At 71.6% G+C, this 54859-nt stretch carries 59 protein-coding genes (2 of these 59 running past the window's edge); 27 read left to right on the forward strand and 32 right to left on the reverse strand.

Annotated elements, in window-relative coordinates; genetic code table 11:
* From BR70_RS0115715 to BR70_RS0115740, 6 genes are all read right to left on the reverse strand, one after another.
* Positions 1–996, reverse strand: partial view of a phytoene desaturase family protein gene (locus tag BR70_RS0115715; RefSeq protein WP_027466827.1) — the 5' portion only. 450 nt of this gene lie to the left of the window's left edge; the window shows 996 of its 1446 coding nt (coding positions 1–996); its start codon is at positions 994–996; its stop codon lies beyond the left edge, outside the window.
* A 39-nt stretch (positions 997–1035) separates the two neighbouring features.
* Positions 1036–1728 carry a hypothetical protein gene (locus BR70_RS0115720; protein WP_051597012.1) on the reverse strand — a complete coding sequence of 231 codons (693 nt, stop codon included), beginning with the start codon at positions 1726–1728 and terminating at the stop codon, positions 1036–1038.
* A gap of 118 nt (positions 1729–1846) precedes the next feature.
* The gene (locus tag BR70_RS0115725; protein WP_027466829.1) at positions 1847–2515 is read right to left on the reverse strand and encodes a hypothetical protein; all 669 of its coding nucleotides are present in this window, start codon (positions 2513–2515) and stop codon (positions 1847–1849) included.
* Between the two features lie 245 nt (positions 2516–2760).
* On the reverse strand, positions 2761–3288 hold the full coding sequence (locus tag BR70_RS22570) for a GNAT family N-acetyltransferase (RefSeq protein WP_051597013.1): 528 nt from the start codon (positions 3286–3288) through the stop codon (positions 2761–2763).
* Positions 3289–3315: 27 nt separating this feature from the next.
* On the reverse strand, positions 3316–4593 hold the full coding sequence (locus BR70_RS0115735; RefSeq protein ID WP_027466830.1) for an ABC transporter permease: 1278 nt from the start codon (positions 4591–4593) through the stop codon (positions 3316–3318).
* Positions 4590–5318 (reverse strand): ABC transporter ATP-binding protein, encoded by a 729-nt coding sequence (locus tag BR70_RS0115740; protein WP_051597014.1) that lies wholly within the window; start codon positions 5316–5318, stop codon positions 4590–4592. Before BR70_RS0115740 ends, BR70_RS0115735 begins: the two co-directional genes overlap by 4 nt.
* A gap of 80 nt (positions 5319–5398) precedes the next feature.
* Here BR70_RS0115740 and BR70_RS22575 point away from each other — a divergent pair, with 80 nt between their 5' ends.
* On the forward strand, positions 5399–6028 hold the full coding sequence (locus tag BR70_RS22575) for a TetR/AcrR family transcriptional regulator (RefSeq protein WP_051597015.1): 630 nt from the start codon (positions 5399–5401) through the stop codon (positions 6026–6028).
* 81 nt (positions 6029–6109) lie between these two features.
* Here the strand turns inward: BR70_RS22575 and BR70_RS0115750 are convergent, their stop codons facing one another.
* The 8 genes from BR70_RS0115750 to BR70_RS0115785 all read right to left on the reverse strand — a co-directional run bounded on the left by BR70_RS0115750 (position 6110) and on the right by BR70_RS0115785 (position 13054).
* On the reverse strand, positions 6110–7135 hold the full coding sequence (locus BR70_RS0115750; protein ID WP_027466832.1) for a glycine betaine ABC transporter substrate-binding protein: 1026 nt from the start codon (positions 7133–7135) through the stop codon (positions 6110–6112).
* Positions 7132–7896 carry an ABC transporter permease gene (locus tag BR70_RS0115755; protein ID WP_027466833.1) on the reverse strand — a complete coding sequence of 255 codons (765 nt, stop codon included), beginning with the start codon at positions 7894–7896 and terminating at the stop codon, positions 7132–7134. The genes BR70_RS0115750 and BR70_RS0115755 overlap by 4 nt, the downstream gene beginning before the upstream one ends.
* Positions 7893–9164: an ABC transporter ATP-binding protein gene (locus tag BR70_RS0115760; protein ID WP_027466834.1), complete on the reverse strand. Its 1272-nt coding sequence runs from the start codon at positions 9162–9164 to the stop codon at positions 7893–7895. The genes BR70_RS0115755 and BR70_RS0115760 overlap by 4 nt, the downstream gene beginning before the upstream one ends.
* Positions 9151–9798 carry an ABC transporter permease gene (locus BR70_RS0115765; RefSeq protein WP_027466835.1) on the reverse strand — a complete coding sequence of 216 codons (648 nt, stop codon included), beginning with the start codon at positions 9796–9798 and terminating at the stop codon, positions 9151–9153. The genes BR70_RS0115760 and BR70_RS0115765 overlap by 14 nt, the downstream gene beginning before the upstream one ends.
* A 208-nt stretch (positions 9799–10006) precedes the next feature.
* A complete protein-coding gene (locus BR70_RS21345; protein WP_027466836.1) occupies positions 10007–10744 on the reverse strand; it encodes a DinB family protein in 738 nt (245 codons plus the stop codon).
* A complete protein-coding gene (locus BR70_RS0115775; RefSeq protein ID WP_027466837.1) occupies positions 10741–11352 on the reverse strand; it encodes a DUF6197 family protein in 612 nt (203 codons plus the stop codon). The genes BR70_RS21345 and BR70_RS0115775 overlap by 4 nt, the downstream gene beginning before the upstream one ends.
* Before the next feature lie 58 nt (positions 11353–11410).
* Complete coding sequence (locus BR70_RS0115780) at positions 11411–12286, reverse strand: aminoglycoside phosphotransferase family protein (protein WP_027466838.1); 876 nt, start codon at positions 12284–12286, stop codon at positions 11411–11413.
* A gap of 117 nt (positions 12287–12403) precedes the next feature.
* Entirely contained in the window at positions 12404–13054 is a 651-nt protein-coding gene (locus BR70_RS0115785) for a ScbR family autoregulator-binding transcription factor (RefSeq protein ID WP_027466839.1), read from the reverse strand.
* 90 nt (positions 13055–13144) lie between these two features.
* Here BR70_RS0115785 and BR70_RS0115790 point away from each other — a divergent pair, with 90 nt between their 5' ends.
* Positions 13145–13588, forward strand: a complete 444-nt coding sequence (locus tag BR70_RS0115790) for a disulfide bond formation protein B (protein ID WP_027466840.1) — start codon at positions 13145–13147, stop codon at positions 13586–13588.
* 24 nt (positions 13589–13612) lie between these two features.
* Here BR70_RS0115790 and BR70_RS21350 read toward each other — a convergent pair whose 3' ends face one another.
* Positions 13613–14770 (reverse strand): PP2C family protein-serine/threonine phosphatase, encoded by a 1158-nt coding sequence (locus BR70_RS21350; protein WP_051597016.1) that lies wholly within the window; start codon positions 14768–14770, stop codon positions 13613–13615.
* Positions 14767–15543 (reverse strand): ThuA domain-containing protein, encoded by a 777-nt coding sequence (locus BR70_RS0115800; protein ID WP_027466841.1) that lies wholly within the window; start codon positions 15541–15543, stop codon positions 14767–14769. The genes BR70_RS21350 and BR70_RS0115800 overlap by 4 nt, the downstream gene beginning before the upstream one ends.
* Before the next feature lie 141 nt (positions 15544–15684).
* On the opposite strand from BR70_RS0115800, the gene BR70_RS0115805 reads away from it, so the two are divergent.
* Positions 15685–17127, forward strand: coding sequence for a DUF4832 domain-containing protein (locus tag BR70_RS0115805; RefSeq protein ID WP_027466842.1), 1443 nt, complete (start codon positions 15685–15687; stop codon positions 17125–17127).
* Between the two features lie 114 nt (positions 17128–17241).
* Positions 17242–17697 (forward strand): DUF3817 domain-containing protein, encoded by a 456-nt coding sequence (locus tag BR70_RS0115810; protein WP_035809287.1) that lies wholly within the window; start codon positions 17242–17244, stop codon positions 17695–17697.
* 162 nt (positions 17698–17859) lie between these two features.
* On the opposite strand, the gene BR70_RS0115815 is transcribed toward BR70_RS0115810, so the two are convergent.
* Positions 17860–20070 carry an NADP-dependent isocitrate dehydrogenase gene (locus BR70_RS0115815; RefSeq protein ID WP_027466844.1) on the reverse strand — a complete coding sequence of 737 codons (2211 nt, stop codon included), beginning with the start codon at positions 20068–20070 and terminating at the stop codon, positions 17860–17862.
* Between the two features lie 193 nt (positions 20071–20263).
* Between BR70_RS0115815 and BR70_RS0115820 the strand changes: the two genes are divergently transcribed.
* On the forward strand, positions 20264–20629 hold the full coding sequence (locus BR70_RS0115820; protein ID WP_027466845.1) for a hypothetical protein: 366 nt from the start codon (positions 20264–20266) through the stop codon (positions 20627–20629).
* A gap of 27 nt (positions 20630–20656) precedes the next feature.
* Positions 20657–22348: a cation:proton antiporter gene (locus BR70_RS0115825; protein WP_027466846.1), complete on the forward strand. Its 1692-nt coding sequence runs from the start codon at positions 20657–20659 to the stop codon at positions 22346–22348.
* A gap of 16 nt (positions 22349–22364) precedes the next feature.
* Here the strand turns inward: BR70_RS0115825 and BR70_RS0115830 are convergent, their stop codons facing one another.
* A complete protein-coding gene (locus tag BR70_RS0115830; RefSeq protein ID WP_027466847.1) occupies positions 22365–22859 on the reverse strand; it encodes a hypothetical protein in 495 nt (164 codons plus the stop codon).
* A gap of 162 nt (positions 22860–23021) precedes the next feature.
* On the opposite strand from BR70_RS0115830, the gene BR70_RS22580 reads away from it, so the two are divergent.
* The 3 genes from BR70_RS22580 (at position 23022) to BR70_RS0115845 (ending at position 27135) form a co-directional block, all read left to right on the forward strand.
* Positions 23022–24149, forward strand: a complete 1128-nt coding sequence (locus tag BR70_RS22580; protein WP_027466848.1) for a M23 family metallopeptidase — start codon at positions 23022–23024, stop codon at positions 24147–24149.
* A 145-nt stretch (positions 24150–24294) separates the two neighbouring features.
* Positions 24295–25569 (forward strand): hemolysin family protein, encoded by a 1275-nt coding sequence (locus tag BR70_RS0115840; RefSeq protein ID WP_027466849.1) that lies wholly within the window; start codon positions 24295–24297, stop codon positions 25567–25569.
* 654 nt (positions 25570–26223) lie between these two features.
* Positions 26224–27135: a helix-turn-helix transcriptional regulator gene (locus BR70_RS0115845; RefSeq protein WP_027466850.1), complete on the forward strand. Its 912-nt coding sequence runs from the start codon at positions 26224–26226 to the stop codon at positions 27133–27135.
* Positions 27136–27189: 54 nt separating this feature from the next.
* Here BR70_RS0115845 and BR70_RS0115850 read toward each other — a convergent pair whose 3' ends face one another.
* Positions 27190–27393, reverse strand: a complete 204-nt coding sequence (locus BR70_RS0115850) for a hypothetical protein (RefSeq protein WP_017887883.1) — start codon at positions 27391–27393, stop codon at positions 27190–27192.
* Positions 27394–27431: 38 nt separating this feature from the next.
* Here BR70_RS0115850 and BR70_RS0115855 point away from each other — a divergent pair, with 38 nt between their 5' ends.
* Positions 27432–28178, forward strand: a complete 747-nt coding sequence (locus tag BR70_RS0115855; protein ID WP_027466851.1) for a class I SAM-dependent methyltransferase — start codon at positions 27432–27434, stop codon at positions 28176–28178.
* Positions 28179–28346: 168 nt separating this feature from the next.
* On the forward strand, positions 28347–28829 hold the full coding sequence (locus tag BR70_RS0115860) for an FBP domain-containing protein (protein ID WP_027466852.1): 483 nt from the start codon (positions 28347–28349) through the stop codon (positions 28827–28829).
* Between the two features lie 164 nt (positions 28830–28993).
* On the opposite strand, the gene BR70_RS0115865 is transcribed toward BR70_RS0115860, so the two are convergent.
* The gene (locus tag BR70_RS0115865) at positions 28994–29980 is read right to left on the reverse strand and encodes an aldo/keto reductase (RefSeq protein ID WP_027466853.1); all 987 of its coding nucleotides are present in this window, start codon (positions 29978–29980) and stop codon (positions 28994–28996) included.
* Between the two features lie 111 nt (positions 29981–30091).
* On the opposite strand from BR70_RS0115865, the gene BR70_RS0115870 reads away from it, so the two are divergent.
* The 8 genes from BR70_RS0115870 to BR70_RS0115905 all read left to right on the forward strand — a co-directional run bounded on the left by BR70_RS0115870 (position 30092) and on the right by BR70_RS0115905 (position 38585).
* The gene (locus BR70_RS0115870; RefSeq protein ID WP_027466854.1) at positions 30092–30328 is read left to right on the forward strand and encodes a hypothetical protein; all 237 of its coding nucleotides are present in this window, start codon (positions 30092–30094) and stop codon (positions 30326–30328) included.
* Between the two features lie 127 nt (positions 30329–30455).
* Positions 30456–31001 (forward strand): acyl-CoA thioesterase, encoded by a 546-nt coding sequence (locus BR70_RS0115875; protein ID WP_027466855.1) that lies wholly within the window; start codon positions 30456–30458, stop codon positions 30999–31001.
* Between the two features lie 9 nt (positions 31002–31010).
* On the forward strand, positions 31011–32582 hold the full coding sequence (locus BR70_RS0115880) for an FAD-binding oxidoreductase (RefSeq protein WP_051597017.1): 1572 nt from the start codon (positions 31011–31013) through the stop codon (positions 32580–32582).
* 137 nt (positions 32583–32719) lie between these two features.
* Positions 32720–33307 (forward strand): YdeI/OmpD-associated family protein, encoded by a 588-nt coding sequence (locus BR70_RS0115885; RefSeq protein WP_027466857.1) that lies wholly within the window; start codon positions 32720–32722, stop codon positions 33305–33307.
* A 74-nt stretch (positions 33308–33381) separates the two neighbouring features.
* Complete coding sequence (locus BR70_RS0115890; RefSeq protein ID WP_027466858.1) at positions 33382–34263, forward strand: aldo/keto reductase; 882 nt, start codon at positions 33382–33384, stop codon at positions 34261–34263.
* Positions 34264–34441: 178 nt separating this feature from the next.
* Entirely contained in the window at positions 34442–35041 is a 600-nt protein-coding gene (locus tag BR70_RS21360) for a PadR family transcriptional regulator (RefSeq protein ID WP_051597018.1), read from the forward strand.
* Positions 35038–35766 carry an ABC transporter ATP-binding protein gene (locus tag BR70_RS0115900; RefSeq protein ID WP_027466859.1) on the forward strand — a complete coding sequence of 243 codons (729 nt, stop codon included), beginning with the start codon at positions 35038–35040 and terminating at the stop codon, positions 35764–35766. The genes BR70_RS21360 and BR70_RS0115900 overlap by 4 nt, the downstream gene beginning before the upstream one ends.
* Complete coding sequence (locus BR70_RS0115905) at positions 35763–38585, forward strand: ABC transporter permease (protein WP_027466860.1); 2823 nt, start codon at positions 35763–35765, stop codon at positions 38583–38585. Before BR70_RS0115900 ends, BR70_RS0115905 begins: the two co-directional genes overlap by 4 nt.
* A gap of 122 nt (positions 38586–38707) precedes the next feature.
* On the opposite strand, the gene BR70_RS0115910 is transcribed toward BR70_RS0115905, so the two are convergent.
* A complete protein-coding gene (locus tag BR70_RS0115910; RefSeq protein ID WP_027466861.1) occupies positions 38708–39379 on the reverse strand; it encodes an SDR family NAD(P)-dependent oxidoreductase in 672 nt (223 codons plus the stop codon).
* On the reverse strand, positions 39376–39774 hold the full coding sequence (locus BR70_RS0115915; protein WP_027466862.1) for a (R)-mandelonitrile lyase: 399 nt from the start codon (positions 39772–39774) through the stop codon (positions 39376–39378). Before BR70_RS0115915 ends, BR70_RS0115910 begins: the two co-directional genes overlap by 4 nt.
* 110 nt (positions 39775–39884) lie before the next feature.
* Here BR70_RS0115915 and BR70_RS0115920 point away from each other — a divergent pair, with 110 nt between their 5' ends.
* On the forward strand, positions 39885–41042 hold the full coding sequence (locus tag BR70_RS0115920; RefSeq protein WP_027466863.1) for a PQQ-dependent sugar dehydrogenase: 1158 nt from the start codon (positions 39885–39887) through the stop codon (positions 41040–41042).
* Between the two features lie 55 nt (positions 41043–41097).
* A complete protein-coding gene (locus tag BR70_RS0115925) occupies positions 41098–41976 on the forward strand; it encodes a helix-turn-helix transcriptional regulator (protein ID WP_027466864.1) in 879 nt (292 codons plus the stop codon).
* Positions 41977–42116: 140 nt separating this feature from the next.
* Here the strand turns inward: BR70_RS0115925 and BR70_RS0115930 are convergent, their stop codons facing one another.
* Positions 42117–43001 carry an aldo/keto reductase gene (locus BR70_RS0115930; RefSeq protein WP_027466865.1) on the reverse strand — a complete coding sequence of 295 codons (885 nt, stop codon included), beginning with the start codon at positions 42999–43001 and terminating at the stop codon, positions 42117–42119.
* Between the two features lie 86 nt (positions 43002–43087).
* Here BR70_RS0115930 and BR70_RS21365 point away from each other — a divergent pair, with 86 nt between their 5' ends.
* The 4 genes from BR70_RS21365 to BR70_RS21370 are packed head-to-tail and all read left to right on the forward strand — an operon-like array spanning position 43088 to position 46160.
* Positions 43088–44011 (forward strand): MmyB family transcriptional regulator, encoded by a 924-nt coding sequence (locus BR70_RS21365; protein WP_035809291.1) that lies wholly within the window; start codon positions 43088–43090, stop codon positions 44009–44011.
* Positions 44008–44211 (forward strand): hypothetical protein, encoded by a 204-nt coding sequence (locus BR70_RS0115940; protein ID WP_027466866.1) that lies wholly within the window; start codon positions 44008–44010, stop codon positions 44209–44211. The genes BR70_RS21365 and BR70_RS0115940 overlap by 4 nt, the downstream gene beginning before the upstream one ends.
* 60 nt (positions 44212–44271) lie before the next feature.
* A complete protein-coding gene (locus BR70_RS0115945) occupies positions 44272–44970 on the forward strand; it encodes a carboxymuconolactone decarboxylase family protein (protein WP_035809292.1) in 699 nt (232 codons plus the stop codon).
* Entirely contained in the window at positions 44967–46160 is a 1194-nt protein-coding gene (locus tag BR70_RS21370; protein WP_035809295.1) for an MFS transporter, read from the forward strand. Before BR70_RS0115945 ends, BR70_RS21370 begins: the two co-directional genes overlap by 4 nt.
* A gap of 1 nt (position 46161) precedes the next feature.
* Here the strand turns inward: BR70_RS21370 and BR70_RS0115955 are convergent, their stop codons facing one another.
* From BR70_RS0115955 to BR70_RS0115970, 4 genes are all read right to left on the reverse strand, one after another.
* Positions 46162–46494 (reverse strand): helix-turn-helix domain-containing protein, encoded by a 333-nt coding sequence (locus BR70_RS0115955; RefSeq protein WP_197019658.1) that lies wholly within the window; start codon positions 46492–46494, stop codon positions 46162–46164.
* A complete protein-coding gene (locus BR70_RS0115960; protein ID WP_231495716.1) occupies positions 46494–46778 on the reverse strand; it encodes a hypothetical protein in 285 nt (94 codons plus the stop codon). The genes BR70_RS0115955 and BR70_RS0115960 overlap by 1 nt, the downstream gene beginning before the upstream one ends.
* A 178-nt stretch (positions 46779–46956) precedes the next feature.
* A complete protein-coding gene (locus tag BR70_RS0115965; RefSeq protein WP_027466870.1) occupies positions 46957–47928 on the reverse strand; it encodes an NAD-dependent epimerase/dehydratase family protein in 972 nt (323 codons plus the stop codon).
* Between the two features lie 159 nt (positions 47929–48087).
* Complete coding sequence (locus BR70_RS0115970; RefSeq protein ID WP_051597019.1) at positions 48088–48573, reverse strand: DUF4126 family protein; 486 nt, start codon at positions 48571–48573, stop codon at positions 48088–48090.
* A gap of 129 nt (positions 48574–48702) precedes the next feature.
* Here BR70_RS0115970 and BR70_RS0115975 point away from each other — a divergent pair, with 129 nt between their 5' ends.
* Positions 48703–49353, forward strand: coding sequence for an NAD(P)H-binding protein (locus BR70_RS0115975; protein ID WP_027466872.1), 651 nt, complete (start codon positions 48703–48705; stop codon positions 49351–49353).
* Between the two features lie 84 nt (positions 49354–49437).
* Here BR70_RS0115975 and BR70_RS0115980 read toward each other — a convergent pair whose 3' ends face one another.
* Positions 49438–50139 carry an SDR family oxidoreductase gene (locus BR70_RS0115980; protein ID WP_027466873.1) on the reverse strand — a complete coding sequence of 234 codons (702 nt, stop codon included), beginning with the start codon at positions 50137–50139 and terminating at the stop codon, positions 49438–49440.
* A gap of 95 nt (positions 50140–50234) precedes the next feature.
* On the opposite strand from BR70_RS0115980, the gene BR70_RS0115985 reads away from it, so the two are divergent.
* Positions 50235–50630 (forward strand): MerR family transcriptional regulator, encoded by a 396-nt coding sequence (locus BR70_RS0115985; RefSeq protein ID WP_027466874.1) that lies wholly within the window; start codon positions 50235–50237, stop codon positions 50628–50630.
* A gap of 93 nt (positions 50631–50723) precedes the next feature.
* Here the strand turns inward: BR70_RS0115985 and BR70_RS21375 are convergent, their stop codons facing one another.
* From BR70_RS21375 to BR70_RS21385, 4 genes are all read right to left on the reverse strand, one after another.
* The gene (locus BR70_RS21375; protein WP_081827423.1) at positions 50724–52406 is read right to left on the reverse strand and encodes a CBM35 domain-containing protein; all 1683 of its coding nucleotides are present in this window, start codon (positions 52404–52406) and stop codon (positions 50724–50726) included.
* 86 nt (positions 52407–52492) lie between these two features.
* Entirely contained in the window at positions 52493–53770 is a 1278-nt protein-coding gene (locus BR70_RS21380; RefSeq protein ID WP_051597020.1) for a family 1 glycosylhydrolase, read from the reverse strand.
* Positions 53771–53823: 53 nt separating this feature from the next.
* Entirely contained in the window at positions 53824–54696 is an 873-nt protein-coding gene (locus BR70_RS0116000) for a carbohydrate ABC transporter permease (RefSeq protein ID WP_027466875.1), read from the reverse strand.
* A protein-coding gene (locus BR70_RS21385) for a carbohydrate ABC transporter permease (RefSeq protein ID WP_035809298.1) crosses the window boundary here: on the reverse strand, positions 54693–54859 show its final stretch. The gene runs 787 nt beyond the window's last position; the window shows 167 of its 954 coding nt (coding positions 788–954); its start codon lies beyond the right edge, outside the window — the gene reads right to left on this strand; its stop codon occupies positions 54693–54695. Before BR70_RS21385 ends, BR70_RS0116000 begins: the two co-directional genes overlap by 4 nt.

A 54859-nucleotide genomic window follows, 5' to 3' on the forward strand; every position in this document is an offset into this window, starting at 1 on the left:
ATCGGCGTGCTGCCCGTGCGCCACCGCCCGTTCCGCCGCCGCGATCTCCTGGCGGGTCCCGCCGATGTGGACGGTCCCGGCCTTCCGCAGCGACTCGTTGGTCCACGGCACCGGGTCGGACAGCGCGAAGTCGACCTTCGCCGCCGCGTTGCCGAACCGGAAGCGACGCAGCGCCCCGCGCTTCGGCGTCGGGATCTGCTTGCCCGCGATCCGGAGCATGCCCGGCACGCTCGTGTCGAACAGCACCGCCTTCGCCGGGGTGAGGTCACCGAGCGACCGGACCTCCTGCCCGGTGACGATGCGGCCGCCGTGCGCGACGAGGTCGGCGGCGAGCGCGTCGACGATCGCCTGGCTGCCGCCGATCGGCACCGGCCAGCCGCGGGCGTGCGCGTACGAGCCGAGCGACAGTGCCGCCGCCGCGGTGGACAGGGACGGCAGGTGCTGGATCGAGTGCGCGGCGACGCCGGACACCATCGCCGGGGCGGCCTCACCGCGGAAGCGCAGGTTCCAGGCGGCGGTGCCCTGCTCGAGCGCCCGCAGGCCGAAGCGCAGGACGGTCAGGGGGTGCCGCGGCACGTGCAGCAGCGCGTCGGTCGCGAAGTCGGCGACCTGGTCGGCGTTCTCCGCCAGCGGGGCCATCAGCTGCTTGAAGGCCGGACCGTCGACCCCGAGCTCGGCGGCGGTGCGGTCGAGGTCCTGGTAGGCGATGCCGGCGCGGCCGCCGTCGAGCGGGTGGCCGTACTGCACCTCGGGCAGGCGGAGTTCGATGCGCTCCTCCATCCGGAAGAGCCGGAAGAACTCCGACTGCAGGGCCATCGGGTGCACGGCGGAGCAGACGTCGTGCAGGAAGCCGGGCAGGGTGAGCTCGGCCGTGCGGGCGCCGCCGCCGATCGTGTCGTTCCGTTCGACGACCTCGACCGACAGTCCGGCGCGTGCGAGCGTCACCGCTGCCGCGAGCCCGTTCGGTCCCGCTCCGACGACCACCGCATCAACCATGCACCGAGCCTAGGGACTCGTGACTGCGTGTGGTGTCGGTCAGATCACCGAGGCGCCTGTCGACACCGCCATCCGCTTCCGAGCCAGGACGTCGTCGATACGGTGCGCACCGGTGATGAAGGCCGCTGCGTCGGGATCGATCGCTCCGGCGATCGCGACGATGTCGTCGCGGATGGCCGCCAACGGCGCGTTGTGGATCGGTTCGTGGTGGACGAGCCGGTTCCGGAACCTGCGCACCGCATCGAGTCGCCGGTGCAGCTGCTTGCGCCGGACCGCTCCCAGGCCGGGGAACGCGTGCACGAGCCGCGGCTGCCAGAGCGTCGTCTCGTAGCTCCAGATCGGGTCTCGGGGGATGCCCGCATCGGTGAGGCCGACCCAGAAACCGAAGCTCGTCGCGGCGACCACCTGATCCGGTTCGGGATCGGCGAAGCCCCGTCGACGCAGGGTTCGAGTGGCGTCGTCGACCGCTCGGCGTTCGCGTTCCAGCAGGTGGACTGCGGCGTCGTTCCACCAGTCGTCACGACGCCCCCGGCGAAGTTCGTCGTGGAGCGCGTTCCGGACGAACACTTCGAGGCAACCGACGGGACCCCAGAACGCCGACGCGATCTCTGAGTTCCAGGCGTAGAGCCGGGCAGCGAGGTCGGTACGGCCGTCGTAGCGGGCCGCGTACCGGTCGAAACGCGCTGCGCTGAGCAGCCTCGGGAGTGCCTGCAGCGTGGCTGGATCGATCATCGCGCCCCTCGTCGCACTCCTCTGAGACAGCAATCGCCCCAGGAGTCCGGCGAGCCGAATGGTCCTGGGGCGTTACTCGATGAGCGTATCGAAGTCGAGGCGGTATATCAAGTACCGGTCAGGTGCGCGAGGTGTCGGGATCGGCCGGGTCCGACTCGTCCTGGTCACCGTCGGCGTCGTCGGGCTCGTCGGCGTCGACCGGGGTCGATCCGACGGGGTGCTCGGCGAGCAACTCGGCGAAGTCCTCGTCGAGCATCTGCTGCAGCCGGTCGTCGCGGCCGATCTCGTAGTCGTCCGCGGGGCGCTGGGCCCAGCCGAGGCGCCCGACGACGGTGGTGCCGATGTCGTCCCAGGCGCGGGCCCGCGCGGCGAGCACGATGCCGTCGACGAAGTGCTGGTCGTCGCGCCGCTTGTCGAGCATGGTGGCGAGCTGCTCGTAGGTGGCCTCGCGCATCCGGAGCTTCAGGTCGTCGCCCCGCCGGTAGTCGTGCTGGTGGCGGGAACGGCCCTTCTGCTTGCTCGAGGTGGAGCGGATCTCCCGCATGCGTGCGGCGTCGCCCCGCTGTTCCTCGGCCATGCGGTGGAGTTCTTCGCGCGTGGCCTCGGCGATGAGCGCGTGGTCGAAGTACCCCTGGTCACGGAGGGCGTTCGTGATGATGCGGTTGGCCACCGCGATGGTGACGGCGGCCTTCGCGATGAGGAAGCCCTCGTCGACCGCCCGCTTCAGTTCGACCTGGCTGATGGGTCGATCGCGCACGTCGGGGTTGCGTCGTCCGAACAAGGCCATGCTCCGACGATACCGGCGACCGGTGTCGGTCGGCCTGCACGACGGTCGCGCGGGCACCCGGTGCCGACGCGCCGCGCACAACCGAAGTGCCGTCGAACCGGCGGTCGGCGCGGTTCGGATGGGCTTTGGTTGTGCGGCGCTGCGGCACACCGGGAGCGCGGCCAGCGGCCAGCGGCCGTCGGCCGCGGCCGGCGGCCTGCACGACGGCGACCGGTGTCGGTCGGCCTGCACGACGGCGACGGGCGTCAGAGCAGCAGGCCGTACACCGCGACGTCGACGCGCTCGGGGCCGAGGGGCAGCGCGCCGCGCAGGGTGCCCTCGTGCTCGAAGCCGAGCCGCTCGGCGAGCCCCCGGCTCCGCGCGTTGTCGACCGCCGTCCGGATCTCCATCCGTGCGGACCCGCGCGCCCGGGCGACCCCGATCAGCACGGTGGCGGCTCGCCGGACGACACCACGGCCCTCCTGTCCGGCGTCCACCCAGTAGCCGAGCGATGCCTGGCCCAGGTACGGATCGAACGTCAGCGAGGCCACCCCGACGATGCGGTCGTCCGCCCGGATGACGCAGGGCAGCGCGCGGTCCATCGCGAACTGACCGAGCAGCCGCTCGGTGTGCAGGGCGATGGCCTCGCGGGTCTGGGGGTCCCAGGCCCAGGGCTCGGCGGCCCGCAGACGATCGGTGTTGGCGTGCACGAGTGCGAGCACCGGGTCGACCGTCGTCAGGTCGCGCAGCGTCAGCGTGTAGCCGTCACCGAGGTCGCGTCCGAACGTCGTCACCGTCCAGACACTAGGCACCCCTGCCTGTCACTCGTACCGGAGCGCCTCGATCGGGTTCTGCCGTGCCGCTCGTCGTGCCGGCAGGGTGCCCGCCAGGAACGCGATGAACATCACGACGAGGATGATCGTGGCGACGGAGCCCGGCGCGAACTGCATGATCTGCAGCCCCGGCAGGTCCTTGAGGAGCGTGCCGGCCAGGACGTTCGAGATCCCGGTGCCGAGCAGGATCGCGACCCCGGCGCCGATGGCACTGCCGAGGAACCCGATGAACACCGCCTCGAGCGAGAACAGCGTGTAGACCTTGCCACCACCCATGCCCATCGCCTTCATCAGGCCGATCTCGCGGGTGCGCTCCTGCACGCTCATGAGCAGGGTGTTGATGATGCCGAAGCCGGCGGCGACGAGCGCGATCACGGCGAAGGCGTTCAGGACCCCGACGATGCCGCTGATGACGGTCTGGAACTGACCGAGCTGGTCCTGGATGGTCTGACCGAGGAACCCGTCGTCGGCCAGGGACTTCTTGACCGTGGTGACGGAGGCGTCGGTGTCGAGCGTCGCGGTGGCGCTGGCGTAGGACGTCGCGATCGAGTCGGGCTTGCCGATCTCCTGCGCGGCCTGCATGGCGTCGGTCAGTGCGGCGTTCGCCCCGGCACCGCTGCCGAACAGCGACTCGTTCTGCACCCCGACGACTGTAGCGGTGAGCGTGTGCGGCTTGCCCTGGTAGTCGTCGACGGCGATCGTGAGCTCCTTACCGACGGCGGCCGAGGCGCTGCCGAGGCCCATGTTCTTCAGGTAGTCGGTCGGCAGCATCACCTGGTTGGCGTCGGTCTCGTCGTCGAGCTGCTTGCCGCTCGCCAGGTCGGCGTCGAGCTCGCCGGCGTTGGCCGTGAGCGACACGACGTACTTGCCCTTGTCCCCGTACTCGGCGTACTTCGGTGCGAGGGCGACCGCGGGGCGGAGGCTCTTGATGCCGTCCGTCTTCTTGATCGCATCGACGTCGGCCTGCGACAGGTACGAGAACGACGCCGGGCCGCGGTCGACGCTCTGCCCCGAGGCCTCGGGGTCGTACTTCGCCGGGCCACTGTCGGTCGAGGTGGACTCCACGGCCTTCGTGACGACCAGGGTGCCGTCGTCACCGATCGAGGAGACCTGGCTGTCGATGTAGTTGCTGACGCCCGTCCCGATCGCCGAGGTCAAGGTGATCGTGAAGGCGCCGATGAAGATCGCGATGACGGTCAGGGTCGTGCGCAGCTTCGAGCGGAAGGTGTTCGAGACCGCGGTGCGCAGGAGGTCGAGGAAGTTCATGCGGAGTGCCTTCCGTGCGTGGCAGACGCGTCGACCACGTCATCGGGTCCGCCGACGATCAGGCCGTCGCGGACGTTCACGCTGCGGTCGCAGCGCGCGGCGAGCTCTTCGTCGTGCGTGACCACGACGAGCGTGATCCCCCGCTCGCGCTGCAGCCCGAACAGCATGTCCTCGACCACCTGTCCGGTGTTCGTGTCGAGGTTGCCGGTCGGCTCGTCGGCGAAGATCACGCTCGGCTCGCCGACCAGCGCCCGGGCGATCACCACGCGCTGCTTCTGGCCGCCGGACAGGTCGTTGGCGTCGTTCTTCGCCTTGTCGGCCAGCCCGAGCGCATCGAGCGCCGCCATGCCCCGGCGCTTCCGCTCGGCTCCGGAGACACCGGCGATCTTGAGCGGGAGTACGACGTTGTCGAGCACCGAGGTCTTCGGCGTGAGGAAGAACTGCTGGAACACGAACCCGAAGGTGCTGTTCCGGGTGCGGTTGACCTGCCGCGCACCGAGCGTCGCCGCGTCGGTGCCGTCGAGCAGCACCTGTCCGGCCGACGGCTTGTCGAGCAGTGCGAGCAGGTGCATCAGCGTCGACTTGCCGGAGCCGGACTTGCCGACGATCGCCAGGCTCTCACCCTGGTGCACCGCCAGCGACACCCCCTTGAGCGCGTCGAACCGCGTCGCGCCGCGGCCGTAGGTCCTGGCGAGGTCACGGGCCTCGAGCACGGGAGTGGTCATGGGTTCACCGTAGTGTCCGGTGCACGACTGCAAGTTTGCGTTTGCTGTAGATCATGTGACGTTCCGGTTACAGTCGGGCCATGCCCGACTCCGCGACGCCGTCAGAACTCGGTCTCCGTGACCGCAAGCGCATCGAGACCCGCAACCGCATCGCCGAGGCGGCTCGGTCCCTGGCCCTCGAGCAGGGCGTCGACGGCACCACGATCGAGCAGATCGCCGCGCGGGCCGACGTCTCCCCGCGGACGTTCTTCAACTACTTCGAGAGCAAGGAGGACGCGGTCCTCGGGCACACCGAGCTCGACCTCGAACCCGCCACCCTCGAGGCGCACCTGGCGGCCGTCGCGGGGGAGCCTGCGGCGCAGGCCGTCGTCGACCTGGCGTTCCTGGTGTTCGGGTCGTCGTTCGGCGACGAGCACGAGCGGGTCGAGCGCAAGGCCGTGATCGTGCGGTTCCCGCAGCTGATGCGTCGGCAGGTCGCGCGGATGACCACGGTCGCCGAAGCGATGACCGGCGCCGTGCGCACGATCCTCGAACGCGACCCGGCCTGGGGCCCGGAAGCCGCGACCCCGCAGGCGGCCGAGATGCTCCTCGGCATGTGCATGACGGGCCTCCGCAGTGCCGCTCGGCACGAGGGTTCCGACCCGGAGCAGGTGCGGGCTGCGGTCGTCGCGTCGATCCGCGACACGGCTGCGCGCATCGCCGCGGCCTGAGACGCGACCACGAACGCAGGGGAGGCACGGTGCCAGCTGGCACCGTGCCTCCTGTCCGTGACGTGGATGCGTCGAGAACGGTCAGGGCTTCGTGATGAAGCCCTCCTTGACCATCCAGTCGAAGGCGACGTCGGCCGGCTCACGCCCCTCGACGTCGACCTGACGGTTGAGTTCCTGCAGCACCGCGTCCGTGAGCTTCGGCGAGATCTGGTCGTAGATCCCCTCGAGCTGCGGGTACTCCTTGAGCGTCTTCGAGTCGATGACGGGCGCGACGTTGTACGCCGGGAAGAACCCCTTGTCGTCCTCGAGCACCGTCAGCCCGAGCGACTTGATGCGGCCGTCGGTGGTGAAGACCTCACCGAAGTTGCACTTGCCGCGGTCGGTGGCCGTGTAGACCGTGCCGGTGTCGAGGATGCTCACGTTGCTGCTCGGCACCCCGTTCGACCCTGAACCGCCGAGCTCCAGACCGTACTTCTTGAGCATCGGCTTGAAGCCGTCGGCACGGGAGTTGAACTCCGACTCCACGCAGAACGTGCGCTGGTCGACCGGCAGCTTGGTGATGTCGGAGAGCGTCTTGACGTCCCCGAGCTCCTTGACGGCCTCGTTGCGGACGGCGAACGCGTAGGTGTTGTTCATCGGCGCCGGCTTGAGCCAGGTCAGTCCGTTGCCGGCGTCCTCCTTCTTGACCGCCGTCCACTGCTCGGTCTTGTCCGGGATCCCCTTCGTGTGACCCATGAAGGTCAGCCAGGCGGTACCGGTGTACTCGTACGTGAAGTCGGCCGCGTGCGAGGTCATCAGCTCACGGACCGCGACGCTGCCGGGCACGTTCGTCTCGTCGGTGACGTCGAACCCGGCGGCCTTGGCGGCGAGCACGGCGATCTTGCCGAGCACGAGCTGCTCGGTGAAGTTCTTCGACGTCACGGTGATGTGGGCGCCGGCCGGCAGGTCGTCGATGCGCTGGATGGAGCCGGCGCCGGCCTCGGGCACGAACGACGTCGCGGGCTGCAGGCCACACCCGGTCAGGACGAGGGCGGTGGCACCGGCGACGAACGCGGCGGCTCCGACCCGGGTGCGGGTGCGGCGGGTGCTGCGTGTGCGGCGGGTCATCGGAGTCCCTTCGGTCGTGCGACCGTCTCGACCACGCGGCCGAGCCAGTCGATGGAGAGGGCGAGCAGGGCGACGAGCAGGGCCCCCGAGACGAGCACCTTCGGCAGGAACAGCGTCACGCCCGTCGTGATGAGCAGACCGAGTCCGCCCGCACCGACGAAGGTCGCCAGGCTCGCCGTGCCGACGAGCAGCACGAGGGCGGTCCGGATGCCCGAGAGCATCACGGGCACCGCGAGCGGCAGTTCGACGCGCATCAGCACGCTGAAGGCGCTCATCCCCATGCCGCGACCGGCCTCGACCAGTCGGGCGTCGACGCTCTGCACGCCGATCATGGTGTTCCGGAGCACCGGCAGGATCGCGTAGAGCACGAGCGCGATGACGGCGGACGAGCTGTTCAGGCCGAGCCAGGCGGCGAGCAGCACGATGAGGCCGACGGCCGGGGCCGCCTGCCCGAAGTTCGCGACGGCGAGCACGTACGGGCTCGCCCGGCGCAGCGGCCCGCGGGTGAGCACGACGCCCAGCGGGATGCCGATCACGAGCACCAGGACCGTCGACTGCAGGGTCAGCACGAGGTGCTGGCCGGTCAGGGCCAGGATGTCCGCCGGGTTGAGCGTCGTGCGCTCCGTCGGGGTCAGGTCCGCCGTCGCGAGCCACACCGCGAAGCCGGCCAGGACGACCAGGATCGCGATCGGCTGGAACAGCAGGCCCTTCCACGAGGTGCTCGCACCGGTGGCGGGGCCGGCAGTGGCGACAGCGCTCACAGGTCTTCTCCGGTGGGCATCGCCGACACCGGTGACGACGGCATGGTCTCGATCGGGTTCGTGTTGGTGCCGACCGGCGTGTAGGCCTGGTCTCCGGCGGCGGTCGCGCGGGAGCGGGTGATCGCCTCCATCACGGTCTCGACGGTGATGACCCCGCGGAACGCGTCACGACGACCGGTGACGAGTGCGGCTCCGGCGCTCGAGACGAGCATGGTGTCGAGCGCGTCGTTGAGGGTCGCGGCCTCGCCCACGACCGGCAGGCCGGGCTCGACGCCGTCCGGGATGCGGTCGAGACGCTCGAGCTGGCGGCGCGACGGCCACCCGATCGGGCGCTGGCGGTGGTCGACGACGACGGCGTGCTGGTGCCCGCCGGCCGCGTTCATCCGCTGCAGCACGGCCTTGACCTCTTCGCCGGGGGAGCACGTCACGGCCGACTCGACCTCGACGTCGCGCACGCGGTTCAGCGTGAGCTGCTTCAGGCCCGCACCGGAACCGATGAAGTTCTCGACGAACTCGTTCGCCGGCTCGGCCAGGATCCGCTCCGGGGTGTCGTACTGCACGATGTGCGCGCCCTCGGTGAAGATGACGATCCAGTCGCCGAGCTTCACGGCCTCGTCGAAGTCGTGCGTGACGATGACGATCGTCTTGTGCAGTTCCTCCTGGATCCGCAGGAGCTCGTCCTGCAGGCGCTGGCGGGTGATCGGGTCGACCGCACCGAACGGCTCGTCCATGAGCAGGACGGGCGGGTCCGCCGCGAGCGCACGGGCCACGCCGACGCGCTGCTGCTGCCCACCGGAGAGTTCGCGGGGGAACCGGTCGCGGTAGGTGTCGGGGTCGAGCGAGACCAGGTCGAGCAGCTCGTCGACGCGCGCCGCGATCTTCTCCTTCGACCAGCCGAGCATCTTCGGCACGATCGCGATGTTCGCCGCGACCGTCATGTGCGGGAAGAGACCGCCGGCCTGGATCACGTAGCCCATGCGGCGGCGGAGCTCGTCACCGTCGATGCCCGTGACGTCGTCGTCGCCGACGACGATCCGGCCCTGCGTGGGCTCGATCAGGCGGTTGATCATCTTGAGGGTCGTCGTCTTGCCGCAGCCGGACGGACCGACGAGCATGATGATCTTGCCGGCGGGGATCTCGAGCGTGATGCCGTCGACGGCGGGCTTCGACTGCCCGGGGTACCGCTTGGTGACCTCGTCGAGCAGGATGCTGCGCCCGGTGACGTCCCCGTCGGGCGCGGTGGTGGTGGCGGAGTCAGTGCTGGACACGGATACCTCTCGAGATGGTCAGGCGGCCGAGGCCGATGAGGAGCAGGTCGAGGACCAGGGCGAGCAGGACGACGCCGACCACCCCGACCACGACGGAGAACAGGGCGTTGGCGCCGCCGAGGCGGGACAGCCCGGAGAAGATGAAGCCGCCGAGCCCGGGACCGAGCGCGTACGCGGCGATGGCGGCGATGCCCATCACCATCTGCGCGGCCACGCGGACGCCGCTCAGGATGATCGGCCACGCCATCGGCAGTTCGACCTGCAGCAGGGTGCGGAACCGGCTCATGCCGATGCCACGCGCCGACTCGACGACGGCGGGCGGGATCTCGGCGAGACCGACGACCGCGTTGCGCAGGATCGGCAGCGCGGCGAAGAAGACGACCGTCACGACCGACGGCAGGACGCCGAAGCCGAGCGGGACGATGAGCAGGCCGATGACGGCGAACGACGGCAGGGTGAGGCCGATAGCCGACACCCCGTTCGCGAACGCGGTCAGGCGCGGGCTGCGGTAGACGAGTGTGGCGAGCACCACGGCGATGACCGTGGCGAGGACGACGCACTGGACGACCAGTGAGAAGTGCTGCCACGATGCGAACCAGATCTGGCTCCATCGCTCCACGACGTACTGGAACACGGGTGGGCGCTCCCCTTCCGGTCGGCTGAACTGCCCACAGATCGGGGCACGAGCTCGGCCAAAGCTACGCAGCAGCCGGACCGGTTGTACAACGCAACCCCGCCGAGACGACGGTTTCCCTTGCAGTTGCGAGGAGGACAACCCCTGGTCAGCGGGGGTTTACCAGGGCGAGCCTGGGAGAACGGTAACGATCAGTCTGCCTGCTCGGCTATGCGTCGAGGTCGCGCAACTCTGACCGCTCCGCGATGTCGACGAGCTGCTCACGCCACCGGACCCATTCCTCCGGGGACTTGTCGGCCAGGTTGCCGTCGCCGTCGCCGGCCAGGCCGTCGAGCATCTCGCGCACGATGTCGGCGTGACCCGCGTGCCGGGCGGTCTCGTACGCCATGTGCACCAGGATCCGGTGCAGGGTGACGTCCCGGTGCCCCTCCGGCCACCACGGCACGGTCCCGGTGGCGGTGAGGTCGAGCGCTTCGATCGTGGCGTCGGCGTGGGCGGCACTCCGGTGGTGGAAGGCCACGATGTCGGCCATGGTCTCGTCGAGCGAGGCGTACATGTCCTCACCGTCCTCGGACTCGAGCCAGGCGGGCTGGTCCGGCAGCGGCCGCCCGAACACCTCGCCGAAGTAGCCGGCCTGCACCCCGGCGACGTGCTTCACCAACCCGAGGACGTTCGTGCCCGTCGGCGTCACCGGCCAGCGGGCCTGCCGCTCCGCGAGCCCGTCGAGCTTGGCCAGCAGGGCCGCGCGGTGCTTCTGCAGGTACCGGTGCAGCGTCCGCTTCACCGCGGCGTCGGCGGCAGCGGCGTCGGCGACCGCGCCGGCCGCGGCCGTCGCGCCGTCGGGGTTCCGCGTGGACCCCTCGTCCGACAGCAGGGCGTTGCCGCTCGCGGCCAGGGTGCTGGTGCTCGCGGGGTGCACCTCGGGGACCGCTTCGACGTCGCTCATGCCCCCGATCGTGCCACCCGGAGCTCCTGCAGGCGCGTCGACTCCTGCACGGCGACCCGTTCGGCGGTCAGCAGCAGCCCGGCGACCTCGGCGCCGGTGCGTGCCGGGGCGTCGTTCCAGCTCGTCAGGTCACGCACCCGGCCCATCCGGATGTCCGGCGCGGGGCACCACAGCACGGGCTCGCCCTCGTCGCGGGCGAGGGCGTGCCACACGACGTCGAGCGCGTGCTGCACCCGGGGCGCGTGGACCGCGTGCGGCCCGCCGGCGGCGGACACGACCGCGCCGACCAGGCAGGCACCGACGAGCGGCCGGCCCTGCACGTCCATCGCGGCGGCACTGGAGGCCTTGCGCTCGCGGCCGTGCTCGTCGAGGTAGGCGAACCAGGCGTGCTGGACCCACCCGCGTTCGACGACGGCGCGGGCGTCGGAGAGCAGGTGGACGAGTTCCCCGAGTTCGCGCACCCGGTCGTCGACCCGTCGCGCGCGGGCGGCGGCGCGGCGGTCGGACAGACGGTCGAGCAGGCCGCGGAGACCGCGTCGCTCGGGTCGGACGGGGGCGGGGGAGGCGTCGGTGGCGACGTCGTGCTGGACGCGGAGCTCGAGGGTCATGGCGGCCCCTCCGATCGGCTGTGCACGGATGGTGCGGTCACGATAGCCCCGCGGGGACTCAGTCGTCCAGCACCGCGTCGATGCTCCGTCGCGCGACGCTCCGGAAGGCGCGTTCGTCGGCGGTCGCCAGCGCGGACGCGAGCGCGACCACCCACCCGCGTGCGCGCAGCCAGGTGGCCTCCGGGGCCGCGACGCGCGCGCGGAACGCGCGCCGCCCCGGTGGGTCGAGCGTCAGCCAGGCGGTGGCCAGGTCGACGGCCGGGTCGCCCGCGGTGACGTCCCCGAAGTCGATCACGGCCGACAGACGGTCGACGCCGCCCGACGAGTCGACGAGCAGGTTGAAGGGGTGCAGGTCGCCGTGCACCCAGACGGGAGGCCCGGCGTGCGCGGGCACGGCCGCTGCGGTCCGCCACAGCGTGGCCAGCTCTCCGGCCCGGTGCACGCCGTGGTCGTCGAGTCGCGCCAGCACGGCCTCGCTCCGCGACGCGAGCGGCACCGCACGGAACGGGTTCGCCGGGGCGTCGTCCGGGGCGGGGACGTGCAGGAGTCCGACGAACGCGGCGAGCGCCTCGGCGACGGGGACCCCGGCCGCCCGTTCACCGATCGCCGTGCCGGGCAGCCACGGCACGATGCTCCACGACCACGGGTACCCGAGGGCGGGGCGGCCGGTACGCACCGGGGCCGGCACCGGGACGACCGATCCGACCCGGGCGGCGATGTCCGGCAACCAGCGCTGTTCGTGCTCGACGAGGCGTGCGGCCAGCTCCCGACGGGGGACCCGGACGGCCAGGTCGTCGCCCAGGCGCAGCACGACGTTGTCCCAGCCGTTCGCGACGACGTGGAGCGGGAGCCCGGCCAGGTCGGGGTGCTGGTCGCACAGCAGGGCCCGGACGAGCGGGACGTCGACGTCGACCTCGGCAGCGGGTGTGGGCACGGCGTCAGGCTAGTGGGCCGCCGGACACACGCCCGCGAACTGGGGCCGGTGGCGCGACACCCTTCTCGCTAGTCTCAGAGGCGAGGTGACGTGGGTGTTTCCCTGGGGGGACCCGCGTCACTCCGGAGCGATGAGCGCGACGAGCCTCGGGATCTCCGGACGCAGCCGTTCGGTGACGAATGCGTCCAGCAGGACCGTCCAGAGTTCCCGCAGGCCCGCGAACAGGTCGGCCCGGCGGGTCATCACGTCCGAGACGGTCTGCACGCCGGTGTAGGCGCGGACGACGACCCGGCCGACCAGGTCCGGGTCCCACCGCGGGTCGATCTCGCCCACCTCGACGGCCTGCCGTGCGAACCCGGCGACCACCGCGGTCCAGTCGGTGTAGGGGTCCTGCCGCGCGACGTCGCTCGCGGCCACGTCGGTCGACAGCCGCACCCCGGCGCTCACGACGACCTCGGACGTCATCTGGACCGCGAGCCCCTGGCACAGCCACATGATCGACTCGAGCGGGGTGGTGCCCCGGGCCACCGCGGCCTCGCCGTACCGGCGGGAGATCGCGTGCTGCTCGGCGACGACGGCCCCGGCCATGTCGGCCTTCGACGTGAAGTGGAAGTACAGCGCACCCTTGGTCATCCCGATGCGTTCGGCGATGCCGTCCATCGAGGCACCGACGTACCCGCGTTCGTCGAACTCCGCGGCCGCGCCCTCGATGATCGCCGTGCGGGTCGCGAGCGACCGCTGTTGCCGGGTCGGTCGGTCCTGCGCCATGGGGTCCGATCGTAGTCAGCGCACACTGCCGCCGGGGTCCACTGGCCGCATTCGGCAGGCGTTCGGCCGGGTGCCCTACGGTCGGTCGCCATGGACGGATGGCGGAACCCTGCGCGCTGGGCACGGACGGGACGGTGGCTGCTGCTGCCGATCGCGGTGCTGGACTGGGTCGCGCTCGCGCCGCAGACCATCGTGGTGCTCGCGTTCCTGCTCGCCGTCGTCGGGCTCGCCGGCATGGGTGCGGCTCTCGTGGTGCACATGCTCCGCCGGTCCCGTGGGGCGATGGCCGGCCTCGGGGTCGTCCTGCTGCTCGGTGGCCTCGTCGTGTTCGGCCTCGATCCGTTCCCCGGCTCGTTCCCGCTCATCGAGTCGTGGTGGCCGGAGTCGATCACGCAGCCGCAGCACGTCGGCAGCGCGTACTGGCAGCTCGCCGGCCTGGGCATCGAGCTCGCCGGGTTCGCCCTGCTCGCCACGCTGCTCGTGGTCGCGCTGACCGGAACCCCGCGCCCGCGGCCGGACCGCTTCCGCTCCTGATCCACCGCGGGCGGCGGATCTCGCTCAGTGCCGTGTGAGCACCACCAGCGTGACGTCGACCGCGGCGTCCGTCGGGATCGCCGTGCGCACCCGTTCGACCGCCGTGGCGCCGTCCGGAGCCGAGCGCACCAGCGCGGCGAGGTCGTCCAGGTGCCGGAGCCCGTCCAGCGTCAGGACGCCCTGGGTGCAGATCGCCAGCCGGTCTCCGGGTTCCAGGTCGAGCGCCCCGGGCGACCGCGGGATCGACTCCGGCTGCAGCCCGAGCGGCAGGTCGAGCGGGTGCAGGACGCGAGCCGGACCGTCGGCGGGGACGAGCACCGCCAGGCCGTGGCCGGCGTCGCCGAAGTCGACGTGACCCGACGTCGGGTCGAGCCGCAGGTGGAAGAGCGAGCCGACGGCGTCCGCAGCCGACAGGTCGGCGGTGACCTGCGCCTCCAGGCCGACGATCGCGTCCGACATGGCCGAACCGGTCCGTGCCGCCACGGCACCGCGGACCGCTGCGGCGAGCAGGCCCGACGCCGGGCCGGCCGCGCTCACCCGGCCGACGGTGACGTGCAGTGCACCGTCCGGTGCGACGCGCCAGTCGGCGACGTCACCCCCGCCGTCGTCGTGCTGGGCCACCAGGACGTCGAGGTCCCACCCCGGCACCGCGACCGGGTCCGGCACCAGGCCGTCGAGCACCCGACGGACCCGTCCGCGGTCGATGGCGACGCCGAGCTCGCGCTCCGCCCACCGGGCCAGGTCACCCAGCAGGGCGACGTCGTCCGGCGAGAACGTGCGCGGCACCGCGTCCATCAGGCACAGCGTGCCCACCCGGGTGCCGTCGACCATGGTCAACGGTGCGCCCGCGTAGAACCGGATGCCGTGCTCCGCCACCGCGGCCGTGTGCGCGAACCGGGCGTCGAGCGACGCGTCCGGGATCACCATCGGTTCGCGGGTGAGCACCGTCGACGCGCAGAACTGCTCGCTGGCGGGGACGCTCGATCCCTGGTGCCAGCCGAAGGTCGACTGCGTGGTGACGAGGTCGTGGTGGACGAGGTTGAGGAAGGTCAACGGGACGTCGAACGCCTCGTGGGCCATGCGGGTGATGCGGTCGAAGCGCTCCTCGGGTCCTGATCCCAAGATGGCGAGCGCCTCGATCACCGCGGTGCGCCTGTGCGCACCGTCGAGATGGTTGGTCACCCGGCCTGTCTACCCCCATCGTCCGACAGGAACCAGTCCCGCGGGTGGGGGTCGGCGGTCAGCTCGCGGCGCTCGGACACCGGGGCGGCCCAGGCGGCGGCGTTCGACAGCACGCGCTGGATGTCGGGGTGGTGGTACACGGGGTACTCCTGGTCGCCGGGCGAGAAGTAGAAGACCTTGCCGAGCCCCCGGCGGTACGCGACGCCGGAGCGGAAGACCTCGCCACCGGCGAAGGTCGACAGGAACACCTCTTCGTCGGGGCGCGGGATGTCGAAGTACTCGCCGTACATCTCCTGCCGGTCGATGACGATCGGGTGCGGGACCCCGGCGGCGATCGGGTGCTCGGGCGCGACGGTCCAGACGAGTTCGCGCTCGCCGTCGTTCCGCCACTTCAGCGAGCAGGTCGTGCCCATCAGGCGCTTGAACGGCTTGGAGTAGTGGCCGGAGTGCAGCACCACCAGGCCCATGCCGGCGTGCACGGCGTCGACGACCAGGTCGACGACGGCGTCGCTCACCTCGTCGTGGGCGGCGTGCCCCCACCAGAACAGCACGTCCGTGGTGGCCAGCCGTTCGGCGGTGATGCCGTGGTCGGGTTCCTGCAGGGTGGCGGTGGAGACGTCGGCCCCGGGCTGCAGCTGCCGGAGCGCCTCGGCGATCACGGTGTGCATGCCGTCGGGGTAGTGCCCGATGACCGTCGCGTCACCGCGGGTCTCGTGCACGTTCTCGTTCCAGACGACGATGTTCAGGGGACGGTTCTCGGTCGACGGCGACATGCAGGCAACGCTACCCGTGCTCGGTTCGCGCATCCACTGGCGTTTTCTGATCGTTTGGCCTACCTTCAGATCACATTCGCGCAGGACGGCAGCGCCAGGGAGCGCCGATCACCGTCCGCGCCGAGGACAGGGGCTCGTCCGATGCAGCACCGCACCATCACCACCGTCGCACTCGCGGCGGCACTCGCACTCGCCGTACCGACCACTGCGTGGGCGTCGTCGCCCACCGGCCACCACCCGACACGGACCGCGACCACCTCGACCGTGACCTACACGGCGAGCGACGCGGTCATCCCGAACCCCTCGCGCGGGTTCGACCACACCACCGAGACGCACTACCGCGCCGACGGCACCGGGTACACGCCGCTCGACGCCGCGACGCTCCGCGGCTACCGCGCCGAGGGGGTCACCCAGGTCGTCCGGGTGTTCTACATGGAGGCGTTCGTCCAGCAGCGGCAACTCAGCCCGGCCTGGCTGCGGCTCGTGCAGCGCGACTACGACACCGCACGTGCGGCCGGGGTGGGCGTGATCACCCGGTTCGCGTACGTGCAGGGCGGCGCGTACCCGTACTCGGCGCCCTACGGCGACGCCGACCTGCCGACCGTGCTCGCGCACATCCAGCAGCTCACCCCGACGCTCCGCCGGAACGCCGACGTCATCCCGACCCTGCAGCAGGGGTTCATCGGGCTCTGGGGCGAGGGCTACTACAGCGACCACTTCGCCAGCGACCCGGCGAACCCGGGCGTGCTGACCGAGGCCGACAAGGACGCCCGACGGCAGGTCCTGCAGGCCGAACTCGCGGCCCTGCCGTCCAGCCGCTCGGTCCAGGTCCGCACGATGCAGATGAAGCAGGACGCACTCCGCACACCGTCCGGCACGGCCGGGGCACTCACCCCGGCGCAGGCGCACGACGGGTCGGCAGCGTCTCGGATCGGGCACCACAACGACTGCTTCCTCGCTTCGCCGGACGACTTCGGCACGTTCCTGAGCGACCCGCTCTCACTCGACCAGGACTACCTGGCCGCCGAGTCGCGGTACGTCCCCGTCGGTGGCGAGACCTGCGCCGTGAACGCGCCGCGGTCCGAGTACCCGTCCGCCTCGGCAGAGATGGCGAAGTACCACTACAGCTACCTCAACCTCGACTACAACAGGGACGTCCTGGCGACGTGGGGCGCGGACGGCATGACGGACGCCGCGAAGAAGCTCGGCTACCGCTTCACGATGACCTCGAGCACCGTCACCACCGGTCGCACGCCGTCGGTCGCGGTGTCGGTGCGGAACGACGGCTGGGCGGCGCCGTACAACAGCCGCCCGGTGCAGCTCGTCCTGACCGACGGGCACCGCCGGGTCACCGTGCCGGTTCGCCCCGACGCGTCGTCGTGGCAGCCGGGCCGGACCGTGACCGTCCGGGCGTCGCTCGCACACCTGCCGAAGGGCCGCTGGGACGTCGCCCTCGCCCTGCCGGCACCCGAACGCTCGGTGGCGTCGAACCCGGCCTTCGCGATCCAGACCGCGAACACCGGCACGTGGGACGCGCGCGCCGGCGTGAACCGCCTGGGCCAGACGGTGGTCGTGCGGCGCTGACCGACAGCAGAGGGCGCCCCGGGTCGATCGGCCCGGGGCGTCCTGCTGTCCGTGGGGTGCGCCGCAGGTCGGGCGTCCTGCTCTCTGTCAACCGGGTCCGCCACCATGGAGGCCATGACTCCGCGCTCCCTGTTCCGCGCCGCCGCGGTCGCCGAACTCGTGACCTGGACCCTGCTCATCCTCGGGATGGTGCTCAAGTACGGCCTGGACGCCGGCGACTGGGGCGTCCGCATCGGCGGTGGGGTGCACGGCTTCGTGTTCCTGGCGTACCTGGTGGTCACGACGGTCGTGGCGGTGAACCAGCGGTGGTCGTTCGGGGCGCTCGTGCTCGGCTGGGCCAGTGCCGTCGTGCCGTACGCCACGGTGCCGTTCGAGGTCGCGGTCGCCCGCCGCGGCATGCTCGAGGGCTCCTGGCGCCGCTCGCCGGACGCCCACTCGGGCTTCTGGGACCGTCTGCTGTTCTTCGTGGTGCGTCGGCCCGCCGTGGCCGCGGGCATCGGGGTCGTGGCCGTCGCCCTGGTCTTCACCGGGTTGCTGGCCGCCGGCCCACCCGTGCCGTCCCGCGGCTGACGCCCCGCGCGTCCCCTGTCACTTCGTGAGCGGGAATGGTCGGGTTCGTGGTGCGGACGCGACCCTTGCTGCTCACGAAGCGCGGCCGTGGTCGCGACCACGGACGGACAGGAGGCCCGGTGCCAGCTGGCACCGGGCCTCCTGTCCGGGGGCCGGTCGCTGCTAGAGCGCTGCCAGCGCCGCGTTCAACGTGGCGGACGGACGCATGACCGCGCTCGTCTTGGCGTCGTCGGGGCGGTAGTAGCCGCCGATGTCGGCCGGGTGGCCCTGCACCGAGACGAGCTCGTCGACGATGGTGTGCTCCTGCTCACCGAGCTTCGCCGCGAGGTCCGCGAACGACGCCGCGAGCTCGGTGTCCTGGGTCTGCGCCGCGAGCTCTTCGGCCCAGTACTTCGCCAGGTAGAAGTGGCTGCCGCGGTTGTCGATCGAGCCGAGCTTCCGACCGGGGGACTTGTCCTGCTCGAGGAACGTCCCGGTGGCACGGTCGAGGGTCTCGCCCAGGATCTTCGCCCGCTCGTTGCCCGTCACACCGGCGAGGTGCTCGAGGCTGACCGCCAGCGCGAGGAACTCACCCAGGCTGTCCCAGCGCAGGTAGTTCTGCTGCACGAGCTGCTGCACGTGCTTCGGCGCGGAACCACCGGCACCGGTCTCGAACAGGCCGCCACCGCCCAGCAGTGGGACGACGGAGAGCATCTTCGCCGAGGTGCCGAGCTCCATGATCGGGAACAGGTCCGTCAGGTAGTCGCGCAGGACGTTGCCGGTGACCGAGATGGTGTCCTCGCCGCGGCGGATGCGCTCGAGCGAGAAGCGCATGGCGTCCTCGGGCGCGAGGATCTCGATCTGCAGGCCGTCGGTGTCGTGCTCGCCGAGGTACTCGCGGACGAGCCCGATGAGGTTCGCGTCGTGCGCGCGGGTCTCGTCGAGCCAGAACACGGCGGGCGTCGCGGAGGCACGGGCGCGGGTGACGGCGAGCTTCACCCAGTCGCGGATGGCGACGTCCTTGGTCTGGCAGGCGCGCCAGATGTCACCGGGCTCGACGTCGTGCTCGATGACGACGTCGCCCGACGCGGTCGTGACGCGGACCACACCGGCGCCGGGGAGCTCGAAGGTCTTGTCGTGCGAGCCGTACTCTTCGGCCTTCTGCGCCATCAGGCCGACGTTGGGCACGGAGCCCATCGTCGACGGGTCGAAGGCGCCGTGGGCGCGGCAGTCGTCGAGCACGGCCTGGTAGATGCCGGCGTAGCTCGAGTCGGGGATGACGGCGAGGGTGTCGTGCTCGTCGCCGTCCGGGCCCCACATGTGCCCCGAGGTGCGGATCATCGCGGGCATCGACGCGTCGACGATGACGTCGCTCGGCACGTGCAGGTTCGTGATGCCCTTGTCCGAGTCGACCATGGCGAGCTCGGGGCCGTCGGCGATGCCCTGCTTGAAGGCACGCTCGATCTCGGCGCCGTTCGGCAGCGCAGCGAGGCCGGCGAGGATCGAGCCGAGGCCGTCGTTCGGGGTCAGGCCCGCGGCGGCGAGGTCGGCGCCGTAGCGCTCGAACACCGACGGGAAGAACGCCTTGATGACGTGCCCGAAGATGATCGGGTCGGAGATCTTCATCATCGTGGCCTTGAGGTGCACGGAGAACAGGACGTCCTCGGCCGCGGCGCGCTCGATCTGCTTGCGCAGGAACGCCTCGAGTGCGGCCACGTGCAGCACGGTGCCGTCGACGACCTCGCCCTGCAGGACGGGGATCGACTGCTTGAGGACCTGCTCGCTGCCGTCCTCGGCCACGAAGGTGATCGTCAGGACGTCGTCGGCGGGGGCGATCCAGGACTTCTCGTTCGAGCGGAAGTCGTCGACGCCCATGGTGCTGACGTTCGTCTTCGAGTCGCGCGACCAGGCACCCATGCGGTGCGGGTGCTTGCGGGCGTAGTTCTTGACCGACAGGGGTGCGCGGCGGTCGGAGTTGCCCTCGCGCAGCACCGGGTTGACGGCGCTGCCCTGGACACGGCCGTAGCGGGCGCGGACGTCGCGCTGCTCGTCGGTCGTGGCCTCGTCCGGGTAGTCGGGCAGGTCGTAGCCCTGCGCCTGCAGTTCCTTGATCGCGACCTTGAGCTGGGGGATCGATGCCGAGATGTTCGGCAGCTTGATGATGTTCGCCTCGGGGGTCTTCGCCAGGTCGCCGAGCTCGGCGAGGGCGTCGTCCAGGCGCTGCTCGTCGGTGAGCCGCTCCGGGAACTGGGCGATGATCCGGCCGGCGAGCGAGATGTCGCGGGTCTCGACGTCGACACCCGCGGTGCCGGCGAAGGCCTGGATGACCGGGAGGAAGGAGTGGGTGGCGAGGAACGGCGCCTCGTCCGTGAGGGTGTAGATGATCTTGGCCATGCTGGCGGGTACTCCCTTGTTCGACCGTCGGTACGTCCACGGTACTCGTGGCGCAGGATGTCTCGACATCAAGATACATGGCCCCTGCCTCCGCGCGGCAGATGCTCGGCCGACACCCTGGAGGCGCACTGTCGACACATAGGAACGGTGCGTGGACTGGTCTCCCGCAGCACCAGAGCGAGGGAGAGCGCGCATGACCACCACACGGCAGACCCCGGACGACTTCGGCTGGAGGGCGGAGGACCTGCGGTCGGCCTACGCCTCGGACGGCAGCGGCCCCTACCGGTACGCGCCGGACGGCTCCGGCCCGTTCTCGTACGACCCCGACGGCTCCGGTCCCTGGCTCGTCGGCCCCGAACCCCGACGGAGCACGAAGCGGTTCGCACCGCGTCAGCGTGGCAGCCGGCCGCGGTTGCGGCGGATCGGGACGGCCTGCACCGCCGGAGCGCTGGCGCTCGTGCTCGCCGTCGGCAGCGTCTCCGTCGTCGCGCACGCCGCTCCTCCACACCCGTCGGTGCAGGCGAGCGCCGCGCAGGGCCCCGGACCCGACGGAGCCTGATCCGCCCGGTGGTGCCACCCTGGACCCGTGACCGAACTCCTCGTCGTGGGTGTCATCGCCCTGATCGCCATCGCGGGCGCCGCCGTGCTCGGCCCCCGCATCGGGATCGCGGCACCGCTCGTGCTCGTCGTCGTCGGGATCGTCGCGAGTCTGCTGCCGTTCATCCCCCACACGGAGATCGAACCGGAGTGGATCCTCGCCGGGGTCCTGCCGCCCCTGTTGTACTCGTCGGCGGTGTCGATGCCGTCGATGAACTTCCGGCGCGAGTTCGGCGCGATCAGCGGCCTGTCGGTCCTGCTCGTCGTCGCGTCGAGCCTGGTGCTCGGGCTGTTCTTCGCCTGGGTGATCCCGGGCCTCGGTTTCTGGTGGGGCATCGCCCTCGGCGCGATCGTCAGCCCGACCGACGCCGTCGCCACCTCGATCGTCAAGCAGACCTCGGTGTCACGCCGGGCGATCTCGATCCTCGACGGTGAATCGCTGCTCAACGACGCCACCGCGCTCGTGCTCCTGCGCACCGCCGTCGTCGCCGCCGCCGCGTCGTTCTCGTTCTGGGGCGCTCTCGGCGACTTCGCGGGCGCCGTGGCCATCGCTGTCGTCATCGGGTGGTTCGTCGGCTGGCTGAACGTCTTCGTCCGCGCGCGCGTGCCGGGTGCCGCGGTGAACACAGCGCTGTCCTTCGCGGTGCCGTTCGTCGCGGCGGTCCCCACCGAGCACCTCGGCGGGTCCGGACTCGTTGCCGCCGTCGTCGCGGGCCTGTTCACCGGGATCGTCGGGCCGCGCAAGCTCCCTCCGGGGCACCGGCTGTCGGACGCTCAGAACTGGCAGACCATCGAACTCGTGCTCGAGGGCGCGGTGTTCCTGACGATGGGACTCGAACTCGCGACCATCCTCGGCGACGTGCAGGACGAGCACACGGGCGTCGGACCGGCACTCCTCATCGCCGTCGGTGCCCTCGTGCTCACCGTGCTCGTGCGGGCCGCGTACGTCGTCCCGCTGCTGCTCGCCCTGTCGGCGAGCGCCAAGCGCGGCAAGCGGATGCAGGGGCGCTTCGCCGAGATGCACGCCGGTGACCGCGACGCGATGAGCGAGGTGATCCGCGAGCACCGACCGGGCAACCGCGCCCCCTCGGAACGAGAGCTCGACCGGTTCACGACCCGCGTCCGCCGCACCTTGGCGGACATCGCGTACTACACGAAGGCACCGCTGGGCTGGCGCGAGGGCACCGCCGTGGTCTGGGCGGGGATGCGTGGGGCCGTGACCGTCGCAGCTGCGCAGACCCTGCCGGAGGGCACCCCGCAGCGATCTCTCCTGGTGTTCGTCGCCTTCGCGGTCGCACTGCTGTCCCTGGTGGTCCAGGGCGGCACGATCGGTCCCCTGCTCCGACGCATCGCCGCCCCCGCGCCGGACACTGCCGCAAAGGACACCGAGGAACGACAGCGTCTGCTCGAGCTCATGCGCAGCGCGGCCGAAGAGGTACCGCGCACCGGTGAACAGCCCCCGGGCTCGCGCGAAGAACTCGAGGCGGCGGACCCAGCCGAGCTCCGCGCCTGGATGGGGCGTGAGAAGGCGCGGCGTCTCGCGGTCCTCCAGGCGCAGCGCTCGGCGATCCTCGACGCCCGCGACGACGGCACGTTCGACGCCGAGGTGCTCGAGTCGATGCTGCAGAACCTGGACGCCGAGCAGATCGCCCTCGAACTGCGGGGCGCGCCGACCCGGTGACCTGCTCCGCGTCCGCTCAGTCGCCGATCGAGACGCGGAACACCCGGACGCCGGCGGCACGGAGCCCGGCGAGCCCGAGCCGCATGCGCAGGGGCCGGAAGGGCCGACGGAACCCGGACGACGCCGACGCGGCATCGATCTGGTGCAGGACCTCGGACGTCAGGGTGCGCTCGAGCTTCGGCGCGAGCCGGGTCACCCCGGACACCGTGACGACGATGCGGACGGCGTGCGGCGCGAGCATCGGCGCGATGAGCTCGGCCGCCGCCTGCGCCCGGTGGAACGCGGGGTCGTCACCGGGGCGGCGGATGGCGATGACGGCCAGCGCCGCGTCCCAGGTCTCGTCGGGGTCCGGCAGGTCGTCGACCCCGACGACCCGCATCCGCGCGGCGTCGATCCCGGCGCGCACGGCCGCAGCCCGGAGCACGGGCAGGAGTTCCTGGGTACCGGCCAGCACGACGTCGGCCGACGCCAGGTCGACCGTTCCGTACCGCTCACGCGGCGATCGGGCCATGGTGCGGGTCCTTCCGTCGCTTTCCCCCGACCGTACCGATGCGGAGGGCCCGGGGGACGCTTCCGCCCGTGGTGGTCAGGCGCCTCCCAGCGCGCTCGGTAACGAAAAGATCACGGAAGGGCCTGTACAAAGCGACAGAGTCGTGCAGAATGGTGGGCGGCCATGACGACTGCACCCGAACCAGACCAGCACCCGGCGACCCCGGTGGTGCACCTGTCCCGACGCGCCGCCCTCGAGGCCGAGCGCGCAGCAGCTCGCGGACCACAGCGTCGCAGCAGGACGGCCCCGGTCGCGAAGACCGCCAACACCGCCAAGCCCGAGAAGCCGGCCAAGGCAGCGAAGGTCGCCAAGCCGGCAAAGGTCGCGAAGCCGGCCAAGGCACCGAAGGCCGCGAAGGTCGCCAAGCCGGTGAAGTCCGTCGTGCTCGCGACCGCGTCCTCGGCCACCGAGCCGGCCGGCCGCCGCTCAGCAGCCGCACGCGCCACCACCGAGCACGTCGACGACCGCATCCAGCGCGTCGTCCGCCGCCCCGCACCCAGGGTGACCCGCGTCGCCAGCGCACCCCGGGCCTCCCGGTCGGCCCGTGCCGGACGCATCACCCTCACCAGCGCCGCCGCCGCCATCGCGATGTTCGCCGCCTCGGCGATGCCCGCACACGCGAGCGCCGGCACCTCGATGGCCACCTCGACCATCGCGCCCATCGTGCGCACCCAGGACTACGCCGTGACCCAGGCGGTCACGTCCGCCGGGTTCGACCGTGACGGGTTCACCGTCGGGGGTGGCTCGACCGTCACCACGACGACGGCTGGTTCCGCCGACACCGCGGCGATCGCCGGAGGCGCCGTGTCGTTCGGCGGCGCGGTCCGCTCGCCGTTCCCCGGCCCCGTGCAGATGAGCTCCGGCTTCGGGTACCGCTCGGCACCGTGCGGCGCCTGCTCGTCGCTGCACCAGGGCCTCGACTTCACCCCGGGCATGGGCACGCCGATCGGCGCCGTCGCCGCGGGCAAGGTCCGGGTCTCGGGCACCTACTTCTCGTACGGCAACGCGGTCATCATCGACCACGTGGTCGACGGCCGACAGGTCTCCACGCTCTACGGCCACATGATCCCCGGCTCCTCGCCGCTCAAGGTCGGCGACACCGTCGCTGCCGGGCAGTTCATCGGGCTCGTCGGATCCTCCGGCGTCTCGACCGGTGCGCACCTGCACCTCGAGGTCCTGATGGACGGCGTCACCCCGATCGACCCGGAGGCGTGGCTCGAAGCCCGCATCGGTCGCTCGCTCACGCTGTAGCGACCGTTCTCCGTCACGACGCGGGATCCACAGCCGCTGTCGAGCGGCAGCACGGTGATGTCCCAGTCTGCCTGTGCAGACTCACAGACATGGACGATCCCCACAGACCGCCCGCCCGTCGTCGATCCGAGGCTGCTACCCGCTGATGGGCGCCGACACCTGGATCGCCTTCGGGCTCGTCATCCTCTTCGTGCTCGTCGGCGGGGTCTTCGCGGCCGCCGAGATCGCGCTCGTCTCCCTCCGCGAATCCCAGCTGCAGCAGCTCGAACGCCGCGGCGCCCGGGGGATGCGGGTCGCCGAGCTCGGCCGTGACCCGAACCGGTTCCTGTCCGCCGTGCAGATCGGCGTGACCGTCGCCGGGTTCTTCTCCGCCGCGTACGGTGCGTCCTCGATCGCACCCGATGTCGCGCCGCTGTTCCAGGGACTCGGCCTCGAGCAGGGCACGGCCGAAGCCGTCGCGCTCGTGCTGATGACCCTCGTCATCGCGTACCTGTCGCTCGTGTTCGGCGAGCTCGTGCCGAAGCGCCTCGCCCTGCAGCGTGCCGAGGGCTTCTCGATGGCCGTCGCCCCGACCCTGGAGCGCTTCGCGGTGCTGATGCGGCCGGTGATCTGGCTGCTCTCGAAGTCCACCGACGCCGTCGTGCGACTGCTCGGTGGCGACCCGGACGCCCGCAGCGAGTCGATGAGCACCGAGGAGCTCCGCGGCCTGGTCGACGAGCACACCGGCGTCGACGAGCAGGGACGCCGGATCGCCCGCAGCGCCTTGGACGCCGGTGACCGCATCCTGCGCGAGTCGATGCGCCCCTGGTACGACGTGTCGACACTGGACGCCGGCCTCTCCGTCGCCGAGGCCACCGACCAGGCCATCGCTGCCGGGCACACCCGGTACCTCGTGACCTCCGGCGGGCGCGACGAGGTCCAGGGCTTCGTGCACCTCCGTGACCTGCTGCGTCCGGTCGACCCTTCGGCCCCGGTCGCCACGCTCGTCCGGCCGGTACTCGCCCTGCCCGAGACGAAGTCGCTGTCGAGTGCGATCGCGGACATGCGCACCGACGGCCACCAGATCGCCCTGGTGGTCGACGAGTACGGCGGCAGCGCCGGCATGGTCACGCTCGAGGCGCTGCTCGAGGACCTCGTCGGCCGCATCCGCGACGAGTGGGACTCCAGCGAGTACGACGAGTCGATGCTGGCTCACGACGGGGTCGACGGGGCCACGGTGCTCGAGGACCTGGCCGCGGACGGCGGTCCCGTCCTGCCGGACGGCGACTACGAGACCGTGGGTGGGCTCGTGCAGGTGCAGCTGGACCGCGTGCCCGAGGTCGGTGACGTCGTCCTGGCCGGCGGGCACCGCCTCGAGGTCACCGCCATGGACGGTCACCGCGTCGCGCGGGTGAGGATCGGGGCCGACGCCGCGCCCTGACCGCGGCCCCACGGCGGTCGGGAGGCCCGTGGCGACGGGCGGTCGCAACACCCCGCCAGACGTCGACGAGCGGTCACAGGCCGTCGTCTACGGCGCCACCAGCCGACAGGTCGCGACCACCCGGCGGGCGGCACGCGACGTGTCGCGACCGGTCGGGCACGGCCGGTCACGCAACGGAACGCGACCAGACGGCGGACGGGAGGCGCGTGTCGGGGCCGCCCCGCGCCTCCCGTCCGCCCCGGGCGGTCGCAACACCCCGCCAGACGCCGACGAGCGGTCGCAGGCCGTCGCCTGCGGCGCCACCAGCCGACAGGTTGCGACCACCCGGCGGGCAGCACGCGACGTGTCGCGACCGGTCGGGCACGGCCGGTCACGCAACGGAACGCGACCAGACGGCGGACGGGAGGCGCGTGTCGGGGCCGCCCCGCGCCTCCCGTCCGCCCCGGGCCGTCGCAACACCCCGCCAGACGCCGACGAGCGGTCGCAGGCCGTCGCCTGCGGCGCCACCAGCCGACAGGTTGCGACCACCCGGCGGGCAGCACGCGACGTGTCGCGACCAGTCAGCGACGGCCGGCGGCCCCGCCGCGCCCTGACCGGCTGACGGGTACCGCCCGTGCCTGCCGGACACACGGCCCGGGCACGTACGCTCGTCGCATGGGTATCGACGTGCGCAACGAGATCCGCGACTTCCTGTCCTCCAGGCGGGCGCGGCTCACCCCCGAGCAGGTCGGCATGCCGTCGTTCGGCGGCGGGGTCCGACGCGTGCCCGGGCTGCGGCGGCACGAGGTCGCCATGCTCGCCGGCGTCAGCGTCGACTACTACACACGACTCGAGCGCGGCTCTCTCAAGGGCGTCTCGGACAGCGTGCTCGAGGGCCTGGCGAGCGCCCTGCAGCTCGACGAGGACGAGCGCGCGCACCTGTGGGACCTCACGCGCCTGGCGAACTCCGGCGCGAAGGTCATGCACCGGAACGTGCCGACCCGCGTGCGCCCCGGCGTGCAGCGGCTGCTCGACTCCATCACCGGCGCACCGGCCTGGGTGCGGAACGAGCGCGGGGACGTCGTCGCGACGAACGAACTCGGCCGTGCGCTCTACGCACCGCTCTTCGCCGGCCCCGGACGCCCGGTGAACACCGCACGCTTCACGTTCCTCGACCCGGCCGCCCGCGACTTCTTCCCGGACTGGGCACAGACCGCGAAGGACGCCGTGGCCGTGCTCCGGACCGCCGCGGTGTCGAACCCCTGCGAGCCGGGGCTCATCACGCTCGTCGGTGAGCTCTCCACCCGGAGCGAGGAGTTCCGCGGCTGGTGGGCCGCCCACGACGTCCGGATGCAGCGCACCGGCAAGAAGCGCATCGACCACCCGATCGTGGGGGAGCTGCGGCTGTCCTACGAGGCGCTCGACCTGGTCGCCGACCCCGGCCTGACGCTGTTCTCGTACTCGGCCGAGCCGGGCAGCGAGTCCGAGCGGTCGCTCGCGCTGCTCGGCAGCTGGGCCGCGACGGAGCGGGCCGAGCAGTACGCGGCCCTGCGCGAGTCGGAGTCCGAGTCCGAGTCGGTCGACTGACCTCGACCCCGGACCGCCAGGAGCGTCAGGAACGTCAGCCCCGAGGCCGGACCGTCACGCCTGGGGCGGCACGTCGCCGTCGAACAGCTCCGGCGAGCGCATCCGCTCGATGCGCAGCTGCCGCTCCGTCGCCGACAACCGCAGCACACGGATCGCGGCGAACACGAGCACGATGAGGGCGACGGCCAGCACGGCGAGCGCCAGCACGAACAGGGCGTAGAGGACGACGACGAATCCGAGACCACTGTCTGCGAGCATCCGTCGAACATAGCAGCGCGGGTTCGTAGGGTGGGGACGTGACGAGGACCACGGACGGCTCAGCAGGGGACGCGGACCACCGGCAGCACCGCCGGCCCGAACCCGCGTTCGCCCGCGCGGTTGCGAAGGCCCTCGGCGACGCCCGGACCGTGCTCGACATCGGTGCCGGTGCCGGTGCCCGTTCGTACGCGCCGACCGACCGCGACGTGACCGCCGTGGAGCCCGCCGGAGACCTGCCCTTCGCCGACGACACCTTCGACGCCGCGATGACGACGTTCTCGCTGCACGAGTTGCATCACCTCGAACGCGTGCTCGCCGAGGTGCGTCGCGTGACCCGGGGCCCCGTCGTGGTCCTGACGTTCGACCCCGACCGCATCGAGCGCTCCTGGCTCGCCGAGTACGCGCCCGAGGTGCTGTCGGCCGCCGCCCGTCGCCATCCGGCACTGCCGCGGATCGCCGACGCGCTGGGCGACGACACCGTGACGAGCACCCAGTTGCCGATCCCGTTCACGTGCGTCGACGGGTTCGCCGAGGCGTACTACGCCCGCCCCGAGCGACTGCTCGACCCCGGGGTGCGCCAGGCGGACCCGGCGTGGGGACTGGTCGACGAGTTCACCGTCCGGCGGTCGGTGGCAGCGCTCCGGACCGCACTGGAGTCAGGGGAGTGGGACCGGCGGCACGGGTCGTTGCGGATCCGTCCGACGTACGAGGGCTCGGTCGTCCTGGTCACGGCGACGCCGAACCGGCCGCGGACTGACCGGGCCGGGCTTGACACCCGGTCGTAGGCTGGTCGGGTGAGCTTCCAGGAGGTGGTCGGCGCCCGTATCGCCGGCATCAGGGCGTGAGGCCCTCGGTCGTGCCCTCGGGTGCGGCCGACCTCGTCGAACCCTGACCTCCTCCGCCCGGTGCGGTGTGCGTCCGCACGCCCCGGGCCCGCACGAAAGCGATCACCCATGCTCCCCATCGTGGAGAAGACCCTCCGCACGTCCTTCGTCAACGCCTCGCGCAAGGAGGTGTCCGACCTCACGCTGCCCGCCGACTTCGAGACGCTCGACTGGGACGCACTCGACTACCTCGGCTGGCGCGACCCGAAGATCGGGCGGCGTGCGTACGCCGTCGTGCCGACCCTGGACGGCGACCTGATCGGCATCCTGTTCCGGCAGGCCGAGGCCTCGCCCCGCTCCCGTGCCCAGTGCTCGTGGTGCCAGGACGTCAAGCTGCCGAACGACGTCGCGTTCTACAGCACGAAACGGTCCGGGCCGGCCGGACGGAACGGCAACACCGTCGGCACCCTGGTGTGCCAGGACTTCCAGTGCTCGCGGAATGTCCGGAAGCTGCCGCCGCCCGCCTACGAGGGCTACGACGTCGAGGCAGCGCGCCTCCGGCGCATCGAGGACCTGCAGGTCCGGGCCGCGTCCTTCGCCGCCGAGGTCTGAGACGCCGGCGTCCTCGGAAGACGCCGCCGAGTCAGCGAAACGCCGCCGGATTCGGAGGCGTCTCGCGCTGACGCCGGCGTCTCGCGTCCGAAAACGCGACTGACGACGGACTGGAGGCCCGTGACGGATCCGCCACGGGCCTCCCGTCCGTCATCCGGTCGCGTCTACCGACCGATGGTCGACATGTCGGGGTAGCGGTCACCGGTCGGGACCGGCAGCGCCGACAGGCGCGACAGCTGGTCCGCCGTGAGGGTCAGGTCGGCTGCGCCGACGTTCTCCTCGAGGCGGGAGACCCGCTTCGTGCCGGGGATCGGGACGATGTCGTCGCCCTGGGCCAGCAGCCAGGCGAGCGACACCTGCGCCGGGGTGGCGCCGGCCTCGGTGGTGATCTCCTTGACCGCGTCGACGATCCGCATGTTCTGCTCGAACGCCTCCTGCTGGAAGCGCGGGTTCGCCAGGCGGAAGTCGTCGGAGTCCAGGTCGGACGGCTTCGTGATGGCACCCGTCAGGAACCCGCGGCCGAGCGGCGAGTACGGCACCAGGCCGATGCCGAGCTCGCGCAGGGTGTCGAGCACGTCGCCCTCGGGGTCCCGCGTCCACAGCGAGTACTCGCTCTGCAGCGCGGTGATCGGGTGGACGGCGTGGGCCTTGCGGATGGTCTCTGCACCGGCCTCGGACAGTCCGATGTGCCGGATCTTGCCCTCCTGCACGAAGCCGGCGAGCTGCCCGATGACGTCCTCGATCGGGACGGCCGGGTCGACGCGGTGCTGGTAGTAGAGGTCGATGTGGTCCGTGCCCAGGCGACGGAGTGAACCCTCGAGCGCCTCGCGCACGGACTCGGGCTTGCTGGAGATCCCGCGCTGCTGCGTCGGCGTCTCCTCACCGGCCTCGTGGTGGTACAGGCCGAACTTGGTCGCGATGACGACGTCGTCGCGACGGCCCTCGAGCGCACGGCGCAGGAGTTCCTCGTTCGTGTAGGGGCCGTACGCCTCGGCGGTGTCGAACAGGGTGACGCCGAGGTCGATCGCGCGGTGGATGGTGCGGATCGACTCGTCGTCGTCGGTGCCGGCGCCCGTGTAGAAGGCGCTCATGCCCATGGTTCCGAGGCCGATCGGGCCGACTTCGAGGTCTGCGAGCTTGCGTGTCTGCATGCTGCAGGTCTACTCCCGGTCCCCCTGACGGCGGGAGGCACTGGCTGTACCCGCCTCCGCACCACTACGCTGCGAGGGACGGGGCAGACGCCCCGAGCTCGGGGGAGTGTCATGGTCGTCATCTGGATCGTCATCGCCGTGGTCGTCGTGCTCGGCACCCTGCTCGTCGTGCTCGAGGTGCAGAACCGCCGTCGGCGGCAGGCGCTCGAAGCGATCGAAGACCTGTCGGATCCGCGTGACAGCGCACGCGCCGCGGCCGAAGCCGAAGCTGCGCACTCCAGGACCGAGGGGCTCGCCAAGTCCGCGCACCCTGGCATCACGGGCGCCGGCGGCGGCTTCCCCGGCTGAACCGCCCGACCCCACCGCCCGCCGATTGTCGGGAGCGGCTGGTGGTGTGTCGGTGGACGGCCGCGCGCTTCGTGAGGTTCCTCCAAGGTGCTCGCACGATTGCTCCGCGCACTGGTGTGATCGTCCCGTGAACCTGTACTTCCGACTGCTCCTGCTGCAGCTGCGCACCCGTCTGCGCGCTCGGGTCGGTGGACGCCGCCGGGCGTCGCTCTGGGACGAGGTGCGGACGCCGTTCCGGGTGGTCCCGACCGACCTCGACCCCCTGCGGCACGTCAACAACGGCAAGTACCTGTCGATGCTCGACCTCGGTCGGCTCGACCTGATGCTCCGCTCCGGGTACTGGGCCGCGCTGTCCGAGCACGGCTGGTACCCCGTCGTCTCGGCGCAGACGATCACGTACAAGCGGTCGCTGACGCTCGGGCAGCGGTTCGAGCTCCGCACCCACGTGCTCGGGGTCGACGACCGTGCCGTGTACCTGGAGCAGACGTTCGTGCGAGGGGGTGCCGTGATGGCCCGCGCCGTGGTGCAGGCCCGGTTCCTGCGGCGTTCCGGCGGGACGGTGCCGACCGCGGACCTGCTCGAGGCCGCGGGTGGCGCGGACCGCGACCTGACCGTGCCCGACTGGGTGCACGACTGGGCGAGTGCGACCCGGATCAGCAGCAGCGCGGCGTAGACAGGTCCGGTGACCGAACCAGCAGGCTCCCACCGGACGACCGCCACCTCGCGCCGTACGCTCATCGCCGGCGGGGTCGGTCTCGGTGTCGCCGGCATCCTCGCCGCCTGCAGCAGGCCGGGGCCCGAGCCCAGCCGGTCACCGAGCGCCGCCCCGACGCGCTCGCAGACCCCGGACCCTGCACCGAGCGACTCCCCGGACCGCGGCCCGGATTCATGGGATGCGCTGGCCGCCGCGGTGTCCGGCACCGTGCTGCGGTCCGGCGCGGCGGGGTGGGACGACGCCCGTGTGCTCGAGAACCCGCGCTTCGACGACGCCGACCCGCGGGGGATCCTCCGGGCGGCGGACACAGCGGACGTGCAGGCCGGCCTCGCCTTCGCCCGGACCACCTCGACGCCGGTGGCGCTCCGGGCCGGCGGGCACTCCTACACGGGGTGGTCGGCCGGCGGAGCGCCCGGCACCGGTGTGCCGCGATCGCTGGTCATCAGCACGCAGGACCTGGACGGCATCGACCTGCACGACGACGGGACCGTCACGATCGGCCCGGGTGCCCGGCTCGGCGACGTGTACGCCGAGCTCGCGAAGGCCGGACGGGCGATCGGCGCCGGTTCGTGCCCGACGGTCGGCATCGGCGGACTGACCCTGGGTGGTGGAGTCGGCGTCCTCGTCCGGTCCTTCGGGCTGACCTGCGACCAGCTCACGGGGGCAACCCTCGTGACGCCGGACGGAGTCGTGCACCGGGTGTCGACGTCCCGCGAACCCGACCTGTTCTGGGCCTGCCGCGGTGGGGGCGGTGGAACCGTCGGCGTCGTGACCGCACTGACGTTCCGGACGCACGCCGCGCCTCCCGTCCTGCTCTTCACGATCACGTTCGCGTGGTCGGCCGCCGCTGCCGTGGTGCGTGCCTGGCAGGACTGGGCACCGACCGCCGACCGGAAGCTGTGGTCGTCCCTGAAGCTGCTGAACGGCAGTCGGCACACCGCGCCGACCGTCACGGTGACCGGTGTCTGGACGGGGTCGAAGACCGGGGCCGACACTTCCGTCGATGGTTTCATCGCCGCCACCGGCGCGAAGCCGCTCGCCCACACCGGGCGGGTGCTCACCTACGGCGCCGCGATGTCGGCCCTGGCAGGCAGACCACAGCGGGTGTCCGAGGCGGCGACGTCGTCGATCGGCTCGGCGAAGCTCAGCGACGCCCAGATCGACGTGCTCGTCCGGCAGGCGGCCGCGGCGGGTGACGTGGCGGGCAACCTCGAGGGTGGGGTGGCGCTCGATGCGCTCGGCGGCGCCGTGGCGGACGTCGGTGCAGGGGACTCGGCCTTCCCCTGGCGGTCGGCGCTGATGACCGTGCAGTACACGGCGGTGTTCGCGGACGGGGCGGATCCCGCGCCGTTCGATGCGTACGTGCGGGGGTTCCGGAAGGCGATGCGACCGGCGTGGGGCGACGCGGCGTACGCGAACTACTGCGATGCATCGATCACCGACCCGTCCGCGTACTTCGGGGACAACACCGCGCGTCTGCACCGCATCGCCGAGCAGGCCGACCCCGCGGGCGTGCTCGCGCAGCCGCACTGGGTCTGACGTCGGCCCGGGACGGTGCGCGCGGTCCGGGTTTCGGCCCCAGCGACACTTCACGCGTCCCGCACCCCGTGAACTGTCGCTCAGCGCGAAACTCGACCGGCCCACGGCCCACGGCCGGCCGGTCCTACGATGACCGCATGGACATCGTCGACCTGGTGCTGCCGGACGTCGCGGCGTGGCGCGCCTGGCTCGACGACCACGAGCACGAACCCGACGGGGTGTGGCTCGTCCTCGCCAAGAAGGGCGTGACGGAACCGACGACGCTGACCTACGACACCGCTCTCGACGAGGCGCTCTGCTCCGGGTGGATCGACGGGCAGCGGCGCGGGCGCGACGACACCACCTACCGTCAGCGGTTCACCCCGCGCCGGAAGGCCTCGCTGTGGTCGCAGCGGAACCTCGGCCTGGTCGCCGCACTCATCGCCGAGGGACGGATGCGGGAGCGCGGGCACGCCGAGATCGAGCGCGCGAAGGGTGACGGGCGGTGGGACCGCGCCTACGCCGGTTCCGCCACGGCCACGGTGCCCGAGGACCTGCAGGCCGCGCTCGACGCCGCCCCCGCAGCCGCCGCACTGTTCGCCGAGCTCGACGCCACGAACCGGTACGCCGTCCTGCACCGGATCACGACGGCCCCGAACGCCACGGTGCGGACGAACCGGCTCACGAAGCTCGTCGGCGGACTCGAACGCGGCGAGACCCCGTACCCGCGGCCGACCCGTCCGTAGACCCTGCGAACCCGGAAAGCGGTCGGGGGACACCGACTCAGGGACCGGCAACGCACCGGGCGTAGACCGGGGACATGACCACAGGCACTGACACCACGAACCGTCCGGCCGCGTCCTCCGGCACCTTCCGCATCGGCGGCGACCTCGAGGTCAACCGGCTCGGCTACGGCACCATGCAGCTCACCGGCCCCGGCGTCTGGGGACCGCCGAAGGACCACGACGAGGCGATCCGCGTCCTCAAGCGCGCCGTCGAGCTCGGCGTGAACTTCTTCGACACCGCCGACTCGTACGGCCCCTACGTCGCCGAGGAGCTCCTCAAGGAGGCCCTGCACCCCTACGGCGACGACGTCGTCATCGCCACGAAGGCCGGCCTCACCCGCACCGGCCCGAACGTCTGGCCGCCCGTCGGCCGCCCTGAGTACCTCCGGCAAGAGGCGGAGATGAGCCTCCGCCGCCTGGGCCTGGAGCGCATCGACCTGTTCCAGCTGCACCGCATCGACCCGAAGGTCCCGCTCGAGGACCAGGTCGGCGAGCTGAAGAAGCTGCAGGACGAGGGCAAGATCCGCCACATCGGCCTGTCCGAGGTCTCCGTCGACGAGGTCAAGGCCGCGCAGGAGATCGCCACGATCGTCTCCGTGCAGAACCTCTACAACCTGCAGAAGCGTGACGCCGAGGAGCTGCTCGACTGGTCCGAGGAGCAGGGCATCGGCTTCATCCCGTGGTTCCCCCTGGCCACGGGTGGCCTGACCGGCGAGGACTCGCCGCTCACCGAGATCGCCGAGCGCAAGGGTGCCACCCCGGCGCAGCTCGCGCTCGCCTGGCTGCTCAAGCGCTCCCCGGTGATGCTGCCGATCCCCGGCACGTCGAGCGTCGCGCACCTGGAGGACAACCTCGCGGGTGCCACCGTCGAGCTGACCGACGACGAGTTCGAGGAGCTCGCGAAGCTGGGTCACTGACCCTGAGGACGCGACCGCGGGTCGCGAACGCGACCACCGGTCGGACGGGAGGCGCGGTGCCAGCTGGCACCGCGCCTCCCGTCCGTTTTCTCGCCCTGTCCAGATCCGTGCTTGCGCAGGCATACCGGGTATGTGCATACTCAGTATGGCCACGGTGGCCCGGGACAGGGGAAGTGTCATGAGCGTTCGGATGGGCGTACTCGCGCTGCTGGTGGGGGGACCCGGCTACGGATACCAGCTCCGGGGGGAGTTCGAGCACCGCACCGGCGGCAGCTGGCCGCTGAACATCGGCCAGGTCTACACGACCCTGGACCGCCTGGAACGCGACGGCCTCGTGGCCCGCGGTGACGCCGACGACGACGGACACGTCGTCTACACGGCGACGGACGCGGGTCGCGCCGAGGTGGCGCGCTGGTTCAGCGAGCCCGTGCCGGCCAAGCGTGGCCGCGACGAGCTGGCGATCAAGTTCGCCCTCGCCGTGACCGTCCCCGGGGTCGACGTCGCCCGGCTGGTGCAGGTGCAGCGCGGTGCCGCGATCCGGAACCTGCAGGACCTGACGCGGCTGAAGCGGACGACCGACCCGTCGACCGACCTGGCGTGGTCGCTCGTGCTCGAGTCGATGGTGTTCCAGGCCGAGGCCGAGGTGCGCTGGCTCGACCACGTGGAGTCGAGCGTGGCGCGGTACCGGCCGGACGAGCACCCCGCGACGCCCGATGTCCCCGGGGCTGCCGGTGCTGTCGGTGCTGCTTCCGCTTCCGCTTCGCGGAGCGCACGGTGACCGCCGCACCGCTCCTGCAGCTCGACGCCGTGAGCGTGCACTACGGCTCAGGCGCGAAGGCCGTCACGGCCCTGGCCGGCATCGACCTGCGGGTCGAGCGCGGCGAGATGGTGGCCGTGATGGGCACCTCGGGGTCGGGCAAGTCGACGCTGCTCGCCTGCGCCGGCACCCTGCTGCCGCCGACGAGCGGTGAGGTGCTGATCGACGGTGCCTTCGTGTCCGACCGTCCCGCCAAGGAGCTCGCAGCGCTGCGCCGCCGACTCATCGGGTTCGTGTTCCAGGACTTCAACCTGATCCCCTCGCTGACCGCGGTCGAGAACGTGGCACTGCCGCTCGAGCTCGACGGGTGGAAGGCCTCGCAGGCCCGCCGCGCCGCGGAACTCGCGCTGGACAACGTCGAGCTGTCGCACCGCGCCGACGCCTACCCGGACGACCTCTCCGGTGGCCAGCAGCAGCGCGTCGCGATCGCCCGCGGCGTGGTCGGGGAGCGTCGACTCGTGCTCGCCGACGAGCCGACCGGAGCCCTCGACTCGCAGACCGGCGAGGTCGTGCTCCGCATGCTCCGTCGGCACGTCGACGCCGGAGCGGGCGCCCTCCTGGTGACGCACGACGCCCGGCACGCGGCCTGGGCGGACCGGATCGTGTTCCTGCGCGACGGTCGGGTGGTCGACGAGACCGTGTACTCGGGCGTCGAGGCGGCGCTGACGGACCGGACCGCCTCGTGAGCCGGGGTCGGCGTGCCGGGACCGGCCGGGCGCCGTTCGCCCTCCGACCGGCGCTCCGTCTGGGGCGTCGGCTGGCGTTCGCGAAAGCGGGCCGTGCGGCACTGATCATCGCGCTCATCGGGATCCCCACCGCCGGGTTCGCCGCCGTCGCCGTCGTGGTGCAGTCGACGCAGCCCACGGTGACCGAGCAGCTCGACCACGACCTCGGCCAGGCATCGGCGCAGATGCGGGTGTCCGGCCCGGACCTGCCCGGCATGGTGCAGGACCCGGTGCAGTGGCAGTTCACCGACTCGAAGCGGAACAGCCCCGTCACCAAGTCGGACGAGGACTCACCGTTCGCGAACGTCCTGGCGCACGTGCCCGACGGCGCGCTGGCGATCCCGGTCGGCGGCACGCCCGTCGTGGTGCAGGGTGCGCACGGCCCCGTCGGACTGACCGCGGTGGAGGGCAGCGTCTGGGACCCGTCGCTCGAGGGCCACTGGCACGTGCTCGACGGCTCCAGGCCGACCACGCGCAGCGAGCTCATGGTCACGCCGGCGACGCTCGACCGCCTCGGGGCGCGGATCGGTGACACGGTGGACCTGACCGACCCGGTCACCAAGCGCTTCACGATCACCGGGACCATGACCGACCTGGGGACGGACCCGGGGACGCAGGGGGTGTTCCTGCCCTGGGGCACGACGCTCTCGACGACCGACACCACCGACGACGTCGGGCTCGACGACGTCACCGTGTACCTGCCGTCGGACGCCCCGACGTGGTCGGAGATCCGGCAGCTCAACGCGCACGGCATCATCGTGCAGTCGCGTCCGGTCGTGCTCGACCCGCCCGACGCCCGGCTCTCCGGTGGGCAGCTGAACTCGACAGTCGGCTGGTACCTCGGGGCGATGGGGTTGCTCGGCGTCTTCGCGATGTTCGAGGTCGCCCTGCTCGCCGGGGCAGCTTTCCTGGTCGGCACCCGGGCGGACACCCGCTCGTACGCCATCGTCACGAGCGTCGGCGGTGACAAGCGGTTCGTCCGCACGATCGTCGCCGGGTCGGGCCTGGTGCTGGGGCTCGTCGGCGCGGTCCTCGGGGTCGCCGCCGGCACCGGGATCGGCGTGCTCGCGTTCCGGCTGGTCGACAACGGCAACGTGGTGTCGTTCCCCGGGTTGCACGTGCCGCCGCTCCTGCTGCTGTCGATCGCCGCCGCCGGGGTGCTCGCCGGACTCGTCTCCGCGCTCGTCGCCGCACGGTCCGCCACCCGGATCAACGTGCTCGCGGCGCTGCGGGGCTCGCTCCGTCCGGTGCCCGTCAGCCGTCCGGCCCGCCGTCGTCGGCGCATCTGGGGACCGCTGCTCGTGGTCCTCGGCGCCGTGATGACGCTGGCGTGCGGTGTCGGGGTGCTCATGCTCAACGACCGCCCGGTGCAGCACGACCGGTGGGCCTACGTCGTCGGTGCCGGCGTCGCGATCGGGCCGTGCCTGATGCAGCTCGGGATCGCCATCTGCTCGCCGTGGCTGCTCGCCCTGGTCACCCGGCTCACTTCCCGCGCGGGGCTGTCCGCACGGCTCGCCGCCCGCGACGCCCGCCGCAACCCGGTCCGCACGGTGCCGGTGCTGGCGAGCGTGATGAGCGTCGTGTTCGTGGCGTCGGTCGTCATCACGTGGAGTGCGTCGAGTCAGGCCCAGTACGTCCGTGGCTACGAGTACTCCACGGCGGTCGGGGTCGCGACGGCCGAGGTGCAGACCGAGACGAAGGACGGCGGCAGTACCGGTCGCCACGACGCGGAGCTGACGGCGCACGCCGCGAAGGTGGTGTCCGGGGTCTTCGACCAGGACCGCATCCGGGTGCTCGGTGTCGCCCAGGGGCAGCCGGGCGACACCCCCTCGACCGTCACGATCCCGCACCGCTGGAGCGCGTACGACTGCCCCGCGAACGACACGACGAGCTGCTCGTACTACCTGGACACGGCGAGCGCGTCGAGTCCGCACATCTGGACCGGGACCGTCGACGACTACGCCGTGCTCACCGGGCACCGGCCGTCCGCCGCCGTCCGGAGCGCGCTCGAGGGCGGTCGCGCGGTGTCGCTCTGGCCCGAGTACGCCCACGACGGCGCGGTCCGCGTCGACACCTTCCACGACCGGACGTGGGAGAGCGAGCCCATCACCGAGCGGAGCCGACCGGCGGCCAGCGTCTCGATCCCCGCCGTGCTCGACGTGCAGACCCCGCGGATCCAGGTCGGCGTCTTCATGACGGAGGCGACCGCCGAACGGTACGGCGTCCCGGTGGTCGACGGCATGCTCGTCACGACGCTGCCCCACGACATCCAGCCGGCCCAGTGGGACGAGCTGAGCTCGGCGTGGCAGAGCTTCGGCGGCGACGACCGTGCACGGTGGAGCGGCCCGTCGTTCACCTACGAAGCCGGTCCGGTCGACAACGAGGCGATCATCCGGGCGATCGTGCTCGCACTGGCGGCGGCCGTCACCATCGGTGCGACGGCGGTCGCGATCGGACTCGCACGGTCCGACGGCCGGCGGGACGACGAGGTGCTCGACGCCATCGGTGCGGCACCACGCCTGCGCCGAGGGGTGTCGACCTGGCAGGCGGCGATCCTGGCCACGGTCGGCTCGGTGATCGGGACGCTCCTCGGGCTCCTGCCGATCCGCGCCCTGACCCTGCGGTTCACCGAGAGTCCGGTCGGGGTGAACCACATGCCGTTCGTGCCGGACTGGCCGGTGCTGGCCCTGCTCGCGATCGGTCTGCCCCTCGTGGTGACGGCCGGGGCCTGGCTGACCTCGCGGGGTCGGCGGCGGGTGGCGGTGCGACGGGCGCACTGACGCAACGGGAGGCCCGTGACGGCGTCGCCACGGGCCTCCAGTCCGTCACATGGTGAGCAGGAATGGTCGGGTCGCTGTGCCGGACCCGACCATTCCTGCTCACGAAGCGGCGAGCGCCGCGCTCACGCGAGCTCGGGCAGCGCCTCCGCGTAGGTGCGGAAGTCGCCGCGCTCCGTGTGGATCGCCCACAGGCGGTCGGCGATGGACTCCCCGGAGTGCTCGGGCTGCCCGTCGTCGATGCCGAACGGGATGATGAGCTGGCCGACGTGGACGTCCTCGTCGCGGACGGCGTCGTGCAGGAGCTGCGCGTAGGCGCTCTCGGCCGCGAAGGCGACAGACGTCCCGGTGACGCGGGCGCCTGGTCGGACCGCACTGCCGCCGTTGACGAACAGGATCGTGCCGTGGCCGATCGCGCGCATGCCGGGCAGCACCTGGCGGACGGCGTTGACCGAGCCGTAGACCGAGAACTCGATCGGGCCGACCAGGTCGTCCGCCGTGGTCTCGAGCACCGGGCGCATGTACTCCTTGGCGGGGAGCGGGCTGTACTGCAGCACCTCGATGGGGCCGAGCTGCTCGGTGGCGCGCTCGAGTGCGGTGCGCAGGGAGTCCCCGTCACGGACGTTCGCGGCGAACCCGGCTGCGGTGTGGCCGCGCTCGCGCAGTTCGGCGGCGAGGCCGTCCAGCCGGTCCTGGTTGCGGGAGATCAGGGCGACGGCGAAGCCCTCACGGGCGAAGCGCTCGGCGACGGCGAGGCCGAGGCCCTTGCCGGCCCCGACGATGGCGATGGTGGTCATGCGGTGTACTCCTCGTCGCTCACGTGCTCGAGCCAGGTGGTGGTCGTCGCCGGATCGTCGGCGGCCTCGAGCATCGCGAGGTGTTCCATGGAGTCGGTGGGGGTCGCGCCGTGCCAGTGCTCCTCGCCGGCGGGCGTGTAGACGGTCTGTCCAGCCTGCACCTCGATGACGTGGCCGTCCCGGGTGCCCATCCGCGCGACGCCCTCGGTGACGTGCAGGGTCTGGCCCTTCGCGTGCGAGTGCCACGCGGTGCGGGCGCCGGGCAGGAACCGGACCTTGGCGACGGTCATCGTCTGACCGGGCTCCTTCGGCGAGGCGATGGCGTCGAGGTACACGTCGCCGGTGAACTGCTCGGGCGGGTTCTTGACGGTCGGCTGCTTCGGTTCGATCTGCATGCCGACGACGGTAGGCCGCCGTGCGCACGGTCGGGAGGTGCCGACAGACCCCCTCAGCGGTTTCCCGAACGCAGCGTGTGTGATCGACCCACGACCCCGGGAGGATCATCGTGGACACACCCGCCGGAACGCCCCGCAGCCGCCGCCTCTGGTCGGTGGCCGGCCTCGCCGCCGTCGCCGCACTGGCCCTCACCGCCTGCACGAGCGGTGACGGAGCAGAGCGGGACGGATCCGACCGGGGCGGTTCGCCGTCGGCGCGCGCGACCGCGCCCGCCGACCTGTCGGCCGGTCAGGTGGCGCTCGACGGTGACACCACCGACGTGGTCACCGGCCTGGAGGCTCCCTGGTCGGTGGTCCTGACGGGTGACGACGGCGACGCGCTGGTCAGCGAGCGCGACTCGGCCCGGGTGCTCGAGCTGCGGTCCGACGGCACCACCCGCCAGGTCGGCACCGTCGACGGTGTTCGCCACGGCGGCGAGGGCGGACTGCTCGGGCTCGCGCTGCACGACGACGACCTGTTCGTGTACTCCACGGCTGACGACGGCAACCGGATCCAGCGGTACGAGCTGACCGGTGGCACCGGATCGTGGGGGCTCGGGGGCGCGACGACGATCATCGACGGCCTGCCGAAGAACACGTTCCACGACGGCGGCCGGATCGCGTTCGGGCCCGACGACATGCTCTACGCCAGCGTCGGGGACGCCGGTGCGAGCACGGACGCGCAGGACGAGGACTCGCTCGCGGGCAAGATCCTGCGGCTCACCCCGGACGGCGACGTCCCCGCCGACAACCCGATCGACGGGTCGCCGGTGTGGAGCGTCGGGCACCGCAACGTGCAGGGCATGGGGTGGTCGTCGGACGGCACGATGTTCGCGTCGGAGTTCGGTGAGAACACCCACGACGAGCTCAACGTGATCGAGCCCGGGTCGAACTACGGCTGGCCCGAGGTCGAGGGCACCGGTGGCGAGGACCAGGGCTTCGTCGACCCCGTGCAGCAGTGGTCCACCGACGAGGCGTCCCCCAGCGGCGTCGCCGTCATCGATGACACGGTGTTCATCGCGAACCTGCGGGGCGAGGTGCTCCGGTCGGTCCCGGCCGACGACCCCGGCACCGCGACCGAGTACTTCGCGGGTGACTTCGGGCGCATCCGCACGGTGCTCGAGGGCCCGTCGGACACCCTCTGGTTCGTCACGAACAACACCGACGGCCGCGGGACGCCGTCGAGCGGGGACGACCGGATCGTCTCCGTCCCGTTCACGCGCACGTGAAAGGGGTTCCCGCAGCCCCTCGCTCGCACCGGACGGGGCGAAGTACCGTGACGGCATGAACCACCGCGACGAAGCGCGCGACTTCCTCTCCAGCCGTCGCGCCCGCATCACCCCCGAGCAGGCCGGCGTCGAGACCTTCGGCACGCGGCGTCGCGTCACCGGGCTGCGTCGCGAAGAGGTCGCACGCCTGGCCGGCGTCAGCATCGATTACTACACACGGCTCGAGCGCGGCAACCTGCAGGGGGTCTCGGACAGCGTGCTCGACGCCATCGGCCGGGCCCTGCAGCTCGACCCCGCCGAGCAGGAGCACCTGCGCGACCTGTCGCAGCACCAGAACGAGACCCCGCGTCGCGCCGGTCGTGTCGTGCCCGTCGCTGCCGTCCGACCCGAGTTGCAGTACCTGCTCGACGTGGTCACGGACGCCCCGGCGATGATCATCAACAACCGGCAGGACATCGTCGCCGCGAACGCGCTCGGCTTCGCGATGCACTCGGACCTGGTCGCGGCACCGGCGCGGCCGATGAACTTCTCGCGCTTCATCTTCCTCGACCCGCAGGCGCGGAACTTCTACCAGGACTGGCAGCGGGCCGCGCACACGAACGTCGCGATCCTGCGCCGCGAAGCGGGCCGGACCCCGAACGACAAGGACCTCGCCGCGCTGATCGGCGAGCTGTCGATGCGGAGCGACGACTTCCGCGGCCTCTGGGCAGCGCACGACGTCCGACGCCACTACGCCGGCGTGAAGTCGTTCCGGCACAGCGTCGTGGGGCCGCTCGAACTCCACTTCCAGACGCTCGAACTCGCCGAGGACCCGGGGCTCGCGCTCACCATCTACCCGGCGACCCCGGGCAGCCCCACGGCCGACGCCCTGCGGGTGCTGGCCTCGTGGGCGGCGACCGAGGGCATCGCGGAACGGGCGCGCCAGCTCGCCTGAGGCGGTGGTGGCGACCACCCCACTGACGGGCGCGGCCCGCTCAGCGGTGACGCGCCAGCGTCATGCGGGCCGCGCCGACCGAGCCTGCGAGGGAGGACGGCGCGGGCGGGCACCGCGCCTCCCGTCCGCTCGTGGTCGCGTCAGATCTCCGGGATCACCCGGTCGAACCGGCTCGTGTCCGTCCCGTCCGGGTCCGGGCCGTTGCGACGGCCGGTGTCCAGGGCGTCGAGCCGCGCGAGCTCGTTGTCCGTCAGCGCGAAGTCGAAGACGTCGAAGTTCTCGGCGATGCGACCGGGGTTCGTCGACTTCGGGATCGCGTTCCGCCCCTGCTGCACGTGCCAGCGGAGCATCACCTGCGCCGGCGTCCTGCCGTGCGCCTCGGCGATCGACCCGATCGTCGGGTCGTCCATCACGCTGACCCGCTCGTCGCCCCAGCCCGGGTAGAACGTGATGCCGCCGATGGGGGACCACGCCTGGTCGAGGATGCCGTGCTCGGCGTCGGCCCGCTGGACGTCCGGCTGGGTGAAGTACGGGTGCAGCTCGACCTGGTTGAGCGCCGGGATGACGTCGGACTGGTCGAGCAGGGAGCGCAGGTGGTGCGGCATGAAGTTGCTCACACCGATCGCGCGGACCCGGCCGTCGGCGTACAGGCGCTCGAGAGCCCGGTACGCCTGCACGGTCTGCTCGAAGCGGTCCGGCGCGGGCTGGTGCAGGATCAGCACGTCGATCGTGTCGAAGCCGAGCTTGCCGGTCGCCTTGTCGAAGGCGTGCAGGGTCTCGTCGAAGCCGTAGTCCGAGACCCAGATCTTGGTCTCGACCACGATGTCGTCGCGGTCGACGCCCGAGGCGCGGATGCCCTCGCCGACCTCGCGCTCGTTGCCGTACGCGGCGGCGGTGTCGATGTGGCGGTACCCGGTCTCCAGGGCCGTGCGGACAGCGTCCACGGTCTCCTCCGGGGCGCTCTGGAACACGCCGAAACCGATGGCGGGGATCTCGAGTCCGTTGTTCAGGGTGACTGTCTCCATACCGACGACGCTATGACCGCCGACCCCCTGCTGACGGGTACCAGCAACCCCTGCTTGCGGCACCCGGCCGGCCGTACCGTGGACGCATGGACACCAGAAGCGAAGTGCGTGACTTCCTCCGCACACGCCGCGAGCGGGTCACGCCGCAGCAGGTCGGTCTGCCCGACTTCGGTGGGGTCCGCCGCGTCAAGGGACTGCGGCGCGAAGAGCTCGCACTGGTCGCGGGGATGAGCGTCGACTACTACGTCCGCCTCGAGCGCGGGAACCTGACCGGGGTCTCCGAGAGCGTCCTCGAGTCGCTGTCCAGTGCGCTGCGTCTCGACGATGCCGAGCACGCGCACCTGTTCGACCTGGCCCGTCTGCAGAACGCTTCGGGTGCCTCACGCCGGACGATCCCGACGTCGAAGGTCCGGCCGAACGTGCAGCGGGTGCTCGACTCGATCAGCGCCCCCGCCTGGGTCCGCAACGGCCGGTTCGACTTCCTCGCCGGCAACGCACTCGCCCGCGCGGTGTACTCGCCGCTGTTCCTCTCGCCCTCCGGCACCCCGAACACCGCGCGCTTCGCGTTCCTCGACCCGCGCGGCCAGCAGTTCTGGCGTGACTGGGACGCGGTCGCCGGCGACGTGGTCGCCGCCCTGCGCGCCGAGGCGGCCCGCTCGCCGTACGACAAGGGACTGACCGACCTGATCGGGGAACTCTCCACCCGCAGTGACGAGTTCCGGCGGCGCTGGGCCGCACACGACGTGATGCGGCACCGCAGCGGTGTGAAGCGCGTGCACCACCCGGACGTGGGCGATCTCGACATGAGCTACGAGACGATGGAGCTCGTCACGGACTCGGGGCTGACCATGGTCGTGTACGGCACGGAACCCGGGTCGGCGTCCGAGGAACGGCTGCAGCTGCTGGCGAACCTCGCGGCGACGAGCGCGACCGGTGCGACCGGTGCGACCGGTGCGGCGGCTGCGTCGGCTGCCACTTCCACTTCCACTGCGGCGGCGGAGGACGCGTGAACGAGACCGAGTCCGTCGAGACCGTCATCACGGCTCCGTCGACCGGGTTCGTCAGCCGACTGCGGTTCCGGCTGCGCGCCGAGCAGGAGATCCACGAGCTCACCCGTGACCGCGAGCTCGAGGAACGGGTTCGAGCCGAGGCAGCCGTGCGGCTCGCGCCCGGGCCGTGGCACCTGGGGGAGCTGTTCCGTCGGCGGTGACGGCTGAGGGGGGAGGACAGCACCTGTCACGGCCCCGCGGTCGGCCCTAGCGTCGAGGACATGATCTTCGCCGACACCGACCCCGAGTTCGCCCGGTACCACGCCGACTTCGTGGACGAGACCCTGCGGAACGCCTCACTCAGCGAGCACGACCGTGTGGTCGTCCAGCTCGGTGCGACGATCACGGCCGGGGCACCGACGGCGTTCCGCGACCTGCTGGAGGCGGCGCTCGACGGCCCGCTCTCGCCCACCGAAGCGAAGGAGATCGTCTACCAGGCGGTGGCATACGTCGGCTCCGCACGCGTCGGTGACTTCCTGTCGATCACCAACGCCGTGCTCGACGCCCGCGGGGTCGCTCTGCCGTTGCCCGGGCAGTCGACGACGACCCCGGCGGACCGGCTCGAGCGCGGCCGAGCGGTGCAGGGTTCCGTCGTCGGTGCGGCCCGCGTCGACGCCATGTACGAGAACGCCCCCGCGGACGCCGTGCACTTCCAGCGGTTCCTGTCCGGCAACTGCTTCGGGGACACCGTCGGCCGGGACGGTCTGTCGCTGCCCACCCGTGAACTCCTGACCTTCGCGCTGCTCGCGGCGCTCGGCGGGGCCGACGCGCAGGTGCAGGGGCACGTGGCCGGCAACCTGAACGTCGGGAACACCCGCCAGCAGATGCTGGACGTCCTGACCGTGCTCGTCCCGCTCATCGGCTACCCGCGCACGTTGAACGCCCTGGCCGCCGTGAACGAGGGAGCACCCGCAGCATGAGCACGGACCACTCGATGTCGAGGGGCCGGACCCTGCTCTTCGCCGTCGCCGGGGGAGCAGCGGTCGGCAACCTGTACTGGTCGCAGCCGCTGCTCGACGACATCGCATCGTCGCTCGGCACCTCGGCGTCGCTCGCCGGGCTGCTCGTCACGCTGACCCAGGTCGGCTACGCCCTCGGCATCCTGCTCGTGGTGCCGCTCGGGGACGTCCTCGACCGCCGACGCCTCATCCCCTGGGTGCTCGTCGCCTCCGCCGTCGCGCTGCTGCTCGCCGCGATCGCACCGACCTTCGCGACGCTCCTGGTCGCCCTGGCGCTGGTCGGGCTGACGACGGTCGCGGGGCAGCTCCTCATCCCGCTGGCCGGGGACCTCGCCGACCCCGCGCAGCGCGGACGCGTCGTCGGCACGATCGCGTCCGGGGTGCTCACCGGCATCCTCGTGTCGCGGACGATCAGCGGCCTGGTCGCGGACGCGTTCGGGTGGCGCGCGATCTACGTCCTCGCCGCCGTCGTCGCGGTCGTCCTCGCCGTGTTGCTGCGGCGGGCCATCCCGGAGCTCGACGCCCGCGGCAAGGTGGCGTACCCGCAGCTCATCCTGTCGGTGTTCCGTGCCGTCCGGACCCACCGGACCGTCCAGGTCACGCTGGTGATCAGCTCGTCGGTGTTCGCCGTGTTCACGATGTTCTGGACCGCCCTGACGTTCCTGCTGAGCAGCGACCCCTACGACTTCTCCACCAGCAGCATCGGGTTGGTCGGCTTGGTGGGGCTCGCGGGTGCCGTGGCGGCGCAGCGGGTCGGGCGACTGCACGACCGGGGGTTGTCGGTACCCGTCACCGGCGGAGCGATCGTGCTCCTGCTCGTCTCCCTGGTCGTCGCCGGGATCGGTGCGCACTCGATCGTCGTGGTGCTGCTCGCCGTGCTGCTGCTCGACGTCGCCGTGCAGGCCGCGAACGTGCTCAACCAGACTCGGCTCTTCTCCGTCGACCCGGCCGCGCGGAGCCGGCTCAACACGGCGTTCGTCACCTCGAACTTCATCGGCGGCGCGATCGGTTCGGCCCTGGCGTCGGTGCTGTGGAACGCCGGGGGCTGGACGGCGGTCACGATCGGCGCCGCGGTGCTGGCGGGGTTCGCCGCGACGGTCTGGGTCGTGCACCGGAACCGCGGGCTCGTGGTCGAGCCGGAGCGGGCCTGAGTCAGATCGTCAACTCGACGTCACGGCCGTTGACCGTGACGATGATGCGTGGGTTCTCGGCACCGGTCGCGGTGATGTAGTTCCGGAGAGTGGAGAGCAACATGTCCTCGCGCCGTTCCATCTGCGACACCGCCCCCTGACTGATACCGAGCTCGTGTGCGATCTCGGCTTGCGTGCGCTTCCCCGCTTCACGCACCATCGCCAGGCTCATCGCGTGGACTCGGTCCAGGTCGTCGGCCTCGGTCTCGAGCGCGGCAACAGCGTCCGCGATGTCCGGCTGCCTCAGGAGACGCTCGACGCGGTCGTTCCCGCGGACGAAATCCTTCTTGCCCATCATCGTTCCTTCGTTTCGTCGAGCCAGCGGTCGATCAGTCGGTCGGCTCGGGTACCCACAGTGTCGTAGAAGACGTCGCCCATCGATGCCTTGTCGCCCGAGAACAGCGCCACCACGACCCGGTCCTGAGTGGGCGGGAACCAGCAGATGACGCGCAGGGCGACACCGGGAACGTAGGGATGCGAGACACGCCACACGAGGTGCTTCCGTGACTGGCGGACCCGCTTGATCATCGCCGTGTCCTGGACCGGTGCCTCCTCGAGATCTCGGAGTCGCTTCAGCATGAACGTCAGGAGCTGCAGGCGCTTCCGTCCACGCGGGCTCGTGTCGGCCTCGAGACGATCGAGCTGGACGTTGAACTCGCGCGGCCAGTCGATCTCCAGGCGCTGACATTACCCACAACTCATAATAGCTGCAACTAATAACATCCGCAGGGGTTCCGCAGGGCCCGGACCCCGGGGCTCAGCGGACCAGGGGGTTCGTGACCTCGAGCTCGCCGTGGTCGACGAGCCAGCGCACGGCGTCCAGCACGGTCTCCTCGGCGGTGAACGCCGGAGCGTAGCCGAGCAGACGACTCACCTTCTCGGTGCTGAAGACCTGGCTGCGGGACAGGTGCTCCCAGCTGGCGTCAGCGTGTTCCGGAGCCGTGGTCTCGCGGAACCGGTCCCAGGTGACGGAGTCGAGCCGGGCCTCCTGGCCGAACCACGACGCTGCCAGGTGGGCGTACCCGCGCACGGTGAGCGCCGTCGGAGCCGTGACGAAGAAGTCCTCGCCCGCCGCCGCATCGCGGTGCTCGACCGCGAGCTGGAACGCCTGCGCGACATCGTCGGCGTGCACGTGGGCCATCGTCTCGGCGCCGAGACCGGGGACCTCGAGCGGTTCGCCGGCGGACAGCTTCGTCAGCACCGAGGTGTCGAGGTTGCCGAGCGGACCGATCGGCGTCCAGCCCGGACCGCTGATGTGACCGGGGTGCAGCGACGTCGTGACCAAACCGCCTGATGCGGTTTCTTCCTTGAGCATCCGGGCGATGGCGTCCTTCTGGACGCCGTAGTCGCCGAACGGCGGGGTGGCGTCCTGCTCGGTGATCGGCAGCACGTGCGAGACACCGGCGCGCCAGATCGAACCGCAGTGCACCAGGTGCGTGCCGGTGCCGCGGAGCGCGTCGACCAGCGCTGCGGCCGAGGACTCGGTGAAGCAGACGAGGTCGACGACGGCGTCGGCACCGAGCGCGGCGATGCGGCTGCCGAAGGTGCCGTCACGGTCCTCCTGCTCGCGGTCGGCGGTGATCCGCTCGACCTGCTGCCACTCCGGGGCGTCGGCGTACGGGGTGCTCGTGCCGCGCGTGACGGCGACGACGCGGTGCCCCGAGCGGACGAGACGGGGGACGAGGAACGAGCCGATGTGGCCGGTGGCTCCGATGACGACGATGTGCATGAGGGCCACCGTAGGCCGAGGCGTGCGGATCGTGAGCAGGAACGGTCGGGTGCGGCGGTGCGACCCGACCGTTCCTGCTCACGAAGCGCGCCCGCGGCGAGCAAGCGAAGCGCGCCCGCTGCGCGCCCGCGGCGAGCAAGCGAAGCGCGCCCCCGGCGCTCAGTCGGCGGTGATGACCTTCACGGAGCCGGCGATGGTGGCGGCGTCCTCGGCGAGCGCGACGACGGGGTCGGGCAGGCCGGCGCCCCCGAGGGCCTTGCGCACACCCCAGCCGACGAAGCTGCCGACGAGGGCACCGACGCCACCGAGGATCGCGCCCTCGATCCGCAGGTCACGCTTGCCCGTGGTGCCGAGTGCGGCGCCGGCGAGGGCACCGGACGCGACACGTCCGAGCAGCGCCGAGGGGGCGATGCGGTTCGGGGTCTTCGGCAGCTTGTCGCCGATGAGCTCACCGACGGCGGAGGCGACGAGCAGCCCACGGCCGACCGGGGTGCTGAAGACCTTCCACTGCTGCCACGAACCCTTCAGCGAGGACCGGTCGTGGTTCAGTGCGAGGACGGCGAGCGGGGTGGCGCTCCGGCCGCCGCTCATGATGCCGAGGACCAGGGTGCGGACCAGGGTGTGCTGCTCGTGCTGCTTGCTCATCGTGACTCCTGTCGTGTTGCCCCCGACGGTACGCACGGTGACCTCGGGTGTTCCGAGCATCGCGGGCGATCGCCGGGCGGACGTCCGGCGTTCCCCGGGTACGGAGCCTCCCCGAGTAGCGTCCGGCGCATGAGCAACGTCATCGTCCTCGGCGGCCACGGCAAGGTCGCCCTCCTCGCCACCCGCATCCTGTCCGAGCGCGGACACACGGTCACCTCCGTCATCCGGAACGCCGACCAGTCCGACGAGATCCGGGCGCACGGCGGCGAACCGCACGTCGCGGACATCCAGCAGCAGTCCCTGAACGACTTCGCCGAACTGGTCCGCGGGCACGACGCCGTGGTGTGGTCGGCCGGTGCCGGTGGCGGTTCCGTCGACCGGACCTGGGCCATCGACCGCGACGCTGCGGTGCTGTCGATCCAGGGGGCGAAGCAGGCCGGCGTCGACCGCTACGTGATGGTGTCGTGGTCCGGCTCGCAGCTCGACCACGGGATCCCGCAGGACCAGGACTTCTTCGCGTACGCGCAGTCGAAGATGATCGCCGACGCGGTGCTCCGCGACTCGGGGCTGCAGTGGACGATCGTCGCCCCGAGCACCCTGACCGACGACGAGCCGACCGGCTCCGTCGACTGGGACGGCTCGTCCACCCAGGTGCCGCGCGGTGACGTGGCGCACGTGGTCGCCGACGTGGTCGAGAACCCCGGCACGGCCGGCAACACCTTCCGGTTCAACACGGGGTCGACCCCGGTGGCGGAGTTCCTGCGCGCCGACGCGGTCTGACCAGGACCGGCAGACCACTGACGGACGGGGTCGCGACGGTCCTCCCGCCGCGACCCCGAGCTGTCCGTCGCGTCGCCGCGGCGCTCAGGCCATCTGCGCGTAGAAGCGCTCCGGTGCATCGGCGAGCGACGCCTTCACCATCCGGCTCCAGTCGTCGACCAGCACCTCGGCCGCGCCGCGCTCCACACCGTCGAGTGCCGCACGGGCCACGTCCGTCGGGTCCGTCTTCGGGCCGTCGTAGTCGCCCATCATGTCGGTGTCGGCCGCACCGAGGTGGAGTCCCTGCACGCTGATGTCCCGGTCGGCGAGCTCCAGGCGGACGGCGTTCGTCATGTTCCACTCGGCCGCCTTCGCCGCGGCGTAGCCACCGGCGCCGGGCGCCGCGAACCAGGACAGTGCCGACAGCACGTTGACGATCGCGCCGCCGCCGTTCCGCTCGATCACCGGCGCGAAGGCACGGATCATCGACAGGCTGCCCCAGAAGTGCGTGTCCATGGCCTTCCGGACGATGGTCAGGTCGTCGGTCACCAGGGAGCCCTGCGTCGAGATGCCGGCGTTGTTCACGAGCAGCGTCACGTCGCCCGCGGCTGCGACCACCGCGTCGACCGAGGCCTGGTCGGTGATGTCGAGGGGCAGCGCGACGACGCCCTCGACGTCGACGAGTTCGGGGCGGCGTGCGGTCGCGTAGACCTTCGACGCCCCGCGCTCCAGCAGCTCCAGGGCGAAGCGGCGTCCGATGCCGCGGTTCGAGCCGGTGACGAGTGCGACCGATCCAGCGATGTCCATGGTGTCTCCTCCTGCCGCGCGGGTGTCTCCCGCGGCGGCTCGGCTACGCTAAGACCTCACATCCATGTCAGGGGCAAGCCCGGATCGGAGCACACATGCGCATCGGCGACCTCGCGGCCGAGACCGGCGTCAGCGTCCGCTCGCTGCGGTACTACGAGGAGCAGGGACTGCTCACCGCGTCGCGCACCGCGAGCGGGCAGCGGATCTACACGGACGCAGCCGTCGAGCGGGTCCAGCTCGTGCAGCAGCTGTTCGCCGCCGGGCTCGCGAGCCGCACGATCGTGCAGCTGCTGCCCTGCGTCGACCGTGGGGAGTCGACGCCGGAGTCGTTCGCGCTGCTCATCGCGGAGCGGGACCGGATCACCGCGCAGCTGGCCGAGCTCGAGGCGGTCCGGGGGCGGCTCGACCAGGTCATCGCGATCACCGAGCACCCCACCGCCGAGCACTGCCCGGCGCTGCGTGACCGGCCTGCGGAGCCGGTCGCGGCCTGAGACGCGACACCGGGACGGACGGGAGGCCCGTGGCGGGTCCGCCACGGGCCTCCAGTCCGCCTCCCGGTCCCGACCAGGGCCGCAGGTGCGGCGTCAGGGTTGGAACACCTGGATCTGGTCCAGCTCCGCGAACCCGGTCCCCTTGGTGAAGGTGAGCGTGTTCGCGCCGGCCTTCAGGGTGACCGTCTTCTGCGCCCATCCGAACCGGCCCCAGTTGACGGTCGGCGCGTAGCTGACCGAACCGGCCGAGGTCCCGTTGACCGCGAGTGCGTGCGTGCTCGTCGCACCCGTGCCGTTGTCGTACCGGACGTTCACCGTGTACGTCCCCGCGGTCGCGGCCTGCACCGTGAACTGCACGGAACTCGTCGCGTTGTTGATGTTCCCGACCTTCGCGCCACCGACGGCGTCGGCCTGGGTGACGGTGCTCGTGTCGTTCCGGACCGCGGACTCGGCCTCGTACCGCTGCGCGTTGATCGGGATCGACCCGACCCGCACGTCGTTGTACGTGGTGGTGAGGTTCTCGACGTTCGTCGCCTGGTACAGCGTCTTGCCGTCGGCGCTCGAGTCGAAGCCCTGGGCGAAGCCGCTGAACGTCCCGCCCTCGGCGTCCCGCGCGTCGTACGTCACCGCGTACGGGAGCTGCTCCCACGAACCCGTGCCCTGGTTGCGGTTCACGACGAAGTTCTGGCCACCGTCGATGTTGCCCGCGCTGTCGAGGGACCACTTGGACGAGACGACGATCATGCCGTTGGCGTTGCCCGCGGTCGGCACCCAGCGCACCTCGGGCGACGACCCGACGCCACGGCCGTCCGGCAGCGCGATCTTGGTGCCGATGCTCGTCTCGGGGCTCCAGTTCAGGCCGTCCGGTGAGGTCTTGAAGTACACCGGTGCCGTGTTGTTCGTCTGGCTCGGCCGGTTGACGACCTCGAAGGTCGCCACGTAGTTGCCGTTCGGGATCCGCGTCACCGTGATCATGCCCGGACGGTCGCTCTTGTTGGTCGGTGCGGACACGTTGACCAGGCCGCCCCAGGTCAGGCCGCCGTCCGTCGAGCGCCGGTAGCTGACGGCCTGCAGGACGTTGTTCGCCTTCTGCCGCTCGTCCGAGAAGTAGGTGACCAGCCCGCCGTTCGCATCGACGGCGACGGACGGCTCCCACACCGTCGAGGTCGTCGAGGTCGGACTCGGGTCGTAGGTGGCCGGACCGCCGGTGTCGACGGTGCTCACGAAGGACCAGGTCAGCCCGTGGTCGAGGCTCTTGTACATGACCAGTCGGCTGCTCGAACGGTCGGTGGGCATGATCATGCCGCTCAGCAGCAGCGTGCCGGCCGGCATCGTGCCGAGCTGGATCGGCGTCTCGTACAGCGAGGGCTGCGCGGTGCGGGTGAGCGTCGGGAACTGCGTGCTCGGCTTGACCGTGGCGACGCGGCTCCACGAGGTGCCGTTGTCCGTGCTCCGGTAGATCGGGTAGACCTGCACGCCGTTCTCGAGCACGAGCTGGTCGAAGGTGACGAACTGCTGGCCGTTGGCCGATCCGCTGTTCTTCAGGACGATGTTCTTCGCGTAGGTGGTACCGGCAGCGCGGCCGCCCTCGGGGTTGAACGAGGAACCCGCTGCCGGCGAGTACACGAGGGCTCCGTTGCCGGTCGTGACCGCCTGGGCGGGGAGGGGGCCGGCGAAGCCGGCGACGAGGGCTGCCGCGGCGGCGGCAGCGGTGACGACGAGCGCGAGCGTTCGGCGTCGACGAGGCGCCGGAGCGGCGCCGAGGCGGAGGGACATGGTGCTCCGTTCGGTTGGTGGTGCAGTGGTGGTGCGCGGAGGCGGACTGGAGGCGCGGGACCGACCCGACCCGCGCCTCCAGACCGTCACGGGGTCGCGGACAGGGCCGCTGCCACGGCCCGTTCCTGTCGCGTGTGCGCGGCGAACGCGTCGGCGACCGGGTTGCGACGACGGTCGAGGCCGCCGGCGCCGTCCTCGACGAGGTCGAAGAGGCCCATCGTGAGCAGGTGCTCCTGGCGAGGCGCGTCCGTGTGCCGCCAGGTCCACTCGTACATGTCGAACAGCGGCCACCAGGTGTAGCCGACGACCGGCACCCCCTCGTCGCGGAGCTCCCGCACGGCCGTGACCGACGCGTCCAGCCAGCCGATGCGCTCCTCGACCGAACCGGTGACGCACGTCTCCGTGAGCATGACCGGGGCACCGTAGCGCTCGGCGTAGGTGGTGAGCACGTCGCGGAGCCCCTCGACGCCGGTGTCCTCGTAGGGCCGCGGGTCGGCGAACCCGCCGCCGTGGTGCACCCCCGCCTCGAACACCTCGGTGGAGTGCAGCGGGTAGTAGTTGACGCCCATCACGTCGGGCCGGACCGCGTGCTGCCGGAACCAGTCGAGATCGGCGTCGGTCACGCCCCCCGACCGGAGCCGTCCGACCAGGGGGTGCGCGTCGTCGACGCCCCCGGTGACCAGGTCCTCGACCAGGAACGTCTGGGCGCGCAGGCGGGCGACCGTGTCGCGGTGTTCCGGGGCGTCGACGTCGCCGACGTACCGGATGCCGGCGTCCACGTGCACGAAGGTGGCGGCGTCGCCGAGTTCGCGGGTGATCGCGTGCTGCGTCGAGACGAACCCCTTGGCCAGGGCGGACGCGATCCGGGCCGACCCCTCGGCGCCGGTCAGGTACGGGGGCCAGTACCCGTACTCACCCGAGAACAGGGCGTGGATGACGGGCTCGTTGACGGGCGTGTAGTCGGTGGCGACGTCGCCGTACCGCGCCGCGAACCGGGCGGCGTACTCGGTGACGTGCGCCGGGTAGTCGGGGTGGGCGAACTGCCCGTCGAGCCAGAGCGGTGTGCCGTAGTGCAGCAGGTCGACCACGGGCTGCAGGCCGGTCTCGCGGAACCGCGCCATGACGCCGTCGACCCACGACCAGTCCCAGACGCCGGGCTCGGGGGCGACGCGGTACCAGGGGACGCCCCAGCGCAGGAGCTCGGCGCCGACGTCGACCGCCAGCCCGAGGTCGGCGGCGTACTGCCGGTAGTGGTCGGTGAGCTCGTACTCGTCGATGGGCCGTTCACCCGGTCGGGCCTGCGGGACGAAGGTGTCCTCGATGCCCAGGGCGAAGTGCAGCCTGCCGTCGTCGGACCAGTGCATGGTGTCTCGTTTCGTGGTGGGCACGGCCGCTCCGGGCTCGTGCGGTGTCGTCGTCACTTGAGCCCGGTGCTGGCGACGCTCTCGATGAAGCGGCGTTGCACGAGCAGGAACATGACGGCGAGGGGCAGCACGGCGATCAGGGCACCGGCCATCATCACGCCCTGCGGGATGATCCCGCCGGGCCCGGTCAGCAGGGTGAGGCCGGACGTGATGGTCCCCATGTCCTGGTCGGTGGTGAACACCAGCGGCCAGAGCAGGTCGTTCCAGTTGTTGACGAAGGTGAAGATGCCGAGGGTGAGCAGGGCGGGGACGGCGTTCGGCAGGACGACGCTCCGGAAGATCCGCCACTCCGATGCCCCGTCGATCCGCGCCGCGTTGTCCAGGTCGCGGGGGAGCGACACGAAGAACTGCCGCAGGAAGAAGATCCCGAAGGCGTCGGCCGCCCGAGGAGCAATGAGCCCCGCGAACGTGTTCACCCACCCGAGGTCGGACACCAGTTGGTAGATCGGGATGAGCGTCGCCTGGAACGGGATCATCAGGCTGGCGACGATCACGATGAGCAGCACCTTGCTGCCCCGGAAGTCGAGCCGTGCCAGGGCGTAGGCGGCGAGCGCGTCGAACGCCAGCGCGAACACCGTCACACCGCCGGCGAAGGCGAAGCTGTTCAGGATGAGCCGCCCGAACGGCAGCTGCGTGAAGATCGCCCGGAAGTTGTCGAGCGTCCAGGTGTGCGGGAACAGCGTCGGCGGATAGGCGTTGACCTCGCTCGCCGGCTTGAACGCGGTGAACACGATCACGAGCACGGGGAGCAGGACCGCCAGGGTCACGACGGCCACGGCTGCGAAGCCGAGCCAGCGCATCGACGGCTGTCGACGGGCCACGGTGCTGCGTCGGACGAGGGTCGCGGGACGGGGGAGTGCGGTCATGATGCGGTGTCCTCTCCGCGCTTCCCGAAGAACAGGAACTGCACGAGGCTGAGCAGCAGGGTCGCGATGAGGAGCACGTACGCCAGGGCGCTCGCGAACCCGAGGTCGAGGTCCTTGAAACCGGACTGGTAGATCTGCATGACGATCGTCTCGGTCGACCGGT

The sequence above is a fragment of the Curtobacterium sp. UNCCL17 genome (assembly GCF_000686685.1).
GTDB classification, from domain to species: Bacteria; Actinomycetota; Actinomycetes; order Actinomycetales; family Microbacteriaceae; genus Curtobacterium; species Curtobacterium flaccumfaciens.

Excerpts from the sequence above, each read along its gene's own strand:
- BR70_RS0115925 (WP_027466864.1), top strand. The coding sequence starts at position 41,098 with ATGAACCACCGCGACGAAGCGCGCGACTTCCTCTCCAGCCGTCGCGCC.
- BR70_RS0115915 (WP_027466862.1), bottom strand. The coding sequence starts at position 39,774 with ATGCAGATCGAACCGAAGCAGCCGACCGTCAAGAACCCGCCCGAGCAG.
- BR70_RS0115740 (WP_051597014.1), bottom strand. The coding sequence starts at position 5,318 with ATGACCACTCCCGTGCTCGAGGCCCGTGACCTCGCCAGGACCTACGGC.
- BR70_RS0115850 (WP_017887883.1), bottom strand. The coding sequence starts at position 27,393 with ATGCTCGCAGACAGTGGTCTCGGATTCGTCGTCGTCCTCTACGCCCTG.
- BR70_RS21360 (WP_051597018.1), top strand. The coding sequence starts at position 34,442 with ATGAGCGTTCGGATGGGCGTACTCGCGCTGCTGGTGGGGGGACCCGGC.
- BR70_RS0115750 (WP_027466832.1), bottom strand. The coding sequence starts at position 7,135 with ATGACCCGCCGCACACGCAGCACCCGCCGCACCCGCACCCGGGTCGGA.
- BR70_RS0115720 (WP_051597012.1), bottom strand. The coding sequence starts at position 1,728 with ATGATCGATCCAGCCACGCTGCAGGCACTCCCGAGGCTGCTCAGCGCA.
- BR70_RS0115830 (WP_027466847.1), bottom strand. The coding sequence starts at position 22,859 with ATGGCCCGATCGCCGCGTGAGCGGTACGGAACGGTCGACCTGGCGTCG.
- BR70_RS0115810 (WP_035809287.1), top strand. The coding sequence starts at position 17,242 with ATGACTCCGCGCTCCCTGTTCCGCGCCGCCGCGGTCGCCGAACTCGTG.
- BR70_RS21365 (WP_035809291.1), top strand. The coding sequence starts at position 43,088 with ATGGACACCAGAAGCGAAGTGCGTGACTTCCTCCGCACACGCCGCGAG.
- BR70_RS0115845 (WP_027466850.1), top strand. The coding sequence starts at position 26,224 with ATGGGTATCGACGTGCGCAACGAGATCCGCGACTTCCTGTCCTCCAGG.
- BR70_RS0115815 (WP_027466844.1), bottom strand. The coding sequence starts at position 20,070 with ATGGCCAAGATCATCTACACCCTCACGGACGAGGCGCCGTTCCTCGCC.
- BR70_RS0115910 (WP_027466861.1), bottom strand. The coding sequence starts at position 39,379 with ATGACCACCATCGCCATCGTCGGGGCCGGCAAGGGCCTCGGCCTCGCC.
- BR70_RS0115985 (WP_027466874.1), top strand. The coding sequence starts at position 50,235 with ATGCGCATCGGCGACCTCGCGGCCGAGACCGGCGTCAGCGTCCGCTCG.
- BR70_RS0115865 (WP_027466853.1), bottom strand. The coding sequence starts at position 29,980 with ATGCAGACACGCAAGCTCGCAGACCTCGAAGTCGGCCCGATCGGCCTC.
- BR70_RS0115965 (WP_027466870.1), bottom strand. The coding sequence starts at position 47,928 with ATGCACATCGTCGTCATCGGAGCCACCGGCCACATCGGCTCGTTCCTC.
- BR70_RS21370 (WP_035809295.1), top strand. The coding sequence starts at position 44,967 with ATGAGCACGGACCACTCGATGTCGAGGGGCCGGACCCTGCTCTTCGCC.
- BR70_RS0115980 (WP_027466873.1), bottom strand. The coding sequence starts at position 50,139 with ATGGACATCGCTGGATCGGTCGCACTCGTCACCGGCTCGAACCGCGGC.
- BR70_RS0115805 (WP_027466842.1), top strand. The coding sequence starts at position 15,685 with ATGCAGCACCGCACCATCACCACCGTCGCACTCGCGGCGGCACTCGCA.
- BR70_RS0115945 (WP_035809292.1), top strand. The coding sequence starts at position 44,272 with ATGATCTTCGCCGACACCGACCCCGAGTTCGCCCGGTACCACGCCGAC.
- BR70_RS0115860 (WP_027466852.1), top strand. The coding sequence starts at position 28,347 with ATGCTCCCCATCGTGGAGAAGACCCTCCGCACGTCCTTCGTCAACGCC.
- BR70_RS0115800 (WP_027466841.1), bottom strand. The coding sequence starts at position 15,543 with ATGTCGCCGTCGACCGAGAACCGTCCCCTGAACATCGTCGTCTGGAAC.
- BR70_RS21345 (WP_027466836.1), bottom strand. The coding sequence starts at position 10,744 with ATGAGCGACGTCGAAGCGGTCCCCGAGGTGCACCCCGCGAGCACCAGC.
- BR70_RS0115955 (WP_197019658.1), bottom strand. The coding sequence starts at position 46,494 with ATGGGCAAGAAGGATTTCGTCCGCGGGAACGACCGCGTCGAGCGTCTC.
- BR70_RS22580 (WP_027466848.1), top strand. The coding sequence starts at position 23,022 with ATGACGACTGCACCCGAACCAGACCAGCACCCGGCGACCCCGGTGGTG.
- BR70_RS0115790 (WP_027466840.1), top strand. The coding sequence starts at position 13,145 with ATGGACGGATGGCGGAACCCTGCGCGCTGGGCACGGACGGGACGGTGG.
- BR70_RS0115735 (WP_027466830.1), bottom strand. The coding sequence starts at position 4,593 with ATGAACTTCCTCGACCTCCTGCGCACCGCGGTCTCGAACACCTTCCGC.
- BR70_RS0115840 (WP_027466849.1), top strand. The coding sequence starts at position 24,295 with ATGGGCGCCGACACCTGGATCGCCTTCGGGCTCGTCATCCTCTTCGTG.
- BR70_RS0115930 (WP_027466865.1), bottom strand. The coding sequence starts at position 43,001 with ATGGAGACAGTCACCCTGAACAACGGACTCGAGATCCCCGCCATCGGT.
- BR70_RS0115960 (WP_231495716.1), bottom strand. The coding sequence starts at position 46,778 with ATGCTGAAGCGACTCCGAGATCTCGAGGAGGCACCGGTCCAGGACACG.
- BR70_RS0115725 (WP_027466829.1), bottom strand. The coding sequence starts at position 2,515 with ATGGCCTTGTTCGGACGACGCAACCCCGACGTGCGCGATCGACCCATC.
- BR70_RS0115975 (WP_027466872.1), top strand. The coding sequence starts at position 48,703 with ATGAGCAACGTCATCGTCCTCGGCGGCCACGGCAAGGTCGCCCTCCTC.
- BR70_RS0116000 (WP_027466875.1), bottom strand. The coding sequence starts at position 54,696 with ATGACCGCACTCCCCCGTCCCGCGACCCTCGTCCGACGCAGCACCGTG.
- BR70_RS21375 (WP_081827423.1), bottom strand. The coding sequence starts at position 52,406 with ATGTCCCTCCGCCTCGGCGCCGCTCCGGCGCCTCGTCGACGCCGAACG.
- BR70_RS21380 (WP_051597020.1), bottom strand. The coding sequence starts at position 53,770 with ATGCACTGGTCCGACGACGGCAGGCTGCACTTCGCCCTGGGCATCGAG.
- BR70_RS0115885 (WP_027466857.1), top strand. The coding sequence starts at position 32,720 with ATGGACATCGTCGACCTGGTGCTGCCGGACGTCGCGGCGTGGCGCGCC.
- BR70_RS0115970 (WP_051597019.1), bottom strand. The coding sequence starts at position 48,573 with ATGAGCAAGCAGCACGAGCAGCACACCCTGGTCCGCACCCTGGTCCTC.
- BR70_RS0115890 (WP_027466858.1), top strand. The coding sequence starts at position 33,382 with ATGACCACAGGCACTGACACCACGAACCGTCCGGCCGCGTCCTCCGGC.
- BR70_RS0115870 (WP_027466854.1), top strand. The coding sequence starts at position 30,092 with ATGGTCGTCATCTGGATCGTCATCGCCGTGGTCGTCGTGCTCGGCACC.
- BR70_RS0115785 (WP_027466839.1), bottom strand. The coding sequence starts at position 13,054 with ATGGCGCAGGACCGACCGACCCGGCAACAGCGGTCGCTCGCGACCCGC.
- BR70_RS0115775 (WP_027466837.1), bottom strand. The coding sequence starts at position 11,352 with ATGACCCTCGAGCTCCGCGTCCAGCACGACGTCGCCACCGACGCCTCC.
- BR70_RS0115820 (WP_027466845.1), top strand. The coding sequence starts at position 20,264 with ATGACCACCACACGGCAGACCCCGGACGACTTCGGCTGGAGGGCGGAG.
- BR70_RS22575 (WP_051597015.1), top strand. The coding sequence starts at position 5,399 with ATGCCCGACTCCGCGACGCCGTCAGAACTCGGTCTCCGTGACCGCAAG.